This window comes from Agromyces sp. NPDC029043, from assembly GCF_055564615.1.
Map to the genome: position 1 here is coordinate 164923 of NZ_JBVHVX010000002.1, position 55884 is coordinate 220806.

General features: G+C 72.6%; 52 protein-coding genes (2 of these 52 cut by a window edge). 19 read left to right on the forward strand and 33 right to left on the reverse strand.

The annotated features are described in order from the left end of the window. The 4 genes from paaC to ACZ4TW_RS04490 all read left to right on the forward strand — a co-directional run. Window positions 1–63: the final stretch of a 1,2-phenylacetyl-CoA epoxidase subunit PaaC gene (gene paaC, locus ACZ4TW_RS04475; protein WP_465540575.1), read on the forward strand. The gene continues 792 nt to the left of window position 1, outside the view; 63 of the gene's 855 nt are visible here — the last part of the coding sequence; its start codon lies beyond the left edge, outside the window; the stop codon is at window positions 61–63. Then, a complete protein-coding gene (gene paaD, locus ACZ4TW_RS04480; protein ID WP_465540577.1) occupies window positions 60–587 on the forward strand; it encodes a 1,2-phenylacetyl-CoA epoxidase subunit PaaD in 528 nt (175 codons plus the stop codon). Before paaC ends, paaD begins: the two co-directional genes overlap by 4 nt. Continuing rightward, window positions 587–1798 carry a 1,2-phenylacetyl-CoA epoxidase subunit PaaE gene (paaE, locus tag ACZ4TW_RS04485; RefSeq protein ID WP_465540579.1) on the forward strand — a complete coding sequence of 404 codons (1212 nt, stop codon included), beginning with the start codon at window positions 587–589 and terminating at the stop codon, window positions 1796–1798. Before paaD ends, paaE begins: the two co-directional genes overlap by 1 nt. Before the next feature lie 111 nt (window positions 1799–1909). Then, window positions 1910–2683 (forward strand): enoyl-CoA hydratase/isomerase family protein, encoded by a 774-nt coding sequence (locus tag ACZ4TW_RS04490; RefSeq protein WP_465540580.1) that lies wholly within the window; start codon window positions 1910–1912, stop codon window positions 2681–2683. Here the strand turns inward: ACZ4TW_RS04490 and ACZ4TW_RS04495 are convergent. The 10 genes from ACZ4TW_RS04495 to ACZ4TW_RS04540 all read right to left on the reverse strand — a co-directional run bounded on the left by ACZ4TW_RS04495 (window position 2667) and on the right by ACZ4TW_RS04540 (window position 14630). Continuing rightward, window positions 2667–4292 carry a peptide ligase PGM1-related protein gene (locus ACZ4TW_RS04495; protein ID WP_465540582.1) on the reverse strand — a complete coding sequence of 542 codons (1626 nt, stop codon included), beginning with the start codon at window positions 4290–4292 and terminating at the stop codon, window positions 2667–2669. The two genes, ACZ4TW_RS04490 and ACZ4TW_RS04495, sit on opposite strands and share 17 nt — an antisense overlap. Continuing rightward, window positions 4289–5440, reverse strand: coding sequence for an adenylate/guanylate cyclase domain-containing protein (locus ACZ4TW_RS04500; protein ID WP_465540584.1), 1152 nt, complete (start codon window positions 5438–5440; stop codon window positions 4289–4291). The genes ACZ4TW_RS04495 and ACZ4TW_RS04500 overlap by 4 nt, the downstream gene beginning before the upstream one ends. Continuing rightward, window positions 5430–5819, reverse strand: a complete 390-nt coding sequence (locus tag ACZ4TW_RS04505; RefSeq protein ID WP_465540586.1) for a response regulator — start codon at window positions 5817–5819, stop codon at window positions 5430–5432. The genes ACZ4TW_RS04500 and ACZ4TW_RS04505 overlap by 11 nt, the downstream gene beginning before the upstream one ends. Next, on the reverse strand, window positions 5819–8113 hold the full coding sequence (locus tag ACZ4TW_RS04510; protein WP_465540589.1) for a hybrid sensor histidine kinase/response regulator: 2295 nt from the start codon (window positions 8111–8113) through the stop codon (window positions 5819–5821). Before ACZ4TW_RS04510 ends, ACZ4TW_RS04505 begins: the two co-directional genes overlap by 1 nt. Window positions 8114–8194: 81 nt before the next feature. Next, window positions 8195–8593 carry a monovalent cation/H(+) antiporter subunit G gene (mnhG, locus tag ACZ4TW_RS04515; protein WP_465540591.1) on the reverse strand — a complete coding sequence of 133 codons (399 nt, stop codon included), beginning with the start codon at window positions 8591–8593 and terminating at the stop codon, window positions 8195–8197. Then, window positions 8590–8865 (reverse strand): MrpF/PhaF family protein, encoded by a 276-nt coding sequence (locus ACZ4TW_RS04520; RefSeq protein WP_465540593.1) that lies wholly within the window; start codon window positions 8863–8865, stop codon window positions 8590–8592. The genes mnhG and ACZ4TW_RS04520 overlap by 4 nt, the downstream gene beginning before the upstream one ends. Then, complete coding sequence (locus ACZ4TW_RS04525; protein WP_465540595.1) at window positions 8862–9623, reverse strand: Na+/H+ antiporter subunit E; 762 nt, start codon at window positions 9621–9623, stop codon at window positions 8862–8864. Before ACZ4TW_RS04525 ends, ACZ4TW_RS04520 begins: the two co-directional genes overlap by 4 nt. Further along, window positions 9620–11212 carry a Na+/H+ antiporter subunit D gene (locus ACZ4TW_RS04530; protein ID WP_465540901.1) on the reverse strand — a complete coding sequence of 531 codons (1593 nt, stop codon included), beginning with the start codon at window positions 11210–11212 and terminating at the stop codon, window positions 9620–9622. Before ACZ4TW_RS04530 ends, ACZ4TW_RS04525 begins: the two co-directional genes overlap by 4 nt. Before the next feature lie 20 nt (window positions 11213–11232). Then, window positions 11233–11688, reverse strand: a complete 456-nt coding sequence (locus ACZ4TW_RS04535) for an NADH-quinone oxidoreductase subunit K (RefSeq protein ID WP_465540597.1) — start codon at window positions 11686–11688, stop codon at window positions 11233–11235. Beyond that, window positions 11685–14630 (reverse strand): Na+/H+ antiporter subunit A, encoded by a 2946-nt coding sequence (locus tag ACZ4TW_RS04540; protein ID WP_465540599.1) that lies wholly within the window; start codon window positions 14628–14630, stop codon window positions 11685–11687. The genes ACZ4TW_RS04535 and ACZ4TW_RS04540 overlap by 4 nt, the downstream gene beginning before the upstream one ends. 130 nt (window positions 14631–14760) lie before the next feature. Between ACZ4TW_RS04540 and ACZ4TW_RS04545 the strand changes: the two genes are divergently transcribed. Both ACZ4TW_RS04545 and ACZ4TW_RS04550 read left to right on the forward strand, forming a co-directional pair. Then, a complete protein-coding gene (locus ACZ4TW_RS04545) occupies window positions 14761–15657 on the forward strand; it encodes a sulfurtransferase (RefSeq protein ID WP_465540601.1) in 897 nt (298 codons plus the stop codon). A gap of 77 nt (window positions 15658–15734) precedes the next feature. Continuing rightward, window positions 15735–16706 (forward strand): FKBP-type peptidyl-prolyl cis-trans isomerase, encoded by a 972-nt coding sequence (locus ACZ4TW_RS04550; RefSeq protein WP_465540603.1) that lies wholly within the window; start codon window positions 15735–15737, stop codon window positions 16704–16706. 115 nt (window positions 16707–16821) lie between these two features. Here the strand turns inward: ACZ4TW_RS04550 and ACZ4TW_RS04555 are convergent, their stop codons facing one another. Further along, on the reverse strand, window positions 16822–18135 hold the full coding sequence (locus ACZ4TW_RS04555) for a glycosyltransferase (protein ID WP_465540606.1): 1314 nt from the start codon (window positions 18133–18135) through the stop codon (window positions 16822–16824). A 245-nt stretch (window positions 18136–18380) separates the two neighbouring features. Here ACZ4TW_RS04555 and ACZ4TW_RS04560 point away from each other — a divergent pair, with 245 nt between their 5' ends. Continuing rightward, window positions 18381–18797: a transferase gene (locus ACZ4TW_RS04560; RefSeq protein ID WP_465540608.1), complete on the forward strand. Its 417-nt coding sequence runs from the start codon at window positions 18381–18383 to the stop codon at window positions 18795–18797. Window positions 18798–19020: 223 nt separating this feature from the next. Next, on the forward strand, window positions 19021–20778 hold the full coding sequence (locus ACZ4TW_RS04565) for an alpha-glucosidase (RefSeq protein WP_465540610.1): 1758 nt from the start codon (window positions 19021–19023) through the stop codon (window positions 20776–20778). A gap of 85 nt (window positions 20779–20863) precedes the next feature. Here the strand turns inward: ACZ4TW_RS04565 and ACZ4TW_RS04570 are convergent, their stop codons facing one another. The 4 genes from ACZ4TW_RS04570 to ACZ4TW_RS04585 all read right to left on the reverse strand — a co-directional run bounded on the left by ACZ4TW_RS04570 (window position 20864) and on the right by ACZ4TW_RS04585 (window position 24510). Further along, a complete protein-coding gene (locus ACZ4TW_RS04570) occupies window positions 20864–21265 on the reverse strand; it encodes a PepSY domain-containing protein (protein WP_465540612.1) in 402 nt (133 codons plus the stop codon). An 80-nt stretch (window positions 21266–21345) separates the two neighbouring features. Further along, the gene (locus ACZ4TW_RS04575; protein WP_465540613.1) at window positions 21346–22695 is read right to left on the reverse strand and encodes a sensor histidine kinase; all 1350 of its coding nucleotides are present in this window, start codon (window positions 22693–22695) and stop codon (window positions 21346–21348) included. Between the two features lie 22 nt (window positions 22696–22717). Continuing rightward, window positions 22718–23395 (reverse strand): response regulator transcription factor, encoded by a 678-nt coding sequence (locus ACZ4TW_RS04580; protein WP_465540615.1) that lies wholly within the window; start codon window positions 23393–23395, stop codon window positions 22718–22720. A gap of 65 nt (window positions 23396–23460) precedes the next feature. Further along, window positions 23461–24510, reverse strand: a complete 1050-nt coding sequence (locus ACZ4TW_RS04585; protein WP_465540617.1) for an LLM class flavin-dependent oxidoreductase — start codon at window positions 24508–24510, stop codon at window positions 23461–23463. Window positions 24511–24725: 215 nt separating this feature from the next. On the opposite strand from ACZ4TW_RS04585, the gene ACZ4TW_RS04590 reads away from it, so the two are divergent. Both ACZ4TW_RS04590 and ACZ4TW_RS04595 read left to right on the forward strand, forming a co-directional pair. Further along, window positions 24726–26162, forward strand: a complete 1437-nt coding sequence (locus ACZ4TW_RS04590) for an FAD-binding oxidoreductase (RefSeq protein WP_465540619.1) — start codon at window positions 24726–24728, stop codon at window positions 26160–26162. A 186-nt stretch (window positions 26163–26348) separates the two neighbouring features. Continuing rightward, complete coding sequence (locus ACZ4TW_RS04595; RefSeq protein ID WP_465540621.1) at window positions 26349–27533, forward strand: baeRF3 domain-containing protein; 1185 nt, start codon at window positions 26349–26351, stop codon at window positions 27531–27533. Between the two features lie 21 nt (window positions 27534–27554). Here the strand turns inward: ACZ4TW_RS04595 and ACZ4TW_RS04600 are convergent, their stop codons facing one another. Continuing rightward, window positions 27555–28064, reverse strand: a complete 510-nt coding sequence (locus ACZ4TW_RS04600; RefSeq protein WP_465540623.1) for a hypothetical protein — start codon at window positions 28062–28064, stop codon at window positions 27555–27557. 73 nt (window positions 28065–28137) lie between these two features. Here ACZ4TW_RS04600 and ACZ4TW_RS04605 point away from each other — a divergent pair, with 73 nt between their 5' ends. After that, window positions 28138–29139, forward strand: a complete 1002-nt coding sequence (locus ACZ4TW_RS04605) for an LLM class F420-dependent oxidoreductase (RefSeq protein WP_465540625.1) — start codon at window positions 28138–28140, stop codon at window positions 29137–29139. Between the two features lie 667 nt (window positions 29140–29806). Here ACZ4TW_RS04605 and ACZ4TW_RS04610 read toward each other — a convergent pair. From ACZ4TW_RS04610 to ACZ4TW_RS04620, 3 genes are all read right to left on the reverse strand, one after another. Continuing rightward, the gene (locus ACZ4TW_RS04610; RefSeq protein WP_465540627.1) at window positions 29807–30097 is read right to left on the reverse strand and encodes a glutaredoxin family protein; all 291 of its coding nucleotides are present in this window, start codon (window positions 30095–30097) and stop codon (window positions 29807–29809) included. A gap of 70 nt (window positions 30098–30167) precedes the next feature. After that, entirely contained in the window at window positions 30168–33749 is a 3582-nt protein-coding gene (locus tag ACZ4TW_RS04615; RefSeq protein ID WP_465540629.1) for a TM0106 family RecB-like putative nuclease, read from the reverse strand. 76 nt (window positions 33750–33825) lie between these two features. Beyond that, on the reverse strand, window positions 33826–34842 hold the full coding sequence (locus ACZ4TW_RS04620; RefSeq protein ID WP_465540631.1) for a zinc-binding alcohol dehydrogenase family protein: 1017 nt from the start codon (window positions 34840–34842) through the stop codon (window positions 33826–33828). Between the two features lie 64 nt (window positions 34843–34906). Here ACZ4TW_RS04620 and ACZ4TW_RS04625 point away from each other — a divergent pair, with 64 nt between their 5' ends. Next, window positions 34907–35299, forward strand: coding sequence for an MmcQ/YjbR family DNA-binding protein (locus ACZ4TW_RS04625; protein WP_465540634.1), 393 nt, complete (start codon window positions 34907–34909; stop codon window positions 35297–35299). A gap of 33 nt (window positions 35300–35332) precedes the next feature. On the opposite strand, the gene ACZ4TW_RS04630 is transcribed toward ACZ4TW_RS04625, so the two are convergent. Next, window positions 35333–35965 carry a TetR/AcrR family transcriptional regulator gene (locus tag ACZ4TW_RS04630; RefSeq protein ID WP_465540636.1) on the reverse strand — a complete coding sequence of 211 codons (633 nt, stop codon included), beginning with the start codon at window positions 35963–35965 and terminating at the stop codon, window positions 35333–35335. 83 nt (window positions 35966–36048) lie between these two features. Between ACZ4TW_RS04630 and ACZ4TW_RS04635 the strand changes: the two genes are divergently transcribed. The 3 genes from ACZ4TW_RS04635 (at window position 36049) to ACZ4TW_RS04645 (ending at window position 40644) form a co-directional block, all read left to right on the forward strand. Beyond that, entirely contained in the window at window positions 36049–37635 is a 1587-nt protein-coding gene (locus tag ACZ4TW_RS04635) for a purine-cytosine permease family protein (protein ID WP_465540638.1), read from the forward strand. Continuing rightward, complete coding sequence (locus tag ACZ4TW_RS04640; RefSeq protein WP_465540641.1) at window positions 37632–38684, forward strand: agmatine deiminase family protein; 1053 nt, start codon at window positions 37632–37634, stop codon at window positions 38682–38684. Before ACZ4TW_RS04635 ends, ACZ4TW_RS04640 begins: the two co-directional genes overlap by 4 nt. Window positions 38685–38856: 172 nt before the next feature. Then, window positions 38857–40644 carry an amidase gene (locus ACZ4TW_RS04645; protein WP_465540643.1) on the forward strand — a complete coding sequence of 596 codons (1788 nt, stop codon included), beginning with the start codon at window positions 38857–38859 and terminating at the stop codon, window positions 40642–40644. A gap of 6 nt (window positions 40645–40650) precedes the next feature. On the opposite strand, the gene ACZ4TW_RS04650 is transcribed toward ACZ4TW_RS04645, so the two are convergent. Beyond that, entirely contained in the window at window positions 40651–41124 is a 474-nt protein-coding gene (locus ACZ4TW_RS04650; RefSeq protein WP_465540645.1) for a hypothetical protein, read from the reverse strand. Window positions 41125–41666: 542 nt separating this feature from the next. On the opposite strand from ACZ4TW_RS04650, the gene ACZ4TW_RS04655 reads away from it, so the two are divergent. Beyond that, window positions 41667–42422 carry an SDR family NAD(P)-dependent oxidoreductase gene (locus ACZ4TW_RS04655; protein ID WP_465540647.1) on the forward strand — a complete coding sequence of 252 codons (756 nt, stop codon included), beginning with the start codon at window positions 41667–41669 and terminating at the stop codon, window positions 42420–42422. 21 nt (window positions 42423–42443) lie between these two features. Here ACZ4TW_RS04655 and ACZ4TW_RS04660 read toward each other — a convergent pair whose 3' ends face one another. From ACZ4TW_RS04660 to ACZ4TW_RS04690, 7 genes are all read right to left on the reverse strand, one after another. Further along, a complete protein-coding gene (locus tag ACZ4TW_RS04660; protein ID WP_465540649.1) occupies window positions 42444–42869 on the reverse strand; it encodes a TM2 domain-containing protein in 426 nt (141 codons plus the stop codon). A 78-nt stretch (window positions 42870–42947) separates the two neighbouring features. Then, window positions 42948–43634, reverse strand: coding sequence for an alpha/beta hydrolase family protein (locus ACZ4TW_RS04665; RefSeq protein WP_465540650.1), 687 nt, complete (start codon window positions 43632–43634; stop codon window positions 42948–42950). Next, entirely contained in the window at window positions 43631–44554 is a 924-nt protein-coding gene (locus ACZ4TW_RS04670; RefSeq protein WP_465540653.1) for a tryptophan-rich sensory protein, read from the reverse strand. The genes ACZ4TW_RS04665 and ACZ4TW_RS04670 overlap by 4 nt, the downstream gene beginning before the upstream one ends. Window positions 44555–44652: 98 nt before the next feature. Then, the gene (locus ACZ4TW_RS04675; RefSeq protein WP_465540655.1) at window positions 44653–45864 is read right to left on the reverse strand and encodes a carboxylate-amine ligase; all 1212 of its coding nucleotides are present in this window, start codon (window positions 45862–45864) and stop codon (window positions 44653–44655) included. A gap of 111 nt (window positions 45865–45975) precedes the next feature. After that, entirely contained in the window at window positions 45976–47187 is a 1212-nt protein-coding gene (locus ACZ4TW_RS04680; protein ID WP_465540657.1) for an adenylate/guanylate cyclase domain-containing protein, read from the reverse strand. 39 nt (window positions 47188–47226) lie between these two features. Then, entirely contained in the window at window positions 47227–50166 is a 2940-nt protein-coding gene (locus tag ACZ4TW_RS04685; RefSeq protein ID WP_465540659.1) for an aminotransferase class III-fold pyridoxal phosphate-dependent enzyme, read from the reverse strand. A 146-nt stretch (window positions 50167–50312) separates the two neighbouring features. Next, on the reverse strand, window positions 50313–50486 hold the full coding sequence (locus ACZ4TW_RS04690; protein WP_465540661.1) for a hypothetical protein: 174 nt from the start codon (window positions 50484–50486) through the stop codon (window positions 50313–50315). A 153-nt stretch (window positions 50487–50639) separates the two neighbouring features. Here ACZ4TW_RS04690 and ACZ4TW_RS04695 point away from each other — a divergent pair, with 153 nt between their 5' ends. Next, window positions 50640–50858 carry a hypothetical protein gene (locus tag ACZ4TW_RS04695; protein ID WP_465540663.1) on the forward strand — a complete coding sequence of 73 codons (219 nt, stop codon included), beginning with the start codon at window positions 50640–50642 and terminating at the stop codon, window positions 50856–50858. Window positions 50859–50867: 9 nt separating this feature from the next. On the opposite strand, the gene ACZ4TW_RS04700 is transcribed toward ACZ4TW_RS04695, so the two are convergent. Continuing rightward, on the reverse strand, window positions 50868–51611 hold the full coding sequence (locus ACZ4TW_RS04700; RefSeq protein WP_465540665.1) for a hypothetical protein: 744 nt from the start codon (window positions 51609–51611) through the stop codon (window positions 50868–50870). Window positions 51612–51683: 72 nt separating this feature from the next. Continuing rightward, window positions 51684–52733 carry an FUSC family protein gene (locus ACZ4TW_RS04705; RefSeq protein WP_465540666.1) on the reverse strand — a complete coding sequence of 350 codons (1050 nt, stop codon included), beginning with the start codon at window positions 52731–52733 and terminating at the stop codon, window positions 51684–51686. A gap of 23 nt (window positions 52734–52756) precedes the next feature. Between ACZ4TW_RS04705 and ACZ4TW_RS04710 the strand changes: the two genes are divergently transcribed. Continuing rightward, window positions 52757–53236 (forward strand): FAD-dependent monooxygenase, encoded by a 480-nt coding sequence (locus tag ACZ4TW_RS04710; protein WP_465540667.1) that lies wholly within the window; start codon window positions 52757–52759, stop codon window positions 53234–53236. 33 nt (window positions 53237–53269) lie between these two features. Here the strand turns inward: ACZ4TW_RS04710 and msrA are convergent, their stop codons facing one another. Together msrA and msrB are read right to left on the reverse strand one after the other, a co-directional pair. Continuing rightward, window positions 53270–53815, reverse strand: a complete 546-nt coding sequence (gene msrA, locus ACZ4TW_RS04715; RefSeq protein WP_465540668.1) for a peptide-methionine (S)-S-oxide reductase MsrA — start codon at window positions 53813–53815, stop codon at window positions 53270–53272. Then, complete coding sequence (msrB, locus tag ACZ4TW_RS04720) at window positions 53812–54315, reverse strand: peptide-methionine (R)-S-oxide reductase MsrB (protein WP_465540670.1); 504 nt, start codon at window positions 54313–54315, stop codon at window positions 53812–53814. The genes msrA and msrB overlap by 4 nt, the downstream gene beginning before the upstream one ends. Before the next feature lie 225 nt (window positions 54316–54540). Between msrB and ACZ4TW_RS04725 the strand changes: the two genes are divergently transcribed. Further along, a complete protein-coding gene (locus ACZ4TW_RS04725) occupies window positions 54541–55494 on the forward strand; it encodes a 5'-3' exonuclease (protein ID WP_465540673.1) in 954 nt (317 codons plus the stop codon). Between the two features lie 198 nt (window positions 55495–55692). On the opposite strand, the gene ACZ4TW_RS04730 is transcribed toward ACZ4TW_RS04725, so the two are convergent. Next, a protein-coding gene (locus ACZ4TW_RS04730) for a PKD domain-containing protein (protein ID WP_465540674.1) crosses the window boundary here: on the reverse strand, window positions 55693–55884 show its end. The gene runs 333 nt beyond the window's last position; the window shows 192 of its 525 coding nt (coding positions 334–525); its start codon lies off the right edge, out of view — the gene reads right to left on this strand; it ends in the stop codon at window positions 55693–55695.

Here is a 55884-nt window from a genome sequence, read left to right on the forward strand (position 1 = left end):
CTCGGCCCGATGCTCGCCGAGATGCAGGTGCTCGCCCGTGCGCACCCGGGGGCGTCGTGGTGACCGCCGAGGACCTCGCCCGCCCCGTGCCGGCCGACCCGGCCGCGCGCGCGGCCTGGGATGTCGCGGCGACCGTGACCGACCCCGAGGTGCCCGTGCTCACGATCGAAGACCTGGGGGTGCTGCGTTCGGTCGCCGTCGACGACGAGGGCGCGGTGCACGTCGAGCTCACGCCGACCTACAGCGGCTGCCCCGCGATGGACGCCATGCGCGACGACGTCGTGCTCGCGCTCACGCATGCCGGGTACGACCGCGTCGATGTGCGCATGGTGCTCGCGCCCGCGTGGACCACCGACTGGATGAGCGAGACCGGCAAGGACAAGCTCCGCACGTACGGCATCCAGGCGCCGAGCGGGCACGCGCCCGTCCGCGACGGCGGCCCGATTCGCCTGAAGATGGCGGTCAAGTGCCCGCGCTGCGACTCCCTGAACACCCGCGAACTCGCCCGCTTCGGCTCGACGTCGTGCAAGGCGCTCTACGAGTGCCTCGACTGCCTCGAGCCCTTCGACTACTTCAAGGTGCTCTGATGGCCGCCATCAACCTGGGCTCCACCGGAGCCCCGACCGCCGGTGCCGGCACGCTCGGCACGGATGCCGCGATCGCCGACGCGTTCCTGCAGAGCGCGGTCGGCGGCGAGCACGTGCCGCAGCGCCGTCGCGCACGGTTCCACACGCTCGAGGTCGACGAGGTCCGCCCGCTGACGGATGACTCGGTCGAGGTCACCTTCGCGGTGCCCGACGAGCTCGCCGACGACTACACGTACCTGCCCGGCCAGTACGTCGCGCTCCGCCGCGAGTTCGACGGGCACGAGCTGCGCCGCTCGTACTCGATCTGCCGCCCGCCGGTGCGCGGCAGCGTCTCGGTCGCGATCAAGCGCGACCTCGGCGGGCGCTTCTCGACGTGGGCGAACACCGAGCTCGCCGCGGGCGACCGCATCGACGTGATGAGCCCGCAGGGCACGTTCACGTCGGGGCTCGACTCGCTCGACGGCAAGCACGTGGTCGGCATCGCCGCGGGCTCGGGCATCACGCCGCTCATGGCGCTCGCGCACACCGTGCTCGCACGCTCCGACGACGCGCGCTTCACGCTCGTCTACACGAACCGGTCGACGCGCGACGTGATGTTCCTCGAGGAGCTCGCCGAGCTGAAGGATCGCTACCCCGCGCGGCTCGCGCTGCACCACGTGCTCTCGCGCGAGCAGCGCACGGCGCCGCTGCTGTCGGGCCGCATCGACGCCGAGAAGCTCGACCGCATGCTCGACGCGCTCATCCCGCCGGCCACGGTCGACGAGTGGTTCCTGTGCGGGCCGTTCGAGCTCGTGCAGCTCGCGCGCGACACGCTCGAGGCGCGAGGCGTGCCATCCGGTCGCGTTCGCTACGAGCTGTTCACGACCGACGCCGACCGGGCCACCGAGCCCCGCCACGGGCGGCCCGTCGTGGTGGAGCGCGGCGAGAAGACCGTCGAGATCGAGTTCACGCTCGACGGCCTCTCATCGAGCGTCGAGAGCCCGGTGAGCGCCAACGAGTCGATCCTCAACGCCGCCCTCCGCGTGCGCGGCGACGTGCCGTTCGCGTGCGCGGGCGGCGTCTGCGGCACGTGCCGCGCCCGGGTCGTCGACGGCAGCGTGAACATGACCGAGAACTACGCGCTCGAACCCGACGAGCTCGAGCGGGGGTACGTGCTCACCTGCCAGTCGCACGCGACATCCGACCGCGTCGTGGTGGACTACGACGTGTGACCCGACCGGTCGCGCCCGCGAGTGTTCCCGTTCGTCGCGAGCGCGCCGGTCGCAGCGGTGCGGCCCGCGACGAACGGGAACACCGGGCAGGACGTGATCGAAGGAGACCGAATGATCGAGCTCGAGATTTCCGACGGCGTGGCCGAGGTGGTGCTGAACGCGCCCGCGAAGCTCAACGCGCTGGGGGAGTCCGCACTCGCCGAGCTCGGCGAGGCGTACGAGCAGGCCGAGTTCGCGGGCGTCCGCGCGCTCCTGCTCCGCGGTGAGGGCCGCGCGTTCTGCGCGGGGCGCGACATCGCCGGCGTCGACCCGCGCGACGACGACGTGCAGGGCTACCTGGGCGGGCTCGTGGAGCCGTTGCTGAAGCGGATGTCGCGGTTCCCCGCGCCGACATTCGCCGTCGCCCACGGCGCGTGCCTGGGCGTCGGCCTCGGCCTGCTGATCGCGAGCGACATCGTCTACGTGGCCGACACCGCGAAGATCGGCTCGCCGTTCAAGAACCTCGGCGCCACGCTCGACTCGGGCGGTCACGCGCTGTTCTACGAACGGCTCGGCGCGCATCGCACCATGGACCTCATCGTCACGGGGCGGCTGATGTCGGGCGCCGAGGCGGTCGACGCCGGCCTCTTCTCGCAGGTGTTCCCGGCCGACGAGGTGACGGATGCCGCCCGCGAGGCGGCCCGCGCCGCGGCATCCGGCCCCACCCAGGCTTTCGTGGCCTCGAAGCGGCTCATCGCCGACCTGCGCGACCGCCGCCACGGACTGTGGGCCTCGATGTCCGACGAGAACCGCGCGCAGGCCGCGCTCTGCGATACCGAGGACTACCGCGAGGGCTTCGCGGCGTTCCAGGAGAAGCGCACGCCCCAGTTCACAGGCCGCGGTTGAGGTCGGCGCGGTCGGGACCGTACGAGACCTCGTCGGTGAGCGCCTCGGGCTCGGGCAGCGGTGCCGCGATCGCCGCAGCACGCGCGTCGTCGAGCAGAACGCGCTTCGCGCGTTCGTAGAGCTCCATCGCCTGCTCGGCCGTGTCGCCGACGGCGGTCATGCCGACGCGGCCGTGCTCGGTGATCGAGCTGATCATGTGGAACACGATGCCCGCCTGCCGTGCGTGGTCGTAGTGCAGGCCGTGCGCGGCGACCGCGTCGAAGAGGTCGCCGATCGAGAGCGCCCGGAGTTCGGGCGACTCGAGGTGATCGGTCGCCACCAGGTGCTTCTCCGTCCCGTCGGGGGTGAGGAACCGGCCCGCGCTCGCGTCGTAGCGTCCGTCGGTCAGGAACTGCAGGGTCAGGAACGGATGCGTCGTGCCGCCCTTGCGCAGGTTGAGCTCGATCGCGTATGCCGACCAGTCGCCCGCGGCATCCCGCACCACGACGAAGTCGACCGCGAACCGGCCGAGCACGCCTTCCGCGGCGAGCCGTTCGCCGATCGCGAGCGCCGGCCCGCTGATCAGGTTCGCGTACGCGGGATCGGCAGGGAACACGCAGCCCAGGTAGCTCTGCCCGCTCGCGCCGCCGAGCAGCTGGTCGTGGGTGGAGAGCAGCTGGACCGTACCGTCCGGGAGCACCCGCAACTGCACGCTCGGGCTGAGCAGCTCCTCGCCGACGATACGCTCCTCGACGATGCCGCCGCCCGACGCGAGCCGGTCCGCATACGCGTCGAACGAGGCCTGCGGGTCCTCGAGCCGCATGGCGCGCACGCGCTCCGCGATCGCCGCCTGGCGGTCGGCGTCCGCGAGGTCGGCCACGCCGGACAGGTCGACGAGCGCGTTGCCCGAGCCCGACACGCCCTCGTTGAGCTTGACGATCGCGTGGCGCATCGAAGGACGGTCGCGCAGCAGCCCCTCGATCGCGGCGACGACCTCATCGATGCCGCGCAGGTCCTCCGCGCCGACCGGGTGCGGGACGCCGACCTCGCGGAACAGCCGGCGGCAGCCCGACTTGCTGCCGAGGCGGGCGAGGCGGGGATCGGAGCCGTACATCGGGATCCCCAAGGTGAGCGCCAGGTCGCGCTCGAACGTCGTGGTGCTGTACGGGATGAGGTGACTGCGTGCGCGGTTCGGGATCAGCGCCGCGATCTGCGCGAGCAGGCGCGGTCGCGCCAGGAGCTTCTCGCTGAGCGACCGGGCCGACGCGTCGCCGACCGAGACGAGGAACAGGCGCCGTCGCGCGTGGCTCGGGATGACGCCCGGGAGCAGCGCGAGGTAGTACTCCACGATCCGCGGGTCGATCGGCGTCGAGGTGACGTAGATCATGCGCATGCGCGGCTGGCGGAGCAGGAGCAGGAGGAACAGGAAGCGCTCCTCGTACGCCTGGCCGAGGCTCCCGCTGCCCGGTACGGTGCGGGTCGCGCCGACCGACGGCACCACGACGACCGACTCGTCGTCGAGGTCGTGTCCCATGGCATCCCAGACCGGCGCCATCCGCTGCTGCAGCTCGGCGAATCGGCGGTTGCGGGCATCCTCGTCGAGGTCGGCGAGCCACTGCACATCCGTCACGTCCCCACCCTCCGTTCCTCGTCTCGCGGCCCGGGCTCCGCGATGCCCGTCACCGCGAAGGTGCGGACGGCGCGGCTGAAGCCCTTCAGCTCGAGCTCACCGACCGGCTCGCCCGTCGCCAGTCCCTCGGCGGCCGTGAACACGCGCTGCGCGACCAGGATCTGCCCGGCATCGGCCGCGGAGCACAGTCGGGCCGCGAGGTTGGTCACGCTTCCGATCGCGGCGTAGTCGAAGCGGCCCTCGAACCCGATCCGGCCGAGCGTCGCGTAGCCCTGCGCGATGCCGATGCCGAAGCCCAGGTCGTTGCCGCGGCGGCTCCATCCCTCGGCGAGCTCGGCGACGCGATCTCGCATGGCGACGGCCATCGTCACCGCGCGCCCGGCGGGATCGTCGCAGGGCAGCGGGTCGTTGAAGAACACCATCAGCCCGTCGCCCGTGAAGCGCTCGAGCGTGCCGCGGAACCGGTCGATCAGCTCGCCCAGTGCCGCGTGGTACTCGGCGAGCACGCTCATGACCTCCTCCGGCTCGCTCGCCTCGGCGAACGGGGTGAACCCGCGGAGGTCGCAGAAGACCACCACGATCTCGCGCCGGTGACTGCGGAGGAACCCCTCGTCGCCCGACTCGATGACGAGGTCGACGACCTGCGGAGGCAGGAAGCGGCGCAGCCGGTTCACGCGCTGCAGCTCGTCGACCTGCGCATCCACGCGCGCCTCGAGCTCGGTGTTCCACGCCGCGAGCTCGGCCGCCTGCCGTTCGACGGTGTCCTGGTAGCGCTTGATGCGGGCGAGGTTGGCGACGCGCGCGAGCAGCTCGCCCTGGTCGAACGGCTTGTTCACGAAGTCGTCGGCGCCGGCCTCGATCGCGCGGAGCTTCTGCTGGTCGCCGCTCGCGGTGATCATCACCACCGGCAGGAATTCCAGCCCCGGGGTCCGCCGGATCCGCCGGCACACCTCGTAGCCGTCGATCCCCGGCATCAGGATGTCGAGGAGCACGAGGTCGGCCCCCGATCCGGGCAGCATCTCGAGGGCCTCCTCGCCGGATGCCGCGGTCAGCACCCGGTAGCCTCGCGGGCTCAGCACGGCGTCGAGCAGGCGCAGGTTCTGGGGCAGGTCGTCCACCGCCAGGATGGTGACCGCGTCATCCGGCATCGTGGTGTCCGTCGGTCAGGAAGTCGCCGACCTGCGAGGGGAGCTCCCGGACGCTGATCGGCTTGCTGAGGTAGCCGTCGAAGCCCGCGCGCGCGGTTCGCTCCCGATCCTCGCGCATCGCGAACGCCGTGAGGGCGACGACCGGGACCCCGCCGACGCGCGGGTCGGCGCGGATGAGCCGCAACGCCTCGTACCCGTCGATACCCGGCAGCTGCAGGTCCATGAGCACCAGGTCGGGCGCGCAATCCACGGCGAGAGTGACGCCGTCCTCGCCGGTCTGCGCCTCGACGACCTCGTAGCCGGAGGCGGTCAGCACGTCGCGGACGAGCTTCAGGTTCAGCGGATTGTCCTCGACGACGAGGATGCGATGCCCGGACATCAGGTCGCCCCCCGCGACCGGACGGGCGGCGCGCCGTCGCCCGCCGGCGCCGGTGTCGACATGGGCGCGGCGGGCACGACGCCGGTGCGGCGCAGCGCCCCGACGAGCTCCTCCCGGCCGACGGGCTTGATGAGGTAGTCGGTCGCGCCGAGCGCCAGGCCTCGCGTCCGCTCGTCGAGGATCGAGACGATGACCACCGGCACGGCCCGGGTGGACTCGTCTTCGCGCAGCCGGCCGAGCACCTCCCATCCGTCGACGCCCGGAAGCCGGATGTCGAGGATGACGGCCGCCGGGCCCAGGGCGCGGATCAGCTCGAGTCCCTCGTTCCCGTCCCTCGCGAGGACCACCCGCACACCCAGCCCGTCGAGGTAGGCGGCCATCAGGTCGAGCGAGGCCCGGTCGTCGTCGACGACGACCACGATGGGCAGGTGCCCGGCGTCGCCGGCCGCGGCGGGGAGCTCCTCGACGGGACGGCGCATGGGCACCGTGAACCCGAAGGTGCTGCCCTCGCCGAGCTCCGATTCGAGCCACATCCGCCCGCCGAGCAGCGACACGATCCGCCGGCAGAGGGTCAGGCCGAGGCCGGTGCCCTCCTCGCGTTGCGGGCCGCGCCGGCCCTGCTGGAACGACTCGAAGATGCGCTCGCGATCCTCCGGCGCGATCCCGGCGCCGTCGTCGGCGACCGTGACCTCGAGGTCGTCGTCGACGCGCCGGGCCGCGACCGCGACATGGCCCCCGTCGGGCGTGAACTTCACGGCGTTGCTGAGCAGGTTGACGAGCACCTGCTTGAGCCGGAGCTCGTCGGACTCGATCTCGTCGACGCCCTCGTCGACCTCGAGGGTCACGGCGATGCGGTGCAGGCCCGCGCGCTCGCGCACCATCGAGATGCCGTACTCCAGGGCGGCGCGCACGGGGAACGTCGACGTGGCGAGCTCCATCCGGCCCGCTTCGACCTTCGAGAGGTCGAGGATGTCGTTGAGCAGCTGCAGCAGGTGCCGGCCCGAGCTCAGGATGTCGCGGAGGTACTCGTCCTGGCGGTCGTTCAGCTCGCCGAACATGCGTTCCAGCAGCACCTCCGAGAACCCGATGACGGCGTTCAGCGGCGTCCGCAGCTCGTGCGACATGCTCGCGAGGAATTCGGACTTGTGCTGGCTGACGACCTGGAGCTCGGCGGTCTTGGTCTCGAGCTCGCGGAACAGCTGCGCGTTCCACACCGCGAGCGCCGACTGGCTCGCGAAGGTCTCGAGGAACTCGATCGTCTCTGCCGAGAACGAACCGGGACGCTTGCGCCGCACCACCAGGGCGCCGATGATGCGCTCGCCCCGCAGCACGGGCACCGCGAGCACGGAGCGCCATCCGTCGTCGTGGAGCAGCCGGAGGTGGGGATCGAGCTCGACGGTGTCGAGGTCGGCGACGGCGATGGGATGCCCTTCGCGGGCGGCCCGCCCCACGAGCGTGGATTCCAGCTCGACCCGGATCCCGCGCAGCTTGCGGAGCAGCTCGGCGCTGCTGGCGTAGGCGCTGCGCACCGAGAAGCACCGCTCGTCCTCGACGTACTCCATGATCGAGCCGCCGTCGCAGCCGGAGAAGCGCACGGCGTTCATGATGATGTTCGAGAGCACCTCGTCGAGCACGAGGCTCGAGCTGACGACTCCGCCGACCTCGCTCAGGGCCTCGAGCTGTTCCACCCGCCGCGCGAGCTCGACGCCGCGTTCCTCGAGCTCGCGGACGAGGTGGACGTTGCGCACCACCACGGCCGCCTGCGCGGCGAACGCCTCGAGCAGGGCGATGGCCCGCTCGTCGAAGGGGTCGACCTCGGTGCGGACGAGGGACAGCGCGCCGACGACCTCGTCGTCGAGGAGCATGGGTGCCGCCATCACCGTGCGGAACTTCTCGATCCGCTGCACGTCCTGGCGCCCGTACTCCGGATCGCTCAGCACGTCGGGGATCTGGCTGATCTCGCGGTCGAGCGTCACGCGCCCGAGCAGCGTCGCCCGGTCGATCGTGAACGGCTGCTCGCCGATGCGGCGGACGAACTCGCCGGACAGCCCGACCGAGGAGGCGAGCACGAAGTGGTCGCCCTCGATGAGGTATGCCGCCGCGGCCTCGCACCGGCACAGCCTGCGCGCGCTCTCGACCACGCTGTCGAGCACCGCATCGGGATCGGACGACGATCGCCCGAGCGCGGTGAGCACCTCGTTCATGGCCGCGAACTGCTCGGTGGCATCGGTGTAGTCGCGCTGGAGGCGCTCGAACGCCTCCTGGTCCACGCGATGGCCACGCTCGCCGGCCATGGTCTCTCCCCTCGAGACCGATCGCCCGAACGGCGACTTCGGGGTCATTGTCCACCCGCGCCGTTCGGGGGCGCAATGCCGTCAGCCCTCGCGCGCATCCCCGCGGGTGTCGGCCTGCTCCTGCTCGTCCTCCTCCGCCTGCTCGTGCTCGGCGATGTCGTGCCCGAGGTCGTCCTCGATGAGCAGGTCGCGGCGCACGTGCTCGGACCGGTAGGCCGCGCGGCCCAGCATGTGGGCGGTCATCGGCTGCGTGAGCAGCTGGAAGGTCATGACCAGCACCACGGTCGAGAGCACGCCCCACGTCGGCACGCGCAGCGCGATGGCGAGCAGGACGACCGCGAGCCCGAGCACCTGCGGCTTGGTCGCCGCGTGCAGGCGCGTCGGCACGTCGGGGAAGCGCAGCACGCCGATCCCGGCCGCCATCGACAGGAAGCCGCTCAGCAGGATGAGCGCGCCGACGCCGAGCTCCGCGGCGGTCACGAGGCGTCCTCCTTCGCGATGAACCGTGCGATCGCGATCGAGCCGACGATCGCGAACAGCGCGAGCACGAGCATGACGACGAGCGTGTCGGTGTGCCGATTGATCGCCATCTCGGCCCCGAGTCCGCAGATCGCGATGGCGAGCAGCACGTCGGTCGCGAGCGCGCGGTCGAGGATCGACGGTCCGATGATCAGTCGGACCAGTGCGGCGATCGCGCCGATGCCGAACATGATGCCGGCCGCGATGCCCATGATGATGATGAGCGGGCTCATGCGTCGTCCTTCCGATGGCCGCGGTCGGCGGGGTCGGGGCGGCGATCGACCCGGGCGTCGACGTCGGGGCCGTCGGGCGCGCCGGCTCCGGCGGGGCGTTCGTCGAGCGGATGGCGCGGCGCCGCGTGCTCGGGGGCGATCTCGCGCGCCAGGTGGGCGGGCACCTCCGCGGGCTCGGGCGCCACCGGACGCTCGCCCGTCGCGCGCCGGTGGCGGCGCGCCTCGCGGACCGCGGCGGCCTGCTCGCGCGTGCCGATCGCCAGGACGATGCGCTCCTCGGTGCCGAGCACCTGCCGGCGGACACCGTCGAGGTCCTCGGGGGTGCGCGTGCCAAGCGCGTGGAGGTAGAGCAGTCCGCGTTCGCGGTCGATGTCGATGACGACCGTGCCGGGGACCACCGAGATCGCCTCGGCGGTGAGGGTCGTCACGAGGTCGGAGCGGGTGAGCAGCTGCACGGCGATGATCGCGTTCGTCGGCGCCCAGCCGGGCCAGACCGCCCGGAACGCGACCTGGATCGACGCCCGGATGACGTCGAACATCATCCGCAGGCCGAGCAGCAGGCCCCGCCATGGGTCGAAGCGGCCGCTCAGCAGCACGGGCGGAAGGTAGAGCGCGCGCGTGACCGCGATCGCCAGCACGACGCCCGTCGTGATCGTCAGCACGTCGACGTGGTCCCACAGGAAGACCCACAGCACGACGAGGCCGACGAGCAGGGGGGCCTGGCGCCAGACGGCCTGCCACCGGGTGAGCTCGCTCACGGCGCCACCCCCTCGGGGAAGACCAGCGACACGTAGGTGCCGGGATCGCGGAGGTTCTCGGCGGCCCGTCCCGACAGGTCGAACAGCGGGCCGGCGAACACCGTCAGCGCCACGGTCAGGGCCACCATGGCCCCGGTGGCGGCGAGCATCATGACGGGCGTGGTCCGCGTCTCGACGAGGGTCGCACCCGATGGCGCCTCCTGCACCGAGTCGATCAGGCGCGACCGGTAGCCCTCGAGCTCGCCGCGCGGCCGCCAGAACGCGAGGTTCCAGAAGCGCGTCAGCGCGTACAGCGTGATGAGCGACGTGGCGGCGCCGACCGCGATGAGGACCCAGATCAGCCAGCCCGGGCCGGTCGCGGACGTGCCGAGCGTCTCGGTCGCGGTCGTCCCGTTCGCGGCATCCGCACCGGCGATGAACAGGCCCACCTTGCCGAGGAAGCCGGAGAACGGCGGGATGCCGCCGAGGTTCATGGCCGGCACGAAGAACAGGACGGCGAGCAGGGCGGACGCGCCGCGCAGGCCGCCGAGCCGCGTGATCGACGTCGAGCCGCCGAAGCGCTCGATGAGGCCCGTCGTGAGGAACAAGGTGGTCTGGACGCTGATGTGGTGGATGACGTAGTAGATGGTCGCCGCGAGCCCCGCCACGCTCGCGAGGCCGATGCCGAAGATCATGTAGCCGATGTGGCTGACGAGGGTGAACGAGAGCAGTCGCTTGATGTCGGCCTGCGTCAGCGCGCCGAGGATGCCGACCGCCATCGTGAGCCCGCCGACCACGAGGAACAGGGTCGTGAGGTCGCTCTCGGGGAACAGCACGGTCTCGGTGCGGATGATCGCGTAGACGCCGACCTTCGTGAGCAGGCCCGCGAACACCGCCGTGACCGGCGCGGGCGCGGTCGGGTACGAGTCGGGCAGCCAGAAGGAGAGCGGGAAGACCGCGGCCTTGATGCCGAACGCGATGAGCAGCAGCAGGTGCAGGATCAGCTGGACGTCCTGCGGCAGCTCGGCGAGGCGAACCGAGAGCTGCGCGATGTTCGCGGTGCCGGTCGCGCCGTACACGAGCGCGATCGCGCTGAGGAAGAACAGCGACGAGACGAGGCTCACGATGATGTAGGTCACGCCCGCGCGGATCCGCTCGCCCGTGCCGCCCAGCGTCAGCAGCACGTAGCTCGCCGACAGCAGGATCTCGAACCCGACGTAGAGGTTGAACAGGTCGCCCGCGATGAACGCGTTGAAGACCCCGGCCGACAGGATCAGGTACGCCGGGTGGAAGATCGACACCGGCGTCTCGCGGTGCTGGTCGGCGATGCCCTGGCCGACGGCGTACACGAGCACGCCGAGCAGCATGAGCGCCGAGATGATGATCATGATGGCCGAGAGGCGGTCGACGACGAGCACGATGCCGAAGGGCGGCGGCCAGGCGCCGACGGCCACCACCACGCCGGCGTCGTCGCCGTCGACCTCGGCGAGCAGCACGGCGGCGATGGCGACGACGGCCGCGAGCACGATGGTCGACACCGCCATCTGCGCCCGGAGCCGTCGGCCGAGGATCAGCGCCGTGGCCGCACCGAGCATCGGCAGCAGCACCATCAGGGGCACGAGGGCCTGGTTCACCGGCGACCACCGGCCTCGTCGCTCGCGTCGAGCACCTCCTGGATGGCGCGCTCGTCGGCGGCGGAACTGCGGATGAGGTCGGCGGCCTCCTCGGCGTCCTCGATGATCTCGTCCTCGTCGCCGATGAGGTCGCCCGCCTCGCCGAGCTGCGCGAGCCACCAGCTGCGGTAGATGAGGGCGAGCAGGAACGCCGTGAGGCCGAGGTTGATCACGATCGCGGTGAGGATGAACGCCTGCGGGAGCGGATCGGAGAGCTCGTCGGCGTCGACGCCGTCGGAGAGGATCGGCGCGACGCCGGGCTCGCCGCCCATCGTGAACATGAACAGGTTCACGCCGTTGCCGACGAGCAGGAACCCGATGAGCACGCGCGTGAGGCTGCGCTCGAGCATGACGGCGACGCCGGCGCCGAACAGCACGGCGGCGACGATGACGAGCGTCAGCGAGGCGGTCATGCGCGCACCTCCGCCGGGTCCTCGGCGACGGTCTCGGGGCCGGCCTCGTCGATCTGGCGGTCGATCTCGGCGCCGAGCGTCCGGAGGATGTCGAGCACCAGCCCGACCACGACGAGGTACACGCCGATGTCGAACAGCGTCGACGTGCCGATCGAGATCGTGCCGAGCACGGGCACCTCGGTCTCGAACCAGCTCGACTCGAACACCGTCAGGCCGAAGACGAGCGAGGATGCCGCGGTGCCGGCGGCGAGGAGCAGACCCGTGCCGAGCAGCTTGCCCGCGTCGACGGGGGCCGCTTCGCCGAGCTCGTAGCGCCCGCCCGCGAGGTAGCGGGCCACGAGCGCGAGGCCGGCGACGAGGCCGCCGGCGAACCCGCCGCCGGGCGCGTTGTGCCCCACGAAGAGGAGGAACACCGAGACCACGATCGCGGGGTGGAACAGCAGCCGCACGAGCACCTCGACGAGGATCGAGCGGTTCCGCGGCGAGATCGTGCGACCGGCGAGCAGCCAGGTCTGCCGCGTGGAGGCGGCTTCGGAGGCGGCATCCGTCTCATGCTCGACGTCGGCGAGCGGTCGTCGCGCCGAGCGCATGCTCGCCGCCTGCTCGGGGAGCGGGAGGAGTCGCTCGCGTCGCCCGGCGCCTTCGAGCCGCGGCGCACCGCCCATGCGGCCCGACACGAAGATGAGGCTCGCGACGCCCGTCGCCACCGCGACGAGCACCGAGATCTCGCCGAGCGTGTCCCAAGCCCGGAGGTCGACGAGCAGCGCATTGACGATGTTCTTCGCGTGGGCCTCGACGGCCAGCGGGGTGAGGCCCTCGGCGATGCTCGGGGCGGTCCTGGCTCCGAGGGCGACGACGCCGACGACCGCCATCACCGCTCCCGCGAGCACGCCGATCACGATCCGGACGGGGGCCCGCACGACCGCACGCCGAGTCGTGACCCGACGGGGGAGCCGCCGCAGCACGAGCACGACGACCACGATCGTGATCGTCTCGACGAGCGCCTGCGTGAGGGCCAGGTCGGGAGCGCCCGCCATGCCGAGCACGAGCACCATGCCGTACCCCGTCGCGCCGACCAGCAGGACCGCGGCGATCCGCTGCCGCAGCACGACGGCCGCGATCGCGGCGATGACCATCGCGAGTCCGACGAGCGGCTGCGCCGGGTCGTCGGCGAGCCGGATGTCGGCCGGCCAGGTGTCGTTCAGCACGGCCGCGCCGCCCAGCCCGAGGATGAACACGGCGACGATGGTCGCCAGGTAGCCCGGCAGGCCGCCGGACTGGATGAAGCTCGTGAGCCGCGCCGCGCCCCGGTCGACGGCGCTGACGACGTGGACGTAGCCGCGCGCCGCCTCGATCAGGTCTGGCACGGCGGCCTGCAGGCGGGCCACCGCAGCGCGGCCCCAGACGAGGAGGGCGCCGACGCCGAACACGAGCGCCGAGATGGCGAGCGCGGGCTCGAGTCCGTGCCACAGCGCGAGGTGGTACTCGTCGGGCCCGGGCAGCGTCGCCGCGTACGTCGCGAGCAGCGGCTCGATCGCCGGCACCGCGAACGCGGTGACCAGCGACGCCACGGCCAGCACGGCCGGGGCGAACGACATCAGTGCGGGCTCCCGGTGCAGCTCGACGGGGGCGACCTCGGGCCGCGTGCCGAAGGCGCCCCACACGAACCGCACGCTGTATGCCACGGTGAGCATGGAACCGAGCACGGCCGCGACGAGGGCGACCCAGGCCCACGGCACGCCCGCGGCTCCGGCCTCCAGCTGTGCCGAGAACACCGCCTCCTTGGCGACGAAGCCGAGCAGCGGCGGCACGCCCGCCATCGAGGCGGCGGCAGCAGTGGCGAACACGGCGAGCCACGGCATCCGGCGCCCGAGACCCGAGAGCCTGCGCCAGTCGCGGGTGCCCGCGGCGTAGTCGACGATGCCGACGGTGAGGAACAGCGCGGCCTTGAACAGCGCGTGCGCGAGCAGCAGAGCGGTGCCCGCGAGGGCCGCATCGCGCGTGCCGAGTCCGACGACCATCACGAGGAAGCCCAGCTGGCTCACGGTGCCGTAGGCGAGCAGCAGCTTCAGGTCGGTCTGCCGCAGGGCCCGCCATCCGCCGACCAGCATCGTGAACCCGCCGATGCCGATCACGATCGGATGCCACACGGCGAGCTCGGCATAGCCCGGTGCGAGCAGTGCGACGAGGTACACGCCGGCCTTGACCATGGCGGCCGCGTGCAGGTACGCCGACACCGGGGTGGGTGCGGCCATCGCCGCGGGGAGCCAGAAGTGGAACGGCACGAGCGCGCTCTTCGAGATCGCGCCCACCAGGATGAGCGCGATCGCCGCCTCGCCCGCGGCGCCGGTCACCGGATCCGCCACCAGCTCGGAGATCGACGTGCTGCCGCCCGCGACCGCGAGGACCACGATGCCGACGAGCATCGTCAGCCCGCCGAAGGTCGTCACCGTGAGCGCCTGCAGCGCGGCGCCGCGCGCCTCGCGCTTGGCGGCGTCGTGCCCGATGAGCAGGTACGACAGCACGCTCGTGGCCTCCCAGAACGTGAAGAGCACGTAGACGTCGTCGGAGGTGACGAGGCCGAGCATGACGCCGGCGAACGCGAGCAGGAGCGCGGCGAACCGCCCGAGCGCCGGCTCGTCGTCGCGGAAGTACCACGTGCAGTAGAGCAGCACGAGCGCCCCGATGCCCGTCACGACGAGCGCCAGGAGCAGCGACAGCGCATCGAGGCGGAACGAGAGCGCGATGTCGAGGGCGCGGATCCACTCGATGCGCTCGACCAGCACGTCACCGCCCGCGACGGCGGGAACGAGCGTGAGCAGCCACGCGAAGACGGCGGTGGGGACGATCGCGACGACGGGGAAGACACGGCGGCCGAGCGGTCTCGCGGCGAACGGGGTGGCCAGGGCGACGGCGGCGAACGCCACGAGGGAGAAGATCATCCGTTCTCCCATCGCGCACGCACCGTCAGTCCGGCCTCCAGTCTACCGGCGCGGCCCGGACGGTCCGGGGGCGACCGGTCTGTGCGAGGGGCGACGGATGTCGCGGGCGCGCGGATGGGAGGATGGCGGCATGCCCCTGCTCATCCAGCCGGCCGAACTGGCCGCCCGACTCGAGGCCGGCATCGCCCGGACCGTGGTGCTCGACGTGCGCTGGACGCTCGCCGAACCCGACGGACGCGAGGCATTCCGGTCCGGGCATGTTCCCGGCGCGGTGTACGTCGACCTCGACACCGAGCTGGCCGATCACGACGTGCCCGGCGAGGGGCGCCATCCGCTGCCCGCAGAGGAGGCCTTCACGGCGGCCATGCGCCGGTGGGGCGTCCACGACGGCGACACCGTCGTGGTGATGGACGACGCCGGCGGCACCTCGGCCGCGCGCGCCTGGTGGCTGCTCCGCCATGCGGGCGTCGCCGACGTCCGCATCCTCGACGGCGCGCTCGCCGGGTGGCGCGAGGCCGGCCTGCAGCTCGAGACCGGCGACGTCGACCCCGAACCGGGCGATGCGACCGCGCACTTCGGCGCGATGCCGGTCATCGACCTCGACGAGGCCGACGCGCTCGCCTCGGCCGAGGGCGGCGTGCTGCTCGACTCCCGGGCCGGCGAGCGGTACCGGGGGGAGGTCGAGCCGATCGACCCGCGGGCCGGGCACATCCCGGGCGCGGTCTCGGCGCCGACCGTGGACAACCTCGCGCCCGACGGGCGGTTCCTCCCTGCCGACGCGCTCCGGGCCCGATTCCTCCGGCTGGGGATCGACGGGGCGCACCCGGTCGCGGCGTACTGCGGTTCCGGGATCACGGCAGCCCACCAGGTCGCGGCGCTCGCGATCGCCGGCATCGACGCCGCGCTCTACCCGGGCTCCTTCAGCCAGTGGTCGAACCGGCCCGACCGGCCCGTTGCGACGGGACCGCGGCCCGAGGGCGACGACCCCACGCCTCGGTCGGCCGCTGCACCGCCCGCGGATCGGTGAAGACTCAGGGAATCGAGACACGGATCGTGCAGACTGGTCCCTCGACCTCGCCTCCGATCGAAACGAGAACCCCCACCATGAACCGTGCCCTCCGCCGCGGCGCGCCCATCGCCCTCGCATCCGTGACCGCCCTGCTCCTCGTCGGCTGCGCGGGCAGCGGTTCCGACCCCGAGCCGAGCGCCACCGACGAGGCCGCCGCCTGCCTCGAGGTCGAGGCGGGCGAGCAGAGCGACGCCGTCGAGGTCACCGGCGATTTCGGCACCGCCCTCACGGCGACCTTCGAGACGCCGCTCGAGGCCGAGGATCTGCAGCGCACCATCGACATCGAGGGCGACGGCGACGAGACCACGTCGGGCGACGAGGTGTCCGCGGTCGTCACCGCGTTCTCCGGCACGTCCGGCGAGCAGGTGTTCTCGCAGCCGGCCTCGCTCACGGTCGGCGACGGCTCGCTCTACGAGGGCTTCCTCGCGGGCGTCGACTGCGTCGCGGTCGGCTCGCGCGTGGTGACGGTCGCGCCCGCGTCGGCGGTCTACGGCGACCAGGGCAACGAGGGCATCGGCGTCGCACCGGGCGAGACGCTCGTCATCGTGACCGACGTGCAGGAGATCGTCGAGGCCGAGGACCTGCCGACGCCGGGCGAGTGGACGGAGAACGTGCCCGAGGTGCAGTTCAACGGCGAGGAGCCGCCGACCGTCACGATCCCCGACGCCGAGCCGTCGACCGAGCTGCTCGTGAAGGTCGTCGAGGAGGGCGACGGCGCCGAGGTGCAGGCGGGCGACACCGTGACCCTGCACTACCAGGGCCTCAACTGGGCCACGAAGGAGATCTTCGACCAGAGCTACGGCAAGGATGCGGCGCGCTTCGGCACCGGCGACGTCATCCCTGGCTTCGGCGGCGCGCTCGTCGGCCAGACGGTCGGCACGAAGCTCGTGGTGACCATTCCGCCCGCGCTCGGCTATGGCGAGCAGGAGTCCGCGAACGGCCTCGGCGGGCAGACGCTCGTGTTCGTCGTCGAGATCCAGGACACCGAGGGCGCCGACGCCGAGTAGGCGCCCGCGGCCCTCGACCCCGCCACCCGCGGTTTACAGGACAACCGCCGATGTGCAGGACCGGATCACTGATCCGGGCCTGCACATCGTGGTTTCTCCTTGAGATCGCGGGGACCTAGCCGACCTGCGCTCCGAGGCGCGGGCCCGCGGCCAGCACCACCGCCTCGAGCTCGGACGCGATGAGGTCGAACGTGTCGTACTCGCGGATCCGCGCCGCCATCGCACGCGCGCGGTCCCCGTAGGAGCGGTCGGCGAGCACCTCGCCGACGGCCTTCGCGACGGCGCCGGCCGTCGGGGTGCCCGTCCGCAGGTTCACGCCGACGCCCGACCACTGCACGCGCATCGAGACCTCGGGCTTGTCCTCGGTGTCGCCCGCGGCGACGATCGGCACGCCGTGGCTGAGCGCGTACTGCGTGCCACCGAAGCCCGCGTTGGTGACGAATACGTCGGTCTTCGGCAGCAACCGGTCGTAGGGCAGGAACTCCGCGGCGCGGGCGTTGCCCGGCAGTTCGCCGAGCTCCTCGATCGGACGACCGCCGGTCGCGACGACGACGAGCACGTCGCGGTCGGCGAGCGCGTCGAGCGTCGGCCGCACGAGCCGGCCGAAGTCCTTGTTGTCGATCGTGCCCTGCGTGACGTGCACGACCGGTCGGTCGCCGTCGAGCTCGTCCCACCACTCGGGTAGGGCCGGCTCGGCGGGCGCCGGCGGCAGCACGGTGCCGACGAAGCGCACGTTGGGGCTGAGGTCGCTGCGGGGGTACTCGAACTCGGCGGGCGAGAGCTGCAGGTAGCGGTCGCAGCCGCGCGTCGAGTCGAACACGAACGAATCGAGCGGGCGTCGCCCGAGGTCGTGCATGATCCGCTGCGCCAGCGCCTGCGTCTTGCGGAAGATGACCCTCGTCACGAGGGCGTTCAGGACGCGGTTGCGCAGGCGGCCGACGGTGCCCGGCAGCGGCGCGAGTCCCAGGCCGGCGGGGGCCGTGTCGGCGCTGAGCTGCACGAGCGGGATGACGCCCACGCCCACGATCGGCGGACGCGAGGCGGGGTCGTCGAGCAGCAGCGGGACGATGCCCGCGAACGCGCCCTCGGCCAGGATCGCGTCGGGCGCGAGCTCGGCGATGGCCCGCTCGACCGCGCGGAACTGGTCGGGGATGGGGCGCACGAACATCGTCTGTACGTCGTACTCGAGCTTCGCGATGCCGTGGTGCCGATCGCGGTCCGGCAGGTGCTCCTGCATGATCCGGTCGTCGTAGTCGGCGATGCCGCCGAGTGCGCGGTGCGAGGCCCCGACGGCTTCGACGGCGTCGCGGAAGCGGGAGCCGGTGAGCACGGCGACGTCGTGGCCGCGCGAGACGAGGTGGCGCGCGATGGCGATGACGGGCGCGACGTGGCCCTGGATCGGGCTCGCGCAGAGGAGGTAGGTCGACATGGGATGCGGTCTTCCGAGGTGATCCGGGGTCGCCGCTCGCGGGCGGCGATCGTGCCCGCCGGGCGGCGGCACGACGGCGAAGCTACGACCGCGGGAATGGTGCCGACAAGGCTTCCAGCGCGGAATCAGGGATATCCCCGCCGGTATTCAGGGCAGGCCCCGAGACTGAGGGAATGTCCCGGTCAGCCGGGATGTTGTACCTGTATCCGGGCGCGGAGACTCCGCACCCGGCGAATGGAGGACACGTGGGCATCAGCTACGTCGAGTTCGAGGACGAAGCCGGGATCCTGCGTCGCTACCGCAAGCACGTCAACGGCCGCGGCCTCGTGGCCACGACCGCGAAGGTGGACCCGACGGCGTTCGTCGACCCGACCGCCTACGTCGACCCCGGCGCGGAGGTGCAGCGCGGTGCGACCATCTCGCACGGCGCCTGGGTCGAAGCCGACGCCATCGTCGCCGAGAAGGCGACCATCGGCGTGAATGCTCGCGTCGGCCGCGGTGCCGTCGTCGGCCGCTTCGCGGTCGTCGGGCCGTACGCGGCCGTCGGCGCGGGGGCGCGCGTGCAGAACGGCGCCCGGGTTCCGCGCGAGGCGCACGTCGCCGAGGGTGGCGAGCACCGCGCGTCGGGCGACGACCTGCGCCGGCTCGGCCTCGCGGCCTGAGCCGCCGGCCGCGGCAGCGCACTGCGAAACGGATGCCCCGGGCACGCGCCCGGGGCATCGTCATGTCCGCCCGCCAGCCCTGCCCCCGCCGCCGCCGCGCAGATCGCGAGTTGCCACTTCCGCCGGGATCTTCCGACGCGCACCCGGCAGAACCGGCAACTCGCGATCCGGAGGTTGCGCGCCAGCGGGTGACGCGACGGGGCGCGGGTGCGAGGATCGGGGCATGTCGAACGCACACGAGCCGCGGCATCCGTCCACCGCACCCGACTGGTGGAAGTCGGCCGTCGTCTACCAGGTGTACCCGCGCAGCTTCCAGGACTCCGACGGCGACGGGGTCGGCGACCTCCGCGGCATCCTGAACCGCCTGGACCACCTCGTGCGGCTGGGCGTCGACGTCGTGTGGCTGTCGCCGATCTACCGGTCGCCGCAGGCCGACAACGGCTACGACATCAGCGACTACCAGGACATCGACCCCACGTTCGGCACGCTCGCCGACTTCGACGAGCTGCTCGCCGCGATGCACGCGCGCGGCATCAAGCTCGTGATGGATCTCGTGGTCAACCACACCTCCGACGAGCATCCGTGGTTCGTGGCGTCGCGCTCGAGCCGCGACGACCCGAAGCGCGACTGGTACTGGTGGCGCCCGCCGAGGCCCGGCGCGCACGGCGGCGACCCGGGCGCCGAGCCCACGAACTGGGAGTCGTTCTTCTCGGGCCCGACCTGGGAGTGGGACGAGGCGACCGGCGAGTACTACCTGCACCTGTTCGACGTGAAGCAGCCCGACCTCAACTGGGAGAACCCCGAGGTGCGGCAGGCCGTGTACGTGATGATGCGCTGGTGGCTCGACCGGGGCGTCGACGGCTTCCGGATGGACGTCATCAACCTGATCTCGAAGCACCCGCACCTGCCCGACGGCCCGGTCCGCGACGGCCGCCGGTACGGCGACGGCGGCGCGTCGTACGTCAACGGCCCGCGGCTGCACGAGTTCATGCAGGAGATGCACCGCGAGGTGTTCGCGGGCCGCGAGGGCCTCATCACCGTCGGCGAGACGCCGGGTGCGACGCTCGACGACGCGATCCTGTTCACCGATCCGGCGCGCCGCGAGGTCGACATGGTGTTCCAGTTCGAGCACGTCGGGCTCGACCACGGCATGACGAAGTTCCGGCCGCGGCCGCTCGCGCCCGGCGAGCTCGCGGCATCCCTCGCCAAGTGGCAGGAGGGCCTGCACGAGACCGGCTGGAACAGCCTGTACCTCGAGAACCACGACCAGCCGCGCTCGGTGAGCCGGTTCGGCGACGCCGAGGCGCACTGGTACTCGTCGGCGACCGCGCTCGCGACGATGCTGCACCTCATGCGCGGCACGCCGTACGTGTACCAGGGGCAGGAGCTCGGCATGACCAACGCGCCGTTCTCGGTCATCGACGAGTACCGGGATGTCGAGTCGCTCAACGCGTACGCCGACGAGGTCGCGAGCGGCACGGCGGTCGCCGACGCGCTCTCAGGGCTCAGCCTGATGAGCCGCGATCATGCGCGCACCCCGATGCAGTGGGATGCGACGGCGAACGCGGGGTTCACGACCGGCACGCCGTGGCTCGCGGTCAACCCGAACCACGACCGCATCAGCGCGGCCGCGCAGGTCGGCGACCCGGGCTCGGTGTTCGAGTACTACCGCACCCTGATCGCGCTGCGGCACGAGCGGCCGGTCGTCGCGCACGGCGACTTCGAGCGAGCGGATGCCGGGCACCCGGCGATCTTCGCCTTCGAGCGCGTGCTGGGTGCCGACCGGTTGCTGGTCGTGGTGAACCTGTCGTCGGCCGAGCACGTGCCGGTCTTCGGGCCGGAGGTCTCGGAGCGCTGGCCGGGCGGCCCGGGGGAGCCGGGCGACGTGCCGATCCTCACGAACACGATCCCGGACTCGCCCGCGCCCTTCGACGCGCCGCTCGCGCCGTGGGAGGCGCGGGTGTACGCCGCGGGCGACTGACCCGCGGCGCGCACCGCACCGATGCTGGACGGCGACGGGCGCCCGGGCCGAAGCTCCGGGCGCCCGTCACGGCGCGATCGGCCTCTCAGTCGGTGTCGTTCGCATCGTCCGCGTCGTCCGCGTCATCCGCGTCGTTCGGGTCCTCCGCGTCGTCGTCCTCGACCGCGACGACGTCGAAGTTCTCGTCCAGCGTGACCTCCACGGACTTCCCCGAGTCCAGGCGCACGTCGACCTCGTAGCCGGTCGCGCCGTCGTCCTCGCGTTCCGCTTCGGTGACCTCGCCCTCGCCGGCCTCCGCGAGGGCCGCGTCCGTCGCCTTCTCGAGCTCGGCGCCGGCCAGCTGCTCGTCGCTCTCCGCCTCCTGCGACGCATCGGCGCGGTGGTCGGTCTCGAAGCCGTCCGTCGCGGCGTACGCGATCGCCGTGCCGCCCAGGGCGAGCACGCCCGCGGCCGCGGCGGACGAGATCCAGATGGTGCGCTTCTTCATGTCGTGCCTCCCGTTCGATGGTTCGCCACCAGACTCGCGGGACGGCGCTGAAGCCAGCCTGAAGCATCCTGAACGCCGGTTCAGCCGATCGGCGCGGCGGTGCGCGAGGGGCGAGCGGATGGCACCGCCGGCAGTTCCACGCGCAGGCGCGCGCCGCCCCACGGCGCATCCTCGACGCGCACGTCGCCGCCGTGCGCCCGCGCGATCTCGCGCGCGATCGACAGGCCGAGGCCGCTGCCGCCCGTATCGCGAGCCCGTGCGTCGTCGAGCCGGACGAAGCGGTCGAAGACGCGGTCGCGCTCGTCCGCCGGGATGCCGTCGCCGTCGTCGTCGACCGTCAGCACGACGGGTCCGCGATCGCCGTCGCCGGAGACCGCGAGCGCGATCCGCGTGCGTGCGTGCCGCGCCGCGTTGTCGACGAGGTTGCGCACGAGCTGGGCGAGCAGGCCGCCGTCGCCGCGGACGCGCGCGGCGCCGATCCCGCGCGTGTCGACGCCGAGTCCGGTGCCGCGGATGCGCCGCGCCTCCTCGAGGAGCAGGTCGTCGACGTCGACGTCGGCGGTGTCGGGGTGCAGGGCGCCCTCGTCGGCGCGCGCGAGCACGAGCATGCCCTGCACGAGCCGTTCGAGCCGCTCGCCCTCCTCGAGCACGACCGCCCCGAGCTCGTGCTCGCCGACGCGCTCCGGATGCGCCCGCGCGAGCTCGGCGTACTGGCGCAGGGTCGCGAGGGGCGACTTCAGCTCGTGCGACGCGTCGGAGATGAAGCGCCGCTGGGTCGCCTGCGCCGACTCGAGCCGCCCGAGCATCCCGTTCAGCGTGTGCGCGAGTCGCGCGATCTCGTCCCCGGTGGGCGGCTCGTCGAGCCGCTCGGCGAGGGTGGTCGCGGTCACCGCGTCGACCTGGCGCCGCATGCGCTCGACGGGCGCGAGCGCTCGCCCGACGACGAGCCAGGTCGTGAGGGCGACGAGCGCGACGAGCAGCGGCACCGAGATCGCGAGCAGCTGCGCCACGGTCGCGAGCGTCTCGTCGATCGATTCGGTGCTGCGCCCGGCGATCACGGTCATGCCGTCATCGGTCTCCTCGGCCGCGATGAGGTATCGCTCGTCGTCGACCCGCACGGAAGCGTCCGCGGCGAGCTCGCCCGAGCCGAGCGGCGGGTTCGGACCCTCCTCGCTGGCCGCGACGATCTCGCCGGACCCCGAGACGACGACCACGAAGCGCTCATCGTCGAACTCGTCGGCCATCGCCGGTGCATCCGCGCCGCCCTCGTCGAGCCTGGCGGCGATCGTCTCCGCGTCCTGTTCCGCCGCGGCCCGCACGCCGTCGTGCAGCGACCGGGCCAGCGTCGCCCAGAACGCGAGCGCGCCGAGCAGCAGCGCGAGCGCGACGATGGATGCCGCGGCCAGCGTGATCCGCCCTCGCACGCCCATGCGGCGTCCTGCGGCCGCCGCCTCACCCACCGTCGACCGCCAGCCGGTAGCCGGCGCCGCGCAGCGTCTGGATGCTCTCGCGCGCGAACGGCCGGTCGACCTTGTTGCGAAGGTGCCGGATGTACACCTCGACGATGTTCGGGTCGCCGTCGAAGTCGAAGTCCCACACGCCCTCGAGGATCTCGCGCTTGGACACGACCTCGCCCGTGCGGCGCATGAGGAACTCGAGCACCGCGAACTCGCGCGCGGTGAGGTCGACGGCGGTGCCGCCGCGGCGCACCCCGCGCGTCGCCGGGTCGAGCTCGAGGTCGCCTGCCGAGAGCACTGCCGGCCGCGGTGCGCCGCCCCGTCGGATGAGCGCCCGCACGCGGGCGACGAGCACCGCGAACGAGAACGGCTTCGTGAGGTAGTCGTCGGCTCCGGTGTCGAGGGCCTCGACCTGGTCCCAGTCGCCGTCCTTCGCCGTGAGCATGAGCACGGGGGTCCAGTCGCCGGCCTCGCGCAGCGCCCGGCACACGAGGTAGCCGCTCATGCCCGGCAGCATGATGTCGAGCAGGATCGCCGCATAGCGGTTCTCGCGCGCGAACCAGAGCCCGTCGGTGCCGTTCGCGGCGACGTCGACCGCGAACCCCTCGACCTCGAGTCCGCGCTTGAGGCCCTCGGCGAGCCGCGTCTCGTCCTCGACCACCAGCAGCCGCATCGGCCCTCCCTCCGCTCCGCCCATCCTGTCGGATGCCGCTGAAGCGGCGCTGAAGCGCGCGGGCGCTACGCGGCGAGGCGGTCGGCGAGCAGCTCGAGGGTGCGCACCCGGCCGAGCGCGGCGTCCGCCGGCTCGTCGGCCCGCGATCCCGCGACGGGAGCGAGCATGACCTCGTCGACGCCGTGCCGCGCCGCGAGGCCGCGCACCGCCGCGGCCGCGGCATCCGCATCGCCGATCACCCACCGCGGGCGCATCCGCGCGATGACCTCGTCGGCCTCGGAGTCGCGGGTCGCGGCCAGCGCCTCGTCGACCGTCTCGAGGGGGCGCATGGGCCGGTTGAGGCGCAGCCGCGCCATCGAGCGCAGCTGCGGGAGCGCGCGCTCCTCGGCCTCGTCGGCCGCGTCGGCGACGACCGCGTTGAGCGTCAGGATCGTCTGCGGGGCCGGATGGCGCTCGCTCGGCCGGTACCCGGACCGGTACAGCTCGAGCGCCCGCTCGAGTCCCTCGCCCGAGAAGTGGTTCGCGAACACGTACGGCAGGCCGAGTTCCGCCGCGAGGCGCGCCGAGTAGTCGCTGCTGCCGAGCAGCCACAGCTCGGGAACCCCCGCGGCGGCCGGCGTCGCCTGGATCGGGTACTCGCGGCCGCTCGTGAGGCGCAGGGTCGCGCCATCCGGCGACAGCATGGCCAGGATGTCGGCGACGTGGTCGGGGAACCGGTCGACCTCGGCGGTCGGACCGGAGATGCGCAGCAGCTGCGTGATCACCGGGTCGCTGCCCGGCGCGCGCCCGATGCCGAGGTCGATGCGGCCCGGCGCGAGCGCCTCGAGCGCCGCGAACTGCTCGGCCACGACGAGCGGTGCGTGGTTGGGCAGCATCACGCCGCCCGAGCCGACGCGGATCCGCTCGGTGCGCGCCGCGGTCGCCGCGATGAGCACCGGCGGCGTCGTCGAGGCGACCGCCGGCATGTTGTGGTGCTCGGCGAACCAGTAGCGCGTGAAGCCGAGGCGGTCGGCGGCCTGCGCCAGGCCGACGGATGCCGCGACGGCATCGGCCGACGACTGGCCGCCCCGCACGGGCACGAGATCCAACACGGACAGGCGAGGCGAGGAAGACATCCCTCAGCGCAACCGGGCCGGTCGGCCGACTATTCCGGGCCGCCGGGAACTCGGGATAACCCTGAGCCGAACGGCGGGATCCTCCTGATCCCCGGACGGCGCCCTCCGAATTGGATGGAACCCGTCGTGAGCGCCCCCGGACACCCGGGCGGCCGTCGGAACCAGGCATCCCGCCCGCCCGGCCCGCGACCCCCACGCATCCCGAAAGGACCACCATGAACTCCCTTGCCTTCGACACGGCCGCGCTGTCCCTGCGCGAAGCGTTCGCAATGCTCGCTGAGCGGCTGGACGGCCGGCTGCACCTCCCCGGCGAGGCCGAGTGGGACACCGCCCGCGCGGCCTGGAACCTCGCCGTCGACCAGCGGCCCGCGGCCGTCGTGGTCGCCGCGTCGACCGCCGACATCGCCCGCACGGTCCGCGCCGCCCGCGAGATGGGCCTCGCGGTCGCCCCGCAGGGCACCGGCCACAACGCCGCGCCGCTCGCCGAGAGCGGCGGCCTCGCCGACGCGATCCTGCTCAAGACCCACGAGCTCCGCGCCGTCGAGGTGCGCCCGACCCAGCGCATCGCGCGGGTCGAGGCCGGCGCGCTGTGGGGCGACGTGGTCGCCGCGACCGCGCCGCACGGGCTCGCCGCGCTCGCCGGATCGAGCCACGACGTCGGCGTGGTCGGCTACACGCTCGGCGGTGGCGTCTCGTTCCTCGGTCGCCAGCACGGCCTCGCCGCGAACCACGTGGTCGCCGTCGAGCTCGTGACCGCCGACGGCGAGTTCCGCCGCGTCGACGCCGAGCACGACGCCGAGCTGTTCTGGGCCGTGCGCGGCGGCGGCGGCGACTTCGGCGTCGTCACCGCCATCGAGTTCGGCCTGTTCGAGATCGCGCAGGTCGTGGCGGGCACGCTGTTCTTCCCGATCGACCGCGCCGGCGAGGTGCTCGAGACCTGGGCCGAGTGGACCCGCTCGGTGCCCGACACCGTCACCTCGGTCGGACGCGTCCTGCGCTTCCCGCCGATGCCCGAACTGCCGCCCTTCCTCTCGGGCCGGTCGTTCGCGCTCATCGAGGCGGTGATCCAGGAGTCGCCCGAGCGGGCCGACGAGCTGCTCTCGCCGCTGCGCGCGCTGCACCCCGAGATCGACACCGTGCATCCGCAGGTGCCCGCCGAGCTGCTGCAGCTGCACATGGACCCGCCCGGACCCACGCCCGGGCACGGCGACGCGATGATGCTGTCCGACCTCTCGCCCGAGGCCGTGCGCGCCTTCGTCGACGCGGTCGGCCCCGACGCCGACACCGCCCTGCTCTCCGCCGAGATCCGCCACCTCGGCGGTGCGCTCGAGCCGGCCGCGGCCGTCGAGCTCGCCGCGGAGACGGGCCGGCCGGCGCCGGGCGCCATCGCCGGCCTCGAGGGCCGCTACCTCGTCTTCGCCGTCGGCATCGCCGTGCCCGAGACCAGGGAGGCGGTCGTCGCGTCGCTCGGTCGCCTGCTCTCCCGCATGGAACCCTGGCGCGCGTCGACCGAGTACCTCAACTTCGTCGAGCGCCCCCTGGCGGGCGAGCGCTTCTTCGGCGACGACGGCCGGATGGCACGGCTTCGCGCGCTGAAGGCGGCCGTCGACCCGACCGGCGTCATCCGCTCGAACCACCCCGTGCGCCGCTGACGCGACACGTCCGTGCGGCCGCGGATGCGACATCCGCTCGGCTCGCGCACCGCCCGACAGGCCCGGCTGAACGCAGCCGGGCCTGTCCGGCGCACGAGGCGGAATCAGGGGTGTCGGATCGGGGACGAGCTTCCTAGGCTGGGTTCACGCGACGACGTCGTCGCCGGAACCTCGGGGAGGGGACGCATGACGGTCCACTACGAACTGCCCACCACGACCGATTTCCAGGCACTGGCAGGTGAGCACCATCCGGCGATCACCATCTACGCGTCGACCTCGCCCGTCGTGAGCGAGCGCGAACGCGCCGAGGTGGCCGTGCGGAGCCTCTTCGACGAGGCCTTCGAGCGAGTGCGCGCCTCGGGAGCCGAGGCATCCGAGATCGACGCCCTCAGGACCGAACGCGAGGCGATCCTCGCCGACAAGGGCATCTGGGGCAACCTCGCCCGCTCACTCGCGATCTTCGTGGCGCCCGGATTCAGCGACGTGTACGTGCTGCCCAACCGCCTCGACGACGCCGTGCACGTCGGCTCGCACTTCACGCTCGGGCAGCTGCTTCGCGCGCCCAGCCAGGACCAGGAGGCGTTCGCCGTCCTGCTCTCGTCGAACGAATGGACGCTCTGGCACGCCGAGCCCACCGCGCGCGCCGAGCAGATGCCCCTCGACCCCAACCTGCCGAAGAACCTCGAAGAGGCCGCGAACCGCGAGCCCGGCGACGCGGGCCAACGCCGCACCGGCGGACACGGCGACCGGGGCACCCACGAGGGCGACCGTCGTCCCGAGATCCACGACATCTACGCCAAGCGCGTCGCCGACGCGGTCCGCCAGGAACTCCAGGCCCACGACCCCGACGAGCGGGTCCCGCTGTTCGTGTTCGCCGCAGAGCCCCTGCTCAGCTCGTTCCTCGAACGCGCGAGGAACGGCCGGCGCGTGATCCCCGTGCAGGGCGGCTCCGACCGCCTCGGCGGCGCCGAGATCGACGACGAGCTGCGCCGCCGGCTCGCGCAGCTCAACGTCGACGAGGCGAAGGCCGCACTGCACCGGCTCGCCGACGGCAGCGCCGGCCGCGTCGAGCGCGACGTCGCCGCGATCGGCCACCTCGCCGCGGAGGGCGCGGTCGAGACGCTCTGGTTCGACTTCACGACCTCGGTCAACGGCACGCTCGACCCCGAGTCGGGCGCGATCGAGTTCGCCACCGACAACGGCAACGGCGAGGAGCTGCACGACGGCACGCACGCCGGCGACCTGCTGCCGCAACTCGCGATGCTCGTCATCTCCAAGGGCGGCAAGGTCGTCACCGTCCGCAGCGACGACCTCGACGCGTCCGACTGGTCCGGTCCGGCGATCGCCGAGCTGCGGTTCGCCCTGACGTAGGCGCGACCCCGACGGGCCCGCTCAGACCGCGACGGCCGCGGGCGGGCCCCCGAACGGCCGGTCGAGCGCGCGGAGCGCCGCACGCGCGACATCCGCCGCCGACCGCGACAGGGCCCGGGCACGCTCGGGCCACGCCACGCGTTCCGCGCGCGGATCGGGTCGCGACGCCCGGGCGCTCGAGCCGAACGAGCCGCTCGCCTCGAGCACCGGCACCACGACGGCCGGCTGGCACTCGAGGCGCACCTCGACCTCGCGGGTCCGCGAGTCCTCGATGATCGCCTCGAACGCGACCCGGGCCGACCGCACGCGCCCGCGGCGCCGCGGCGGCGTGCCACGCACGCCGAGCGTCAGCCGGTCGGGGTGCGCGCTGCCCGGCAGGGTCGGCCCCACCGGGACGAACTCGACCCGCCACAGCTCGCTCGGGCAGACCGCGACACCCGAGAGGTGGATGACGCGGACGCCGCCGGTCGTGATCGCGACCGCCATGAGGTCGTCGGCGTGCACATGCGCGTGATCGGTCAGGTGGTGCATGATCGCGAACCTACGGATGTCAAGGCCCGGCGGCATCAGTGCTGGCGCTGAACCCTCGCCCTAGGCTGAGCGGATGCGATTCGGATACTTCGTTCCCCAGGGATGGCGCCACGACCTCGTCGGGGTCGAGCCGGCCGACCACTGGGCCACCATGCACGGGCTCGTCGAGCACGCCGACCGCGAGGGCTCGCCGTGGGAGTCGATCTGGGTCTACGACCACTTCCACACGGTGCCGGTCGCGAGCGAGACCGAGGCCACGCACGAGGCGTGGTCGCTGATGGCGGCCTACGCCGCGTCGACCTCGCGCGTCCGCCTCGGCCAGATGTGCACGTGCATGGCGTACCGCAACCCCGCCTACCTCGCGAAGGTCGCCGCGACCGTCGACGTCATCTCGGGCGGCCGGCTCGAGATGGGCATCGGCGCCGGATGGTACGAGCACGAGTGGCGCGCGTACGGCTACGGGTTCCCCGATGCACCCGCGCGACTGCGCATGCTGCGCGAGGGCGTCGAGGTCATGCACCAGGCGTGGACCACAGGCCGCGCCAGCCTCGACGGCGAGTTCTACCAGGTCGACGGCGCGATCGTGCAGCCGCAGCCGCTGCAGGAGGGCGGCATCCCGATGTGGGTCGCCGGCGGTGGCGAGAAGGTCACGCTGAAGATCGCGGCGAAGTACGCCGCCTACACGAACTTCTACGGCAGCCCCGACGAGTTCAGCCACAAGAGCGAGGTGCTGCGCGGGCACACCGACCGGCTCGGTCGCGACTTCTCCTCGATCGTGCGGAGCGCCAACTTCAACACGGTCGTCGGCGAGTCAGAGGCGGATGTCGCGGCGCGCCTCGACCGGCTCGAGGCGCGGGTCGCGCCCTACCTCGGCGACGGGGCGACGCGGCGCTTCATGCACGACTACCGCGGCCCGTCGGCGATCGCGGTCGGCACGGTCGAGCAGGTCACCGAGCGGCTGCTCGACATGAAGCGGCGCGGGCTCGGATACGCCATCCACTACATGCCCGAGCTCGCGTACGACCGCAGTGGCCTCGAGCTCTACGAGCGCGAGGTCATCCCCGCGCTGCGCTGACGCCGCGCGCGCTCGCGCTCGCGGGAGTCGCATCCCGCATCTTCCCTCGCGAGACCCGCGTTACTGCGGGTACACCCGCACGAACTCGTGATTCGCGAATGGTGGAAGGAGTCGCCAGCGCGTCATCCCTCGCGAATCCCGCGTTTCCGCGGGTGCACTCGCACGAACCCGGGATTGGCGGGTGGTGATGAAGTCGCATCCCGCGTCTTCCCTCGCGAGTCCCGCGTTTCCGCGGGTGCACCCGCACGAACCCGTGATTCGCGGACGGAAGGAGGCGCTCCCGCGTCATCCTTCGCGAGTTCCGCGTTTCTGCGGTTGCACCCGCACGAACCCGGAACTCGCGGAAGGTGAAGGTGTCGCATCCCGCGTCTACCCGCGCGAGTCCCGCGTTTCTGCGGGTGTACCCGCACGAACCCGGGATTCGCCGATGGGGGATGGCGGTGCATCCCGCGTCATCCTTCGCGAGTCCCGCGTTTCTGCGGGTGTACCCGCACGAACCCGGGATTCGCGGATGGGGGATGGCGGCGCATTCCCGTCTTCCCTCGCGAGTTCCGCGTTTGTGCGGGTGTACCCGCACGAACCCGGGATTCGCGGGAAAGGTGCGGCGCGTGCGGAGGGCGGGTGAGGGCGGGATGGCCCAGTGCGAGAGACGAGCGGATGCCGCGGCTCAGGCCGCGGCGCCGGCGTCCTGCTGCTCGACCTCGTCGAGCTTCGCGCCGAGCTCGGCGTCGCTCGGCTCGGTGAAGTGGGTGCCGTCGGGGAACACCACGACGGGGATGCTCGTGCGGCCCGAGATCGCCTTCGCACGCTCGGCGCCCTCCATCACGACCTCGAGGTCGACGTACTCGTAGTCGACGCCGCGGCGGTCGAGCAGCGCCTTCGAGCGGCGGCAGTCGCCGCACCAGGCGGCGCCGTACATCGTGATGCGGGCAGGGGCGAGGTCGGTGGGGGAAGTCACACGGATACGGTACGTGGATATCCTGTGCGCGACTCCCAGCGTCGCCCCCGCTGCACCCGGCAGGCCGCGGTCAGGATCCGGTCGCTCCCGCGGCGGCTCGGTCGAGCGACGGCAGCTCGACGCCGACGAGGCGCGCGAACGCGCTGAGCTGCGCGACGCCCTGCGGCGTGCGCGGCAGCGCGTCGAGCAGGCCGGGGGAGTAGACGAGGAACGCGGCGACCTTCGCGCGTGAGATGGCCACGTTGAGGCGGTTCTTCAGCAGGAGGAACTCGACGCCCCGCGGGGCTGCGGCGGCCGACGACGCGGCGAGCGAGACGATCGCCACCGCCGCCTCCTGGCCCTGGAACTTGTCGACCGTGCCGACGGGCACATCACGATAGCGCGCACGATCGAGCTCGGCGCGCACCAGGGCGAGCTGGGCGTTGTACGGCGTGACCACGATGACGTCGGACTGGGCGAGCGGTCGCGATGCCGCGGCGGCCGGCCCGTCGGCGCTCTCTGAGGTGTCGATGTACGCACGCCCGAGGACCGATCGGACGATGCGGACGACCTCGACCACCTCGTCGACGGACTCGGTGGTGTTGCCCTCGTGCTCGACGGGCACGGGCGTGAGACCCGGCTCGACGCCGTCGATCCGCCGGAGCGCCGCGCACGCGTGCGACTGGAGTTCGCCTTCGTACGAGAGCCGCGAGACGGGCGCGGCGAGCGCGGGGTGCATGCGCCGGCTCTCGGCGAGGAAGTAGCCGAGCTCGGCCGGGAGCACGTCGTGTCCGTCGGCGATCCAGCCGAGCGCCGACATGTCGACGGGCTCGGGGTGCGTGCCCTGGCTGACCTGGGGGAGCTGCTGCGGGTCGCCGAGGAGCAGCAGGCGACGTGCGGCGACCGACGCGGCGATGGTCGACGCGAGGGAGAACTGCCCGGCCTCGTCGATGACGAGCAGGTCGAGCGCGCGTCGGCCGACGCGGTCGGCGTTGGCGAAGTCCCACGCGGTGCCGCCGTAGACGAACCCGCTCGCCTGGTGCGCCGCGATGAAGGCCGAGGCGCCGTCCTTCTCGATGGCGGTCCAGGCGCGCGCCGTCGTGTCGTCGCGGTCTTTCGGTGCCTTGGCGACGAGGCGCGGGTCGAGTCCGGCGGCCGCGACCGCGTCGAGCAGGTGCTCGACGACCGCGTGCGACTGCGCGACCACGCCGACCTTCCAGCCGTGGTGGCCGACGAGGCGGGCGATGACCCGCGAGGCGACGTAGGTCTTGCCGGTGCCCGGCGGGCCCTGCACCGCGAGGTAGGAGTCGTCGAGGTCGCCGAGCGAGCGCACCACTGAGCCGACGTACTCGTGGTCGGGCAGCGGCGCGAGGGCGCCCGAGCGCGTACGCGGTGGGATGCGCCGCAGCAGGTCGACCGCTGGGTCCTTCGGCCAGCGCGGATGGTGCTCGACGATCGGGCGAGCCCATTCCGCGATCGCATCCTTCTGGCGACCGGCGGGCGGCGGATTGCCCGGGACCAGGGCGGAGGGAAGGGCGCGCCAGGTCTCGCCTGCGACCGAGCGCTCGCAGATGAGCACGCCGTCGGCGGTCGCCTCGAGCACGGTGGCCCGCGAGGAGGCGCGGGACCCGGGTCGGCGGGCGTCGGAGGGGAACGGCGCCGGCCATTCGTACAGAAGGTACAGGTCGGCGCCCGGGCTGAAGCGCGAGCCCGGGGCGACGCGGCCCCGCAGCAGCAGCTCGCGGCGATCGTGCTGCTGTCGCCCCTCGCGGTACCAGTCCTGCGTCACGACAGTGCGTGCTGGGTCGACGACGAGCACGTCGCGGTGATCCTCCCACGCCTCGAGCGGCTGCTCGACGCGGAAGAAGTGCCCCCACCAGAACGTCTTCATCTCGCGGTCGTGGTAGTCGATGGCTGCGGCCGCGAGCGCGAGGGCCGTGCGGTCGGCGTCGTCGCGTCGCTCGTCGGCGGGGCCGGCGAGCCGGTCGAGCTCGACCGCGAGCGGGCTCGCGGCGTAGTGCTTGCCGGTCGGCTCGGCGAGGAGGAGCGCCGGGACCGGCTCGATGCCGTGGGCGCGGGCCAGCCCGAGCAGCCAGTCGCGCAGGCGCAGCGTGGAGACGCAGTCGTACTCGTTGTACTCGGCGAGGTCGTCGAGCACGTGCTGCGCTGCCTCGGCACCCGAGAGCCCGGTCGCGGGGTCGAGCTCGCCCGTGGCGAGCAGTTCGCGGGCGCGCACGTACTCGAGGATGGAGTCGCCGCCCGACTTCACGTCGGCCTCGCGCAGCCGGTCGCCCATGTAGAGCGGCTCGAGCTTCTTGATCGAGTACGAGCGGCTGCCGACCCGCACCGCGCGCTTGACGATCGGGTAGAGGTCGACGAGCACGCCGTCGGCCAGCAGCTGGTCGACCTCGGCTTCGCCGACCCCGTGCCGCGCGGCGATCGAGGTGAGGTGCGTACGCTCGTAGCTGGCGTAGTGGTAGATGTGCAGGTTCGGGTGCCGCTCCCGGCGTTCCTTCACGAACGCGAGGAACTGCAGTAGCGCCTCGCGCTCTTCTGCGAACGAGTGTGCCCAGATGGGCGTGAACCGCTCGGCGGTGTCGATCATGCCGAACAGGTAGTCGAGCCCCCAGTCGGTCGCGGGGCCCTCGGTGTAGAGCGGGTCGCCCTCGAAGTCGAAGAAGAGGTCGCCCGCGTCGGGCTCGGGGATCGCCGCGAGCGCACCCGGCTCGCGCACCTCGACCGGCGGCGGCAGCGGGGGGTCGTCAGGCGTGCGGCTTCCGGAAGCCGCGGCCTCGAGCTCGTTCGCCTCGGCGGCGAGCTGCAGCCGCGCCTGGACGCGCAGCCCGTCGAGCGTCGCGTCGAGGACGCCCTCGACAGGCCCCGACGAGGCGGCGAGCTGGTCGATGGTCGTGATGCCGGCGTCGATGAAGTGCGCGCGCTGCGTGATGCGCAGGCCCGCGACGAGCAGCAGGTCGCGGCTCGCCTGCACCTCGAGGTCGCACGTGGGGCAGCGGCCGTCGAGCGCGTACCGCGGATCGCCCCACTCGACGGGGCCGTCGGCCGCGACGCGCTCGTCGACGAGGTGCCGCAACCGGTCGCGTCGGAGCAGGTAGACGGGCTCGATGTCGTCGAGCCGGTGCGAGCTGGTCGTGCCGTCGCCGAGGAGCAGCTCGACGGTGTCGGCACGCGGGATGCCGAGCCGATCGAGCTGGGTCGCGTAGGCCGCGAGTTGCAGCAGGGCCGTCACGCGGGCGCGGCGCGCGAGCTTCGAATCCTGCACGAGGTAGCGGCCGTCGGGCTGCCGCACGATGAAGTCGGCGAACCCGACGAACCCGTCGTCGACGAACGTGGCCTGGAACACCACGGGAGCGCCCGACGCGAACGCCTCCCGCGTGGCGTCCACGGCGGCCGCGAGCTGCTCGGGATCCCGCAGGTCGGGACGGTCGATCTCGACGACACCGTCGCCGAACTCGGCGCGGTACCTCTCGAGCACCCGCACCTCGTGCGCGTCGCCGAGCCGCCCGGCGCGCTCGAGCATCGCGTCGGCCACGGGCTCGAACAACGTGTCGCGGCCCAGCTTGACGTCGAGCTCGCGCAGGAACGCGAACTCGCAGTCGGAGGCCTTCTTCAGGTCGCTCGCGCTCGTGACGACGGAGCCGTCCACCAGGTACATCGGGCTCCCTTCGTCGTCGAGACCACGCTAGTCGCGCCATCCGACATCGCCCGACGGCCGCGACGCCGACGGCGGCTCAGCGCGCGAGCACGACCTTGCCGATGCTGCGACCGGATGCCACGAGCGCGTGCGCCTCCCGCAGCCCCACCGCGTCGATGCCCGCGATCTCGCGTGTCAGCGTCGAGCGCAGCCGTCCGTCCTCGAACAGGGCGGATGCCGCGTCGAGCAGGTCGTGCTGGCCGATCATGTCGGGCGTCTCGAACACGCCGCGCGTGAACATCGACTCCCAGAGCCAGGCGATGCTCTTCGACTTCAGCACGCGCACGTCCATGTCGGGGTCCTCGTCGATCGCGACGATGGAGCCGAAGGGCCGCAGCAGGTCGGCGTACATCGGAAGGCGGCCGCCGGTCGACGGGGTGAACACCCGGTCGACGCCCTCGGGCGCGACGGCGCGAACGGATGCCGCGAGGTCGCCGTGATGGTCGACGACGTGCTGCGCGCCCATCCTCCGGACCCACTCCTGGGACTCGGGCCGCGAGGCGGTCCCGATCACGGTGACCTCGGTGAGCGCGGTAGCGAGCTGCGTGAGGATCGAGCCGACCCCGCCGGCCGCGGCGACCGCCAGCAGCGTGCCGTCGCCGTCGGCCGTCAGCCGGAAACGGTCGAACAGCGACTCCCAGGCCGTGATCGTCGTGAGCGGCATCGCGGCGGCCTCGGCCATCGACAGGTTCGCGGGCTTGCGCCCCACGACCCGCTCGTCGACGGCGTGGTACTCGGCGTTCGTGCCCGGCCGGTTGATCACTCCGGCGTGGTAGACCTCGTCGCCGAGGCCGAACATCGTGACCTCGGGGCCGACGGCGACCACCGTGCCGGCGGCGTCGAAGCCGAGCACCACGGGCGGCGCGTCGGCGCCGCGCCGCATCCGCGTCTTGACGTCGACCGGGTTCACCGAGACGGCGGCGACCTCGACGAGCACGTCGCGCGGTCGCAGCTCGGGCAACGGCAGCTCGACGTCGGCGAGGGCGCGCTCGTCGTCGAGGGCGACGGATCCGGTCGCGACGACCGCCTGCATGGTGTTCGGGAGCGTGGTCATGGTGCCTCCAACCGTCTCATGCCACCCGTTGTTCCGTGGTGGCCCGCGGCGTAGCGTGGCGCGCATGGTCGAGTGGGACGAGGTGCGCGAGCTCGCCCTCGCGATGCCCGAGGCGACGGAGTCCCTGAGTCGCGGGCTGCCGCACTGGCGCGTCCGGGATCGCGGGTTCGTGTGGGAGCGCCCGCTTCGACGCGCCGACCTCGAGTTCCTGGGCCTCGACGAGCAGCCGTGGCCGGTGCTCGGCGCGCGCGTCGAGGACGAGGCGGTGAAGTTCGCGCTCGCCGAGGTCGATCCGAGCGTCTTCTTCACGACGCCGCACTTCGACGGCTTCCCGGCGATCCTCGTGCGGCTCGACACGGTCTCGCGCCGCCGGCTGGAGGAGGTCGTCGCCGACGCGTGGCTCGCGGTCGCACCGAAGCGGCTCGCCGACGAGTGGTACGCCCGCCACGGCGACTGAGCCGGCCGGGGGCGGCCGAGCGGATGCCGCGGCTCAGCCGCGCGCGGGGGCGAGCGCGCCGCGCGCCATCCCGAGCATGCCCTCGACCGCGTGCCCGATGCGCGACCCGCGATCGGCGGCGTCCTCCCAGCGCACGAGCGCGTGGGCGTTGAGCCCGTCGATCATGCCGAGCAGCTGCCAGGCGACGGATGCCGTGTCATCCGTCTCGAACTCGCCAGCGGCGACGCCCGACTCGATGATGCCCTGCACGAAGCCGCGCCAGTCGTCCATCTCGGCGCGCACGGTCTCGGCGAGCGGCTCGTTGCGGCGGCCGAGCGCCCACGCCTCGACCCAGACGACGGTGACGTCATCGCGGGTTCCGTCGAGGAGCGTGTCGAGCAGGTGGGCGAGGCGTTCGCGCGGGGTCGGCAGCGCGGCGACGACCTCGCGCACCTCGGCGAGCTCGCCGGCCACGATCGTGCCGAAGGTGCTCGCGACGAGGGCGTCCATGTTCGGCTGGTAGTGCGCGACGAGCGCGGGGGCGACCCCGGCGCGGGCCGCGATGGAGCGCAGGGTCACGGCGGCCAGGCCGTGCTCGAGCGCGACCTGCCGCGCGGCATCCGCGATCTCGGCGGATCGCTCGGCCGGGCTCTTGCGGGACGCGCGCGTACGGGTGGGAGTTGACATCGTGCCGACAGTCTATGTAGCCTCTCTCACTATTGATCACACGATCAATAAGAATTCATCGGCGAACGACGAGGTTTCCGACCATGAGCACCCAGACCCCCGACGCGACCCGCGCCGACCCGGCGACCGCACGCGCCCACGAGCACACTCACGACCCCGCCTCGGACCGCGTCGGCCACATCGAGACGCACGGCATCGAGGTGATCCCCGACGGCGACCGCCACGGCCGCCCGTCGAGCCTCTTCTGGGTGTGGATGTCGGCGAACGTCGTCTACCTCTACTTCGTGCTCGGCGGCGTGCTCGTGCTGCTCGGCCTCTCGATCTGGGAGGCGCTCGCGATCACGGTGATCGGCAACCTCTGGTGGGCGGCCGTGGGCTGGCTCGCGATCAGCGGGCCGGCCGCGGGCGCGCCGAGCGTCACGATCATGCGGGCCATGTTCGGCGTGCGCGGCAACACGGTCTTCGGCGCGGGCCTCGGCGTGGCCATCGGCCTGTTCTACGAGATCATCAACATCGCCGTCGCGACGCTCGCCGCCAATGCGCTGCTCGCCCTGCTCGGCGTCGACCTCGGCCCGGCGGGCGGATGGATCGTGCTCGTCGTGATCGCCGTGATCAGCTTCGTCTTCGGCGTGTACGGGCACGCGACGATCCTCGCGCTGTCGCCGTACTTCTCGGCGGCGCTCGCGCTCGCGTTCGTCGTGCTCGCGGTCTACGTGCTCGGCGCGGCCGACTTCTCGTACGAGCCCGCGCCGCTGCCCGAGGGCGAGCGGTGGGCGATGCTGCTGCTCGGGTACGCGATCGTCGCATCCGGTCCGCTGTCGTGGGGGACCGGCGCCGACTACGCGCGGTACCTGCCGGAAGAGGTCTCGAAGCGGCGCGTCGCTTTGTGGACCGCGCTCGGCGGATTCATCCCGGCCGTGCTCATCGGCTCGCTCGGCGTGATCGCCGCGACCGCGATCGACATGACCGACCCGCAGCTCACCATCGGCCAGATCGTGCCGGCGTGGTTCACCCCCATCTTCCTCGCCATCGTCGTGCTCGGCAGCATCACGAACAACTCGCTCGTCGCGTACTCGACCGGCTTCTACGCGCAGGGCCTCGGCGTGCGGGTCTCGCGCGCGGGCACGGTCGTCATCACGGGCATCCTCGCGACCCTGGCCGCCGGCTGGTTCGTCTACGTGGCGCCGAGCTTCCTCGACACGCTCAACGCGTCGCTCGAGCTCAGCGTCACCGTGCTCGGCCCGCTGGTCGCCGTGTACGCGGTCGACATCCTGCTGCGCCGCAACCGCTACGACGGTCGCGCGCTCGCCGACCTCAGGCCGGGGGCACCGTTCTGGTACACCCGCGGATGGTTCCTGCCGGGCACGATCGCGATGGTCGTCGCCACCGCGGTCGCCGTCCTCATGGCCAACACGACGCTGTACGTCGGGCCGATCGCGACCGCGCTCGGAGGCGCCGACCTGTCGGCGATCGTCGGTCCGGTGCTCGGCGGCGGCCTCTACGCCGTCCTCTGGCTGACCACGAACCCGTACCGCGACCCGGCGCGACGGCCGGGCGCGCCATCCACCCACCCCGAGGCATCCACCCACCCCGAGGCATCCGCGCACCGCGCTGCCGACATCGAGACGGATGCCGCGGCATCCGCCCGCACCCAGGAGGACCCCGCATGACCTGGCGCATGCCCGCCGAGACCGCACCGCACGAGCTCACCTGGATGGCGTTCCCGCGCGAGGGGATCACCCTCGGCGCCGAGGCCGCCGAACGCGAGGAGGGCTACGCGGCGTGGACCGCGGTCGCCCACGCGGTCGCCGAGTTCGAGCCCGTCACGATGGTCGTCGACCCGACCGAGCTGGCGCGCGCCCGTCGCATGCTGTCGTCGGAGATCGAGGTCGTCGAGGCCCCGCTCGACGAGTTCTGGATGCGCGACTTCGGCCCCACGTTCGTGGTCGACGACGAGCGACCCGGCGTGCTCGGCGCGGTCGACTGGATCTTCAACGGCTGGGGCGCGCCCGAGTGGGCCGAATGGACGGTGTCGGCCGAGGTGGCCCGGTTCGTCGCCGAGCGCGTCGGCGCCGAGCTCGTGAGCTCGATGCTCGTGAACGAGGGCGGCGGCATCCACGTGGACGGCGAGGGGACGGTGCTGGTGACCGAGACCGTGCAGCTCGACCCCCGCCGCAACCCCTACGCCGACCGCGCCCGCGTCGAGGCCGAGCTCGCCCGCACGATCGGCGCGACGCACGCGATCTGGCTGCCGCGCGGCCTCACCCGCGACTACGACGACTTCGGCACGAGCGGGCACGTCGACATCGTCGCGACGATCCCGTCGCCCGGCCGCCTGCTGCTGCACCACCAGGCTGATCCGGCGCACCCCGACCACGACGTGACGCGCGAGCTGCGCTCGCTGCTCGAGGGGCAGACGGATGCCGCGGGCCGCCCGCTCGAGATCGTCGACCTGCCCGCGCCCGCGACGCTGCGCGACGACGAGGGCTTCGTCGACTGGAGCTACGTGAACCACCTCGTGGTGAACGACGGCGTCGTCGCGTGCGGGTTCGGCGAACCGTCGGCCGACGAGCGGGCCGCGCAGATCATCGCCGACGCGTATCCCGGCCGGCGGGTCGTGACCGTCGACTCGCGCGCGATCTTCGCACGCGGCGGCGGCATCCACTGCATCACGCAGCAGCAGCCCGCGCTGCCGACCGCCGCGGAGGTGGCCCGATGAACGCGCCTGGTGGGCGCACCGCCGCGGCCGCACTCCACGTCTTCCCGATTGTCGGACCTTCGCCGGTCTGTAGGACGATGAGGCCGGAGTTCGTCCTACATTCCGTTCGCTGTCCTGCATTCCGCTCAACGTCCTACAACGCGATCAGCCGAGGTGTGAAATGAACGAGCAGATGGCTCTCGGTGAACAGGCCGCCGCACGCGGCGCCTCGCCGCGCGACAGAGCCGGCAGGTTCGACGTCGTCGAGGCGTCGATCGCCGACCTGCGCGCCGCGCTCGAGGACGGCCGCGCGACCGCCGTCGGCCTCGTCGAGGCGTACCTCGCGCGCATCGACGCGTACGACGCGCCGGGCACCGCGACGGCGCTCAACGCCGTGGTGGTGCGCAATCCCGCGGCGCTCGACGAGGCCCGCGCGTCCGACGAACGCCGCGCACGCGGCGAGGTGCTCGGGCCGCTCGACGGCATCCCGTACACCGCGAAGGACTCGTACCTCGTCCGCGGGCTCACCGCAGCGGCGGGGAGTCCCGCGTTCGAGCACCTGGTGGCGCAACGCGACGCGTTCACGATCGAGCGCCTGCGCGCGGCCGGAGCGATCTGCCTGGGCCTGACGAACATGCCGCCCATGGCGAACGGCGGCATGCAGCGCGGCGTGTACGGGCGCGCCGAGAGTCCCTACAACGCCGAGTACCTCACGGCCGCGTTCGGCTCGGGGTCGTCGAACGGCTCGGGCACCGCGACCGCGTCGTCGTTCGCGGCGTTCGGCCTCGGCGAGGAGACGTGGTCGTCGGGCCGCGCGCCCGCGTCGAACAACGCGCTGTGCGCGTATACGCCCAGCCGCGGCGTGATCTCGGTGCGCGGCAACTGGCCGCTCGTGCCCACCATGGACGTCGTGGTGCCGCACACGCGCACCATGGCCGACCTGTTCGAGGTGCTCGACGTGATCGTCGCCGACGACCCCGAGACCCGGGGCGACTTCTGGCGCTCGCAGCCGTGGGTCGAGCTGCCCGCGCCCTCCGCGGTGCGCCCGCCGTCCTATCCGGCGCTGTCGGTCGCGGGTGCCGCGGGCGCCCGGGCGGCGCTCGCGAGCGCGCGCATCGGGGTGCCGCGCATGTACGTGAACGCCGACCCCGACGCCGGAACGACCGAGCCCGGCGGCACGGTCGGCATCGGCGGCCCGACCGGGCAGCGCATCGAGACCCGCGCGAGCGTGATCGAGCTGTGGGAGGCCGCACGCCGCGATCTCGAGGCGGCGGGCGCCGAGGTGGTGCTCGTCGACTTCCCGGTGGTGTCGAACTACGAGGGCGACCGTCCGGGCGCGCCCACCGTCGCCACCCGCGGGCTCGTGAGCCCGGAGTACCTGACGCGCGAGATCGTCGACCTGTCGGCGTGGGCGTGGGAGGACTTCCTGCAGGCCAACGGCGACCCGGCGCTGCACTCGCTCGCCGACGTCGAGGGGGCCCGCATCTTCCCGCAGCCGCCGGGCGCGCTGCCCGACCGGTACACGGGCTTCGACGACGACCTCGCCGACTACCCGGACTGGGTCCGCGCGCATCCCGGTGCCACGCTGGCCGATATGCCCGAGCTGCCCGACGGCCTTCGGGGACTCGAGGAGACGCGTCGCGTCGACCTGGAGCAGTGGATGGACTCGCTCGGCCTCGACGCGGTCGTGTTCCCGGCCGTCGCCGACGTGGGGCCCTCCGACATGGACGTGAATCCGGCGTCCGCCGACCTCGGATGGCGCAACGGCGTGTGGGTCGCGAACGGCAACCTGGTGCCGCGGCACCTCGGTATCCCGACCGTCACGGTGCCGATGGGCCTGATGAGCGACATCCGGATGCCGGTGGGCCTCACGTTCGCCGGGCGCGCCCACGACGACACGGCCCTCCTGCGCCTGGCCGCGGCGTTCGAGTCGCTCGGGCCCCGCCGCGCCGAGCCGCCGCGCACCCCGCGCCTTCCCTGATCGCCCTCACAGGGGTCGCGACCGTTCCATGGCGCGTCGATGGCCCTCGCGGTCGAACAATTGCAGCATCGTGGTCGAGATCACCTCGACGGGTGTCGCGAGGAGCCGCGTCGCGATTCGCTGGAGGGGGAGGTGCCCGATGCTCCCGTCGACCGGGTCGGTCTCAGCAAGGAGGATGAGCGTGGTGTCGTCACGATCGTTCGCCGCCGGATCGAGGAGGCGGACCGCCGTAGCGCCGGATCGCCCGAACTCGCGGATGAGCTCGTTGCGACGCAGTCCGAGCCGTTCGAGTGGCGGAAGCGCCACGAGCGTGCGGTCGCTCTCCGACGGTGGCCGATCGCCGAGGTAGGACGTCCTCGCCTCCGCGTACTCGGCGACGGCGGTCCGGACCACGGCCTTCTTTGTCGTTCGGAGGAAGAAGGCGAGTTCCGAGACTGTTCGATCGGTCTCCTCGTCCACCTTGATCGGCTTCTCCAGCACATGCCTCCTCGGATGTCGCGCGTTCGATCTCGTCCGTCGCCGCTCTCCAGACATGATCCGCTCCTCCAAGCCGGTACCGAAGTACCGGAGTACCGGAGTACCGAAGTACCGGGGGTCACAAACATCGAAGCGCCGGAGCCACCCGAGTACCGAGTTGCCGGACTACCGGACTACCGGACTACCGGACTACCGGACTACCGGACTACCGGACTACCGGACTACCGGACTACCCAAGTACCGGAGTACCGGAGTACCGAGCTGCCCAAGCACCGGGGTACCGGAGTACCGGAGTACCGGAGATCGTGCGACGAGAACATCTTCCGGCGGCGGTGTGCCCGAGGCGGGGTGCTGGTGCGAGCTTGGGAGCGGCTGGTCGGGGGCGGCGTTGGGGAGGACGGGTGAGGGTGCGGAGCCGCGGGTCGGTGGGCGGGACGCAAGGCCCTGTCGGCAACGCAGGGCGCGTGCCACGGTGTGAGGATGGCGAGCGGCTGCCGCGGCATCCGCTCGCCCCCACCGAGAACTCGACCCGAGGGGACAGGCTCATGGCCCAGTACGACGTTGCGGACCGATCGGCGATCGTGACCGGAGCAGGGGGCGGCATCGGCCGAGCGGTGGCGCTGCTGCTCGCGGCGAACGGGGCATCGGTGCTCGTCAACGACATGGACGGCGAGCACGCCGAGGCGGTCGTCGACGAGATCCGCGCGGCGGGCGGCGACGCCGAGGCATCCGTCGGCGATGTCACCGACCCGACCTGGATCGAGGCGTCCATCAATGCGGCGAACGCGCTCGCGCCGCTGAGGATCGCCGTGAACAACGCCGGCATCGGCGGCCCGGCCGTGCCGATCGGGGAGTACCCGGTCGACGGATGGGACAAGGTGCTCGACGTCAACCTGCACTCGATCTTCCTCGGCATGCGGGCGCAGCTGCCCGCGATGGTCGAGAACGGCGGCGGCGCCATCGTCAACGTCGCGTCGATCCTCGGCAGCGTCGGCTACGCGAACTCGTCGGCCTACGTCACCGCGAAGCACGGCCTCATCGGGCTCACCAGGAACGCCGCGATCGAGTACGCCACGCAGGGCGTGCGCGTGAACGTGATCGGTCCGGGCTTCATCAGGACCCCGCTCCTCGATGCGAACCTCGACGAGGCCACGCAGGAGTTCCTCGCGGTCAAGCACCCCATCGGCCGCCTCGGCACGCCCGAGGAGGTCGCGGCGCTCGTCGCCTTCCTCGCGAGCGACGCCGCGAGCTTCATCACGGGCAGCTACCACCTCGTCGACGGCGGGTACACCGCCGTGTGACGACGCAGGCGCAGTCGGGCGTCAGCCTCCGACCTGCGGCCACCAGGGCAGTGCCGGGAGGATCTGCTCCACGAGGACCGCGAACGCCTGCGTCACGGCACCCATCACCCAGCCGAGCAGGATGCCGGCCGCGGTGACGATCCACGCGATCGTCTGCTCCTGCCGGGTGCCCATCACCTTCCGGCCGTCCTTGTCCTTCTGCGAGTTGGTCAACGTCAGCACGAGGTCGACGAGCCACCAGATGCCGAAGCCGCCGATGGTGAGCAGCTTCAGGATGCCGGTGCCCACCTTGCCCAGGTAGAACCGGTCGACCCCGATGACCCCCAGGAACCAGGCGAACAGCCAGGTCGCGATGAACGACCGGCTCGACGTCGTCTCCTGCGACGCGCGTGCGACGTGCGGGTTGGGTGCGGCGGGCCCGGGTGCTGCGGGCGGGTACGCGCTCATGGTCACTCCCCTCGGTGCCATCCGTTACGTGCCTCGAGTCTGCGAGGCCTGCGCGCCGGCCGCCGGGGCGAAGGTCCCTCAGCGTGCCGCTCGCTCGGCGACGAAGGCGGCGGCCCGCGGGGCGAGCGACGCACCGATCTCGGCCGCTGGCCGCTTGGCGCCCTTCACCTCGAACGAGTGGTTCGCACCGTCGATCCACTCCAGCACGGCGGTCGGTCCGATGCGACGCACGAGCTCGTCGAGCTGCTCGTTGGGGATCGCGAACGGATCGTTGCGGCCCTGCAGGAACAGCATCGGCACGCCCCCGAGCGCGGCGAAGTGCTCGTCACGCGCCTTCTCGGGCCGGCCCGGCGGATGCAGCGGGTAGCCGAGGAAGACGAGCCCCGCGGCATCCATGCCCTCGGCCATCGCCATCGACGCCATGCGGCCGCCGAACGACTTGCCGGCGGCCCACACGGGCTCGCCGTCGTCGGCGCGCGATCTTGCCGCGTCGGCCACCGCACGCCACGTGGCGATCGCGACCGGCGGGCGGTCCGGGAACCGCCGCCCGGCCGCGAGGTACGCGAAGTCGAAGCGCAGCGTCGCCACGCCGTGGCCCGCGAGCGCGCGGCAGAAGCCGCTGAGGAACGGATGGTCCTTGCCCGCGCCGGCACCGTGTGCGACGACCATCGTCGCGCGTGCGTCGGCGGGTCGCGCGAGCACGCCCGGCACCGGGCCGATGCCCTCGCCGACCTCGATCGTGAGGGACTGCTCGTCGACGCTCATGCCTCCATCGTGCCCGTGGGCGGCGCGGTCGTCGATCCGGCCCCGCGCTCCCGCTCGAGTTCGGCCCACGCGCGATCGCGGCGATCGGCCCGGTCGGCGACGATCGCCCCGATCCGCGCGCCCAGGGTCGCGACCACGACCACGCCGACCCCGATGAGCGCCGCGATTCCGGTGATGCGCGACGCCGGCTCGTCGGTCAGCCGGGCCACTCCCACCCACGCGAGCCCCCAGCAGAGCGAGAGCATCGGCGCGAGCCGTCCGCGCCCGGCGATGCCGATCGCGACGCCCACCCCGGTGGCGACCGCGATCACGACGACCGCCCACACGACCGGCGGGACGCCCCAGCCGTCGACGCCCGCCGCCGCGAGCACCGCGGTCGCGTTCGCCGCCGTCGCGACGACCACCCAGCCGAGGTAGAGCCCGATCGAGCCGTCGGTGATGAGCGCGTCGAGCGCGTTGCGCGGCGGCAGGCGGCGCAGCTGCAGGAAGAGCCAGCCGAGCACCGCGACGAGCACGACGATGACGACCACGCTCACGCCCAGGAGGCCGAACTGCACGACGCCGATCCAGAGGGCGTTGAGTACGAGTGACGCGGCGACGGCGTACCCGATGCGCCGGTGCCGCGCCGCCGCGCGTTGCGCCGGCAGGAGCTGCCAGAGCGCGTACGCGAGCAGCCCCGTGTAGATGACGCTCCAGATCGCGAAGGCCGGGCGGGCCGGGGCGATGAGCGTGGAATCCGCGTCGAGCCATCCGCCCGCGGCATCCTGGATCGGCGTGCCGACGACCGCCCCCGAGCCGATGAACGCGGCGCCGATGGCGATCAGCGATGTCAGCAGCACGACGATCTGGCGCAGGGTGTCGGCGGGACCCGCCGGACGCGCGGCGACTCCAGTCGGACGGTCGTCGGTCGTCGTGCTCATCGGGTCTCCTGCATCCTCGGTCGAACCCATTCGGCGTGTCGTCAGGATAGGCGGCGCCGCCGCCCTGCCGCCTCAACCCATCGATGGATCCGCGCGGCTCAGACGCTGCCGTTCGCGACGCGCGGGACGTCGGTCGCGCGCGAGGCGCCGCCGGCGCGCGTCGGCCGCAGCGTCGGCGGTGCCGCGATCGTCGCGGCGTACAGGCGCCTGAGCCCGGCGTGGCCGTTGCGGTGCCACGCAGCGAGCTGGCGTGCCGCCCCCGTGCCCTCGTGGAGGCGCCGCTCGAGCAGGTCGTGCACGAGCGCGCGGTCGCCCATGCGGTGCAGCGGCTCCGCCAGGTAGCGCTCGAGCCGCCGGACGGCCTCAGCAGCAGGGAGGAGCCCGCCGGTCGCGGGGTCGATGGCGTCGCGGCTCAGGCCGGCGTGCGCGCCGTGCAGGTTGCCCGCGCTCAGGAGCTCGGGCGGAAGGTCGGGGTCGGGGTCGTCGACCGCGCGCACGCGGTGGAGCATCGCAGCGTGGTCCCGACCGGCCCGGTCGAACTCGTCGATCGCCCGCACGACGAGCGCCCGGCAGATCGCGGTGACGAGCAGCGTGTCGTCGACGGTCAGCTGCGCGTCCGCCATCCGGAACTCGATGGTGGGCAGGTGCTCGGAGAGTCGCACGTTCCACGCGATAAGGGCGAGGTCGTTGATGCCCGCGTGCCCCAGCAGCCGCCGGATGCGCCGGTCGTAGTCGTCGGCGTCGGCGAACCGCGGCGGGCAGCCCGCCGTCGACCACCGCCGCAGGGCGACGGTGCGCCAGCTCTCGTACCCGGTCACGTTGCCCCGCCAGAAGGGCGAGTTGCCGGTCATCGCGGTCAGCAGCGGCAGCCACGGACGCACGGCGTTCAGCGCCGCGACGCCGTGCTCGCGGCTGGGGATGCCGACGTGCACGTGCAGTCCGCACATCTGGTGGTCGGCGATCAGGCCCGCCATGTCGCGCACGATCCGGTGGTAGCGATCCACGTCGGCGACCGAGGGGAACGCGTGCGCATCGGGAGTGGTGCCGATGCTCGCCGCCGACACGGCCAGGCGGGCGGCATCGGCATCGATCTCGCGTCGAAACCCGAGCAGTGCGGCGCTCGCCTCCGTGATCTGGGTGAACACCGGGGACGCGAACTCGACCTGCGAGGCGAGGAACTCCCGATGGGTCGCCCCGGCCCACCGCGGATCGTCGGCCAGCCGGGCGTAGACCTGCTCCGCGACATCTGCCGGCAGCATCGTCGACGGGTCGATGAAGAAGAACTCCTCCTCGATTCCGAACGTCGTCATCGCCGCTCCTCCCGCCACCCGCGCAGGTCTCCCCGAGCGACCCGCGCGACCGCTGCTCGAAGCCTGCGCTGCGGGGGGCCCCCTGTCAAGGGCTTTCGAACCGCGGCGGCGTCACGCGCTAGAGGACGACGCTTCGAAGACGGTGACGGGCTCGACGAACCCCTTCAGCGCGACCGGCCCGACCTCGCGGAACGACAACGCCGGGTCACCGGCCGACTCGACGACCGAACGCGTGACGAGGGTCTGCCCGGCCGCCGCCGCGCCGGAGATACGGGAGGCGAGGTTCACCGCGCGGCCGAAGTAGTCGCCGTCCTGCATCACGACCGGGCCGGCCGCGATCCCGGCGTGAGCCGGCAGGCCGATGCGCGGTGCCGCGGCCACCATCTCGAGGGCGGCGCGCACCGCCCCGGCGGCCCGCGGGAAGTGCACCATCACGCCGTCGCCCAGCCACTTCACCGGCGTGCCGTCGTGTCCGGTGACGATCCGCTCCACCATCGCGCTCATGTCGCGCGCGAGCCGCGCCCCAGCGGCGTCGCCCTGCTCGTCGGTGAGGCTCGTGTAGCCTGCGAGGTCGATGAAGACGAAGGCGGGCGGGCGTGCCAGCCGGCGGTGCGAGCCCGACGCCTCGATCGCGTGCTCGATCCCCTCGACGATCCCCTCGGTCCACCCTCGCTCCTGCTGGCGGCGGTACAGGGTGAGGACCATCCGCTCCATGAGCGGCGCCAGCTGGCTGCCGATCGCGGCCGATCGCTCGAGCGCCTCGCCGTACGTGAGCCCGGCCCGGACCAGCCCGCCGACGATGTACCGCACGTACAGCTCGTTCTCGGCCTCGGTGACGCGGCGCAGCCCGTCGACGTACACCCGCCCGATCCGGGTGAGCGCATCGAGGTCGGCCATGGTCGCGACCATGCCGATCAGCGTGAAGATCGCCTCGTCGTCGTCGCGCGACCGATCCTCGGCCGCGAGCTGCCGACCCACGAGGGCCGCGCTGGTCTCCCGGATCACCTCGAACGGGATGCCGAGGCGGGCGGCGAGCTCGCCATAGGTCTCGGTCCGGAGCTCCGACCAGCGGTACTGGGGGGAGTCCATGAAGTCGAGCGGCAGTCGCCCGCTCGCGACGGCCTCGCCGATCGCCTCGGCACTTAGGCCCGCGCGATCGCAGGCCTCGACGAGACGGACACGCTGCACGTCGCCGGCGCTGAACGTGCCGTCGGCCGCGGGTGACACCACGCCCAGCTCGAGCAGCCGGTCCACGAACGCGGCGTCGACCCCGGAACGCTCGACGAGCCCGTCGCGCGTGTACCGACCCTCCGATCCGTCCACGTGCCCGAGCGTAGGGCATGGTCGCGCGGCCCTCCGGGACTACCAGCCCTCGTCGAGCACCCGATCCAGCATCGCCACGAAGAAGTCGGCGCTCTCGCGCGCCACCACGAGCGGCGGCTTGACCTTGAGCACGTTCTGGTGGTCGCCCGTCGGCTGCATGATCACGCCGAGCGTCAGCAGCCGGTCGCAGATCGCCGCGGTCTCCTCCGTGGCCGGCTCGAGCGTCGCCCGGTCGCGCACGAACTCGACGCCGAGGTACAGCCCGAGCCCGTGCACGGCTCCGATGAGCGGATGGCGCTGGGCCAGCGCCTCGAGCCGCCCCTTGAGGTAGGCGCCCGTCTCGACCGCGTTCTGCTGGAGCCGCTCGTCGCGGAACGCGTCGAGCACCGCGAGCCCGGCGACGCTCGACGCGGGGCTCCCCCCGGTCGACGAGAAGAAGTACCCCTGCGTGCGGTAGCGCGCGGCGATCTCGCGCGTGGTGATGACCGCGCCGAGCGGATACCCGTTGCCGGCGGCCTTCGCGACCGCGATGACGTCGGGCACGACCTCCTGCTGCTCGAAGCCCCAGAACCAGTGCCCGAGCCTGCCGTACCCGGCCTGCACCTCGTCGGCGATCGCGAGCCCGCCGGCCCCGCGCACGGCCGCGTAGACCTCGGCGAGGTACCCGTCGGGCAGCGGGATGCCGCCGGCGTTGCCGGAGAAGGTCTCGGCGATGAACCCGGCCGGGGGTCGTCCGGATGTCGCGAGCTCGCGGATGCGGTCGGCGGCCTCGTGCGCGTAGCGCGCGGCATCCGCCCCTCGATGGATGCCGCGGAACGGGTTCGGGGCGTCGAGGGCGTGCACCCAGTCGGGCCGGGTCGCGAGCGCGTTCGGGTTGTCGGCCGTCGAGGTGCTGACCGCGTCGGACGCGTAGGTCCAGCCGTGGTACGCCTCGAGCAGTGACACGACGTCGCGGCGACCGGTCGCGGCCATCGCGACGCGGATCGCGAGGTCGGTCGCCTCCGAGCCTGAGTTCACGAGGAAGACCGTGTCGAGCGGGTCGGGCGCGAGCGCGGCGAGCCGCTCGGAGAACTCGACGACCGCGCCGTAGTTGAAGCGCGAGTTCGTGTTGAGGGTGCGCAGTTGCTTCGCGACGGCCGCGGCGAGCTTCGGGTGCCCGTGGCCGAGCGGCGTCACGTTGTTGACCATGTCGAGGTAGACCCGCCCGTCGGTGCCGACGAGGTGTTCGCGCCAGCCGCGCTCGATGCGGGGCGGGGCGTCGTAGTAGTGCTCCTGCACCTCGGCGAAGGTGCGGTCGCGCCGTGCGACGAGCTCGGCGGCGTCATCGGTCCGGGTGGTCGGGTGGCCGTGGAGCGGCGCATCGGCACCCGAGTCGCCGAGGCCCATCGCCGCGCCGGGGTCCTCCGCCAGCGCCATCCACCCCGCTGCGTACTCGGGCCGGACGAGGTGCGGCACGCGGGGTGCGTCATCCGCCTCGATCCGGATGCGGGCGCGCACGCGCGCCGGGACAGTGCCGTCCAGGATCGTCGCCCCGTCCGCCCCTTCGACGACGAGTCGCGTCCCGTCGCCGCCGGTCGCCGTCAGGTGCTGCGCCTCGGCGAACCACACGTCGATGCCGGTCGGCACGGTCGCCGACGAGTCCGCGGAGCGGATGCGGCTCGCACTGAGGCGCGGGGTGCCGCGTTCAAGCCAGGCGGCGGACGCCCCGGCGTCGAGCGCCTCGCGGGCCAGCCGGTCCTCCAGGTCGGCGTCGAGCCAGGCGCCGGCGTCCACGTCGTCGGACGTGATCGACACGTCGAGGCGGATGGCGCGGGCCGCGTCGAATCCGGACGAGGTCTCGATACGGGGTGCCCTCGCCGCTCCGGCTCGACCGCCGAGGTCGACCGCGAGCGCGTCGGCGATGACCGCCGTCATCACCGCCGACGGCACCGAGACGGCCTGCTCGAAGATGCGCCACTCGCGCTCGACGCCCGCGGCCGCGTACGCGTTCGCGCCCCCGTCGATCTGCACCTGCTGCTCGCCGCTGACGACGAGCACCGCCCCGCGGAGCACCACGAGCGGCCACAGCGCGCGCACCTCGGCGGGCGAGAGCGGACGCAGCTCGTGGAACGCGCGCACCGCGGGCAGCACCGAGGCGGGCTCAGCGCCCGCGTGGTGCAGGACCGACGAGACGGTGATCGCGAGCTCGGCCACCGCCCAGCTCGCGGTGACGTCGCCGAAGTCGATCATGCCGTCGGGCATCCGGATGCCGTGCCGGGTCGAGCACACGACGTTGTCATCGGTCAGGTCGAGGTGCACGGCCTGGATCGGCAGGTCGGCGGCGACGGCCTGCACGTCGCGCCAGGCGCGCGCAGCGGCATCCGTCACCATCGCCCGCTTGGCCGGGTCGGGGTGGAAGCGCGCCAGCAGCTCGACGACGCGGTCGGCGTGGCGGAGGTCCCACTGCAGCACGCGGTCGAGGCCGGGGTGGTCGAATCCGTCGAGCGCGAGGCTCGCGTGCGCGGCCAGCTCGCCCATGCGCGCGACGACGGCGGGCGAGAGGTGCGCGCTGCCGGTGAGCGTGCCGCCCGGCAGGTAGTCGAGCAGGCGGATGGCGCGGGGCCCCTCGCTCGTGTCGGCGACGACCGAGCGCGGGGCGCCGTCGGCGGCGCGGCTGGTCGTCGCGATCCGCAGCTGCGGCGCGCGGGCGGCGAGGCGCGACGCGGCCTGGTCCTGGGCCTCGAGCTCGTCGGCCGTGAACGCGGGGTTGGTGATCTTCACGACGCCGACCGGGGAGCCGGCTGTCGCGACGGCCGACGGGTCGGAGCCGTCGCGTGAGCGCGCGAGGAAGTTCTGGTCCTGCTGGCTGCCGAGTGGTTCGAGGACGACGTCGAGTGCCCAGTGCTCGCGCACGATCCGCGCGACCTCGTCGGCGGGCAGGCTCGGCGCGGGAAGCTCGCCCGCCGAGAAGAAGTCGAATCCGGCGGGGCCGTGCGTCATGGGGTCGTCTCCTCGGCCGCCGACGATCGGCGGCATCGACTCGACGATAGACGGCGCGCGTGCCGCGTCAGGAGTGCCGCCGCGTCGAGCCGGGCCCCGGCGATTCGCCGGTCCGGCCTGCGCCCGGCCCGGCGCCGTGCCGTGCGCTACGCCCGGTGGCGCGGCATCCGCTGCTCGTCCTCGGCAGGCGTCGCCGACGAGCGGGCGGCCGAGCGGCGGCGGATGAGCGGCGTTCCGTTGACGGCGGCGAGCGCGAACAGCATCGACACCGCGAGCGCGCTGAGGCCGAGCGCACTGAGCGTGGTGAGCAGGACGTCCATGTCGGCACCTCTTCCCTGAGCTGGTGTCAGGAGACGGTAGACGGGGGAACGCCACCGATGGAGGGTCTTGACAGGCGGACCGTTCGTCCGGCATGAGGACGACGCGCGGCCCGGCTGCGACGGATGTCGGCGGCCTCGCTTACCGTGATCGGCATGACGAACCCGACGCATTCGACCCTCGAGCCCGACGTGCTCGACGAGCCCTGCCTGCGCTGCGGCTCCGCCGCGGTGCGGGTCATCGTGTACGGCCCGCTCGACCTCGAGGTCGAGGCCGATGCCTCCGCCCTCGGCCTGCACGCCGAGGCGCCCATCTTCGACTGCCGCGACTGCGGCTTCGAGTGGGGCGAGGCGGTGCGCGACCTCCTCGGCTGAGCCGGGCGCTCAGTTTGCGCCCGGCAGCGACGCGGCCGCGCCGGTCGGGTGCTGCTCGACGCGCGCGATCACGCCCGCCGCGTCCGATTCCTCGGCGCGCGTCCTCGCCGACCCGACCGCGGTGAGCGCCGCTCGCCCGACGAACACCGACCACGCCACGATGCCGAGCAGCTTCGCGCCGTCCTCGATGAGCACCGATGCCTGGGTGGGCCGCACGAGCACGTCGACGACCGCCGACCCGCCGAAGGCCGCGATCGCAAGCAGGAGCACTCCGCCGTCGAACCGCTCGCGGACGACCTCCTGGAACCGGGCGACGTAGACGAGGAACGCCGCGCCATAGGTCGCGGCGACCGCGATGGAACCCCACGACGTCACCGACGCCGCCTCGTGCAGGAGCAGCAGGTCGTCGAGGACGAAGGCGAGGCTGAGCCCGAAGCTCCACGCCAGCAGCGCTCCGAGCGGGTCGCCGTTCCGGCGGCCGATCATCCAGCCGAGGAGCGCCATGCCGCTGGCGATCGCGATCACCAGGACGCCGAGGTTGGAGAGCAGTCCGTAGGCGGGGCTCGCGTCACCGTGCTCCGCGGCGATGACCTGGCTGTCGCGAAGCACGTGGCTCGGCGGCAGCCAGGGTTGCGTCGCGGCAGCCACGACGGCGATCGCAACCGGCGCGACGATCGCGGCGTAGACGAGCATGGGCGTGCCGTGGGGGCGGTGCGGGTTCGGGTCGGACGGGGGTTCCTGGGGACGAACCATCCCGCGACGATACGGGCGCGCCGCCGGCGGCAGAATCCCCTTGACAGCCGGCCCGCCCTGCCGGCGGCGCGCTCAGCGGGCCGCGGGAGGCGCCTCGTCGGCGAGGAGTTCGTCGCGGATGCGGCGCAGGTCCTCCATGAGCGAGCCGACCAGGATCCAGTGCTCGGACTTCGGTGCCGCCACGACCAGTGGCGCGGTCAGCGCGGGGATCACGGACGTGAGCGGCTCGGGATCCACGTCGGCGAGGTGCACCGCGAGGCGGATGTCGTGGGCGACCCGCCGCAGCTGCTCGGCGATCGCGCGCACCGTGGGTTCGCTCGCCAGGCCGTCGTCGTAGTGGTCCACCACGGCGCGGGTCATGCCGATCACCTGCGTGACGATGGGCCCGAGGCGTTCGAGGAGCCTGCGCTGCTCGGCGAGCTCGGCGCGATGCGCCGACCTGCGGGGGTTCAGGGTGAGCGATTCCTCGGCGTCGGCGATGGCGCCATCCGCCGCATCGCGCATCGGCCGCAGCAGGCGCGCCTCGATCATGAGCGCCTCGAGGTCGGCCCGGCGCTGGGGGGTCCCGAGGGCGGCGGCCAGGCGGTCGACGGATGCCGCGAGCTCGCTGCCGAGGCCGGCGAGCTGCTCGCGCGCCGGGCCCACGAGCACCGGCGGCACGATCAGCACGTTGACGACGATGCCGATGGCCGCGCCGATGAGCGTCTCGAGGATGCGGTCGAGCGCGTACTCGGGCGAGGTGCCCCCGAGCGCGAGCACGAGCATCGCGCTGATCGCGACCTGGTTCGACGTGGGAGTCGTCATCCGCGCCGCCCACGCCGCCAGGATCGCGACGACGATCGCGAGCAGGACGACCCAGCTGTTCGGGCCGAAGACGAGCCCCAGCACGGAGGCGATCACGACGCCCGCGATCACGCCGACGCTGCGTTCGATCGCCTTGCCGAGCGACTGGTCGACGCTCGGTTGCACGACCAGCAGGGCGGCGATCGCCGCGAACACCGGGAGCGGGCCCGGGATGAGCCAGCCCGCGATGAGCCATGCGGCGATCGTCGCGACGGCCGACTTCAGGACCTGCAGGATAGGCGCCCGCCGGGTCGCGCGGAACCGTTCGGAGAACCGCATGGGCTTCACGCTAGCGTCCGCGCATGCGCTCGACCTCGAGCCGATTGACCTCGGCGGCACGGGCGAGCAGGTCGCTGCTCGCCGGCGCCGTCGGCCCGGTGAGCGCCCACCCGATCCACGCGCTGCCGCACGTGCCGCGATGGCACCGCGGCCGGGTCGTCGCGATCGGCGACGCCGTGCACGCGACGAGCCCGAGCGCCGGCCAGGGTGCCTCGCTCGCACTCGAGGATGCGATCGTGCTCGCCCGCGCGCTGCGCGACGCTCCCGACCACGAGACCGCGTTCGCCGCGTTCCAGCGGATGCGGCAGCCTCGCGTCGAACGCATCGTGGGGTACGCCCGCGCGGTCGACCGGAACAAGCGCGTGACCCGGTCGCGCGTCGGTGTCGCGCTCCGCGACGCCATGCTCCCGTTGTTCCTGCGGAACGCGATGGACGACCGCCGCAACGACGACCTCTACTCGTACCGGGTCTCGTGGGACGCGTCGGGCGTGCCCGCCGGGTAGCGGACACGCCCTCGACGTGGACCAGCGGGGGACTCAGCCCGCCTGGGCGGCGTCGCGCTTCGGCAGGCGCCATCCGGGTCGGACGAAGTGGCAGGTGTAGCCCCACGGGATGCGCTGCAGGTAGTCCTGGTGCTCGGGCTCGGCCTCCCAGAACGCGCCGGCCGGAGCGACCTCGGTCACGACGGGTCCGGGCCAGAGACCCGAGGCGTCGACATCCGCGATCGTGTCGATCGCCGTGTCGTACTGGGCCTCGCTGGTCGGGTAGATGGCCGAGCGGTAGCTCGTGCCGATGTCGTTGCCCTGGCGGTTCTTCGTCGAGGGGTCGTGGATCTGGAAGAAGAACTCCAGCAGCTCGCGGTAGCTCAGCTTGGCGGGGTCGAACACGACCTCGAGCGCCTCGGCGTGCGTGCCGTGGTTGCGGTAGGTCGCGTTGGGGACGTCGCCGCCGGAGTAGCCGACGCGCGTGCCGAGCACGCCCGGCAGCTTGCGGACGAGCTCCTCGATGCCCCAGAAGCAGCCGCCCGCGAGGACGGCGGTCTCGGCGCCGGGGAGGGTGGTGATTGTGCCGGGGGTGGTCATGCGCGGTCCTCGCTCTCGGTGGGGGCGGTGGTGGTGGCGGATGTCGCGGCATCCGCGTTCTGGAACAGGCGGCGGTACTCGCCGTAGCCCGCGGCCTCGAGGTCGTCGAGGTGCACGAAGCGCAGCGCGGCCGAGTTGATGCAGTAGCGCAGGCCGCCCTGGTCGGCGGGGCCGTCGTCGAAGACGTGGCCCAGGTGGCTGTCGGCGCCCGACGAGCGGACCTCGACGCGCTTCATCCACAGCGAGCGGTCGACGTGCTCGGTCACCGCCGCGTCCTCGATCGGGCGGGTGAAGCTCGGCCAGCCCGATCGGCTGTCGTACTTGTGCACGCTCGCGAAGAGCGGCTGCCCCGACACGACGTCGACGTAGAGCCCCGGCTCGTGGTTGTTCCAGTACTCGTTGCGGAACGCCGGCTCGGTCGCATCGTCCTGCGTGACCTTGCGCTGCAGCGGGGTGAGACGGTCGACCGCCTCGGGAGTCCTGCGGTAGTCGTGTGACACGGTTGCTCCTTCTCCGGGCGGCTCCGGCTGGGCCGCCCTCGGACGCCGACACCGGCTGAGCCGGTTACGTACGCGTCCACATGGAAGAACCCCGGAGGGGCGGCGCGTGTTCCGCAGGATGCGCCCGCTTGCTGTGGGTTCGCTGTGACCGAGTTCGGTGGTCGACGAGCGGGCGCCGCCTGATACGAGACCCCGCCCGTCGCCGGGTGGTGGGAGAATCTCCCCATGCCCGATCGCCTGATGCTGCTCGACACCGCGTCGCTGTACTTCCGCGCCTTCTACGGAGTGCCAGATTCGATCACGCGGGCGGATGGCACGCCCGTCAACGCGGTGCGCGGGCTGCTCGACATGATCGCGCGCCTCGTGACCGACTTCGAGCCGACGCACCTCGTCGCGTGCTGGGACGACGACTGGCGTCCGCACTGGCGGGTGGAGCTCATCCCGAGCTACAAGGCGCACCGCGTCGAGGAGGTCGTGCCCGGTGGTCCCGATGTCGAGGAGGTCCCCGACCCGCTCGAGGCCCAGGTGCCGATGATCCGCGAGACGCTGGGCCTGCTCGGCATCCCGGTCGTAGGCGTCGAAGCGCACGAGGCCGATGACGTCATCGGCACGCTCGCGACCGGTGCCGGCATGCCGGTCGACGTGGTCACGGGTGACCGCGACCTGTTCCAGCTCGTCGACGACGACGCGGCGGTGCGGGTGATCTACACGGCGCGCGGCATGAGCCGACTCGAGCTCGTCGACGCCGAGTGGGTCGTGGCGAAGTACGGGATCGAGCCGTCGCAGTACGCCGACTTCGCGACGCTGCGCGGCGACACGTCCGACGGCCTCCCCGGCGTCGCGGGCATCGGCGAGAAGACCGCGGCCGGACTGCTCGGCGAGTACGGTTCGCTCGAAGCGATGCTCGCGGTCGCCTCCGGGGATCCCGATGCAGCGGATGCCGCGCCGCCCCTCTCCGCGTCGATGCGGGCGAAGCTCGCCGCCGCGCACGACTACCTCGCCGTCGCCCCGACGGTCGTGAACGTGGTCCGCACGCTCGACCTGCCGTCGGCCGAGGAACTCGGCGCGCGGCTGGCGCCGGTGACCGGCGATGCTCGATCGACGCTCGAGGCGCTCGCCGGCGAATGGAACCTCGGGGGCGCAGTGCCGCGGGTGCTCACCGCGCTCGACCGCACCTGACCCCGCGCCGGAACGCTTCCCCTCTCACGATCCGGTACCGGAGTACCGAAGTACCGGAGTACCGGAGTACCGGAGTACCGGAGTACCGAAGTACCGGAGTACCGGAGTACCGGAGTACCGAAGTACCGGAGTACCGGAGTACCGGAGTACCGGAGTACCGGAGTACCGGAGATCGTGCGATCGAATGATGTCTCTGTCTCAGCAGCCGGGGCCCTCGGGTGCGACGCGGCAGTCCCCGGTGACGAGCACGGTATCGAACTCCCCGACGAGCACCTCCTGCGGTGTGCCGGGGATGCTCAGGGTGCCGTCGATCCACCGCCAGCTCGAGCCGTTGAATCGGTACTCGGCGGCGAACACGACCGCGAGTTCGACCGTGTACTCGCCCGAGCT

Bases quoted from the DNA above. Each gene is read 5' to 3' on its own strand.
- paaE (WP_465540579.1), top strand. From the start codon at position 587: ATGGCCGCCATCAACCTGGGCTCCACCGGAGCCCCGACCGCCGGTGCC.
- ACZ4TW_RS04490 (WP_465540580.1), top strand. From the start codon at position 1,910: ATGATCGAGCTCGAGATTTCCGACGGCGTGGCCGAGGTGGTGCTGAAC.
- ACZ4TW_RS04500 (WP_465540584.1), bottom strand. From the start codon at position 5,440: ATGCCGGATGACGCGGTCACCATCCTGGCGGTGGACGACCTGCCCCAG.
- ACZ4TW_RS04505 (WP_465540586.1), bottom strand. From the start codon at position 5,819: ATGTCCGGGCATCGCATCCTCGTCGTCGAGGACAATCCGCTGAACCTG.
- ACZ4TW_RS04510 (WP_465540589.1), bottom strand. From the start codon at position 8,113: ATGGCCGGCGAGCGTGGCCATCGCGTGGACCAGGAGGCGTTCGAGCGC.
- ACZ4TW_RS04520 (WP_465540593.1), bottom strand. From the start codon at position 8,865: ATGAGCCCGCTCATCATCATCATGGGCATCGCGGCCGGCATCATGTTC.
- ACZ4TW_RS04530 (WP_465540901.1), bottom strand. From the start codon at position 11,212: ATGGTGCTGCTGCCGATGCTCGGTGCGGCCACGGCGCTGATCCTCGGC.
- ACZ4TW_RS04535 (WP_465540597.1), bottom strand. From the start codon at position 11,688: ATGACCGCCTCGCTGACGCTCGTCATCGTCGCCGCCGTGCTGTTCGGC.
- ACZ4TW_RS04540 (WP_465540599.1), bottom strand. From the start codon at position 14,630: ATGATCTTCTCCCTCGTGGCGTTCGCCGCCGTCGCCCTGGCCACCCCG.
- ACZ4TW_RS04545 (WP_465540601.1), top strand. From the start codon at position 14,761: ATGCCCCTGCTCATCCAGCCGGCCGAACTGGCCGCCCGACTCGAGGCC.
- ACZ4TW_RS04550 (WP_465540603.1), top strand. From the start codon at position 15,735: ATGAACCGTGCCCTCCGCCGCGGCGCGCCCATCGCCCTCGCATCCGTG.
- ACZ4TW_RS04555 (WP_465540606.1), bottom strand. From the start codon at position 18,135: ATGTCGACCTACCTCCTCTGCGCGAGCCCGATCCAGGGCCACGTCGCG.
- ACZ4TW_RS04565 (WP_465540610.1), top strand. From the start codon at position 19,021: ATGTCGAACGCACACGAGCCGCGGCATCCGTCCACCGCACCCGACTGG.
- ACZ4TW_RS04570 (WP_465540612.1), bottom strand. From the start codon at position 21,265: ATGAAGAAGCGCACCATCTGGATCTCGTCCGCCGCGGCCGCGGGCGTG.
- ACZ4TW_RS04575 (WP_465540613.1), bottom strand. From the start codon at position 22,695: ATGGGCGTGCGAGGGCGGATCACGCTGGCCGCGGCATCCATCGTCGCG.
- ACZ4TW_RS04580 (WP_465540615.1), bottom strand. From the start codon at position 23,395: ATGCGGCTGCTGGTGGTCGAGGACGAGACGCGGCTCGCCGAGGGCCTC.
- ACZ4TW_RS04585 (WP_465540617.1), bottom strand. From the start codon at position 24,510: ATGTCTTCCTCGCCTCGCCTGTCCGTGTTGGATCTCGTGCCCGTGCGG.
- ACZ4TW_RS04590 (WP_465540619.1), top strand. From the start codon at position 24,726: ATGAACTCCCTTGCCTTCGACACGGCCGCGCTGTCCCTGCGCGAAGCG.
- ACZ4TW_RS04595 (WP_465540621.1), top strand. From the start codon at position 26,349: ATGACGGTCCACTACGAACTGCCCACCACGACCGATTTCCAGGCACTG.
- ACZ4TW_RS04600 (WP_465540623.1), bottom strand. From the start codon at position 28,064: ATGCACCACCTGACCGATCACGCGCATGTGCACGCCGACGACCTCATG.
- ACZ4TW_RS04605 (WP_465540625.1), top strand. From the start codon at position 28,138: ATGCGATTCGGATACTTCGTTCCCCAGGGATGGCGCCACGACCTCGTC.
- ACZ4TW_RS04615 (WP_465540629.1), bottom strand. From the start codon at position 33,749: ATGTACCTGGTGGACGGCTCCGTCGTCACGAGCGCGAGCGACCTGAAG.
- ACZ4TW_RS04620 (WP_465540631.1), bottom strand. From the start codon at position 34,842: ATGACCACGCTCCCGAACACCATGCAGGCGGTCGTCGCGACCGGATCC.
- ACZ4TW_RS04625 (WP_465540634.1), top strand. From the start codon at position 34,907: ATGGTCGAGTGGGACGAGGTGCGCGAGCTCGCCCTCGCGATGCCCGAG.
- ACZ4TW_RS04630 (WP_465540636.1), bottom strand. From the start codon at position 35,965: ATGTCAACTCCCACCCGTACGCGCGCGTCCCGCAAGAGCCCGGCCGAG.
- ACZ4TW_RS04635 (WP_465540638.1), top strand. From the start codon at position 36,049: ATGAGCACCCAGACCCCCGACGCGACCCGCGCCGACCCGGCGACCGCA.
- ACZ4TW_RS04640 (WP_465540641.1), top strand. From the start codon at position 37,632: ATGACCTGGCGCATGCCCGCCGAGACCGCACCGCACGAGCTCACCTGG.
- ACZ4TW_RS04645 (WP_465540643.1), top strand. From the start codon at position 38,857: ATGGCTCTCGGTGAACAGGCCGCCGCACGCGGCGCCTCGCCGCGCGAC.
- ACZ4TW_RS04655 (WP_465540647.1), top strand. From the start codon at position 41,667: ATGGCCCAGTACGACGTTGCGGACCGATCGGCGATCGTGACCGGAGCA.
- ACZ4TW_RS04660 (WP_465540649.1), bottom strand. From the start codon at position 42,869: ATGAGCGCGTACCCGCCCGCAGCACCCGGGCCCGCCGCACCCAACCCG.
- ACZ4TW_RS04665 (WP_465540650.1), bottom strand. From the start codon at position 43,634: ATGAGCGTCGACGAGCAGTCCCTCACGATCGAGGTCGGCGAGGGCATC.
- ACZ4TW_RS04670 (WP_465540653.1), bottom strand. From the start codon at position 44,554: ATGAGCACGACGACCGACGACCGTCCGACTGGAGTCGCCGCGCGTCCG.
- ACZ4TW_RS04675 (WP_465540655.1), bottom strand. From the start codon at position 45,864: ATGACGACGTTCGGAATCGAGGAGGAGTTCTTCTTCATCGACCCGTCG.
- ACZ4TW_RS04685 (WP_465540659.1), bottom strand. From the start codon at position 50,166: ATGACGCACGGCCCCGCCGGATTCGACTTCTTCTCGGCGGGCGAGCTT.
- ACZ4TW_RS04690 (WP_465540661.1), bottom strand. From the start codon at position 50,486: ATGGACGTCCTGCTCACCACGCTCAGTGCGCTCGGCCTCAGCGCGCTC.
- ACZ4TW_RS04695 (WP_465540663.1), top strand. From the start codon at position 50,640: ATGACGAACCCGACGCATTCGACCCTCGAGCCCGACGTGCTCGACGAG.
- ACZ4TW_RS04700 (WP_465540665.1), bottom strand. From the start codon at position 51,611: ATGGTTCGTCCCCAGGAACCCCCGTCCGACCCGAACCCGCACCGCCCC.
- ACZ4TW_RS04705 (WP_465540666.1), bottom strand. From the start codon at position 52,733: ATGCGGTTCTCCGAACGGTTCCGCGCGACCCGGCGGGCGCCTATCCTG.
- ACZ4TW_RS04710 (WP_465540667.1), top strand. From the start codon at position 52,757: ATGCGCTCGACCTCGAGCCGATTGACCTCGGCGGCACGGGCGAGCAGG.
- msrA (WP_465540668.1), bottom strand. From the start codon at position 53,815: ATGACCACCCCCGGCACAATCACCACCCTCCCCGGCGCCGAGACCGCC.
- ACZ4TW_RS04725 (WP_465540673.1), top strand. From the start codon at position 54,541: ATGCCCGATCGCCTGATGCTGCTCGACACCGCGTCGCTGTACTTCCGC.